The organism is Streptomyces sp. NPDC004111, assembly GCF_042874215.1.
GTDB lineage: Bacteria > Actinomycetota > Actinomycetes > Streptomycetales > Streptomycetaceae > Streptomyces.
Genome location: NZ_JBIAMU010000007.1, coordinates 1 through 57,671, shown reverse-complemented (window position 1 = coordinate 57,671; position 57,671 = coordinate 1). Strand labels below are relative to the sequence as shown.

Sequence of the window (57,671 nt, the reverse complement as noted above, 5' to 3'; positions counted from 1 at the left end):
CGTACCGGGTCAGCTGGGCGGCCAGCAGACGCTTGGCGCGCGGCAGGAAGGCGGAGGTGCTGCCGCCCACGTGCGGACTGATCAGCACGCCCGGGGAGTGCCACAGCGGGTGGCCCGCGGGCAGTGGTTCCGGGTCCGTGACGTCGAGCGCGGCCCGCAGCCGGCCCTGCCCGGTCTCGGCGAGGAGGGCCTTGGTGTCGACGACGGGGCCGCGCGAGACGTTCACCAGGAGGGCGCCGTCCTTCATCCGGCCGAGGAAGCCGGCGTCGGCCAGGGAGCGGGTGTCCTCGGTGAGCGGGACCGAGAGGATCACCACGTCCGCCCCGGGCAGCAGCGCGGGCAGATCGGTGAACGCGTGCACGGCGCCGCGCTCCGTGGTGCGCGGGTGGCGCGCGACGCGCGCCACCCGCGCACACTCGAACGGAGTGAGCCGGTCCTCGATGGCGGCGCCGATCGCCCCGTACCCGACGATCAGGACGGACCTGTCGGCGAGCGCGGGGTAGAAGCCGGAGTGCCACTCCTCGTTCCGCTGCCCCTCGACGAAGCGGGGGATGCCGCGCAGCTGGGCGAGGGTCAGGGCGAGGGCGAGTTCGGCGGTGCTGGCCTCGTGGACGCCGCGGGCGTTGCACAGCAGCACGCCGGTGTGCGGTCCCGGCCGCAGCCCGTCCTGGATGCTGTCGACCCCCGCGGTGAGGGTCTGGACGGCGTGCAGCGAGGTCATCCGCGCCAGCGGGCGCTTGGCCACCGCGGGATCCAGCATGTACGGGACCACGTAGAGGGCGCAGTCGGCGGGGTCGGCGGGGTAGTCGCCCCGGCCGTCCCAGCGGCGGTAGGCGAATCCGGCGGCCGAGGCGTCGGGCAGGCCGTCGATCTCGGCGGGGTCCATGGGCAGCCATACGTCAGCAGTCATGCTCCGGAGGCTATGCGAACTGCCCTGACCAGCAGCGGTTAGTTTGGTGGGGGTGCGTCGGGGGGTGCGTCATACGGAGGGGTACGGCAAAGGTGGAGCGCAGGACAATCGGGGCGACAGCGCTCGAAGTGGGCGCGATCGGGCTCGGGTGCATGCCGATGAGCTGGGCGTACACCGGTTCCCGGCAGCGCGGTGACGAGTCGGTGCGGGCCCTGCACTCGGCGCTCGACCAGGGGGCGAACCTGCTCGACACGGCCGACATGTACGGGCCGTTCACCAATGAGCTGCTGATCGGGCGGGTGCTGCGGGAGCGCCGCGCGGACGCCTTCGTGTCGACCAAGGCGGGGCTGCTCGTCGGCGACCAGCACATCGTCGCCAACGGGCGCCCCGGGTACATCCGGCGGGCCTGCGACGCCTCGCTGCGCCGCCTGCAGACCGACGTCATCGACCTCTACCAACTGCACCGCGCCGACCCGGAGATACCCGTCGAGGAGACCTGGGGGGCGATGGCCGAGCTGGTGCGGGCCGGGAAGGTCAGGGCGCTGGGGCTGTGCGCGGTCGGGGCGCGGGCCTCGCGCCGGGCGGGCACCGGCATCGGGCGGCCGGTGACCGGCGGGCTGCACGACGGCACGATCCGCCAACTGGAGCGCGTGCAGCAGGTGTTCCCGGTGGCCGCCGTGCAGGCCGAGCTGTCCGTGTGGTCGCCGGAGGCGCTGACGGGGCTGCTGCCGTGGTGCGAGGCGCGCGGGATCGGCCTGGTGGCGGCGATGCCGCTGGGGAACGGTTTCCTCAGCGGCACCCTGACGCCGGGTCAGGGCTTCGAGCCGGACGACGTACGGGCCAGGCACCCGCGGTTCACGGCGGAGATGATGGCGGCCAACCAGCCCCTGGTGGTGGGCCTGCGGCGGATCGCCGAGCGGCACGGGCCCGGGGTCACTCCGGCGCAGGTGGCGCTGGCCTGGGTGCTGACGCGGGGCCGGCACGTGATCCCGGTGCCCGGCGCGAAGCACGAGCGGTGGGTGACGGAGAACGCGGCGGCGGCCGAACTCGCTCTCACCGACAGGGACTTGGCGGAGATCGCGCAGCTGCCCCCGGCACAGGGCTCCTGGGACTGAGGCGCGGCGCGCCGAACCGGCCGCCGTGCGGTGGCCGCCGGTGTATGAACGGGGGTGAGCTTTCGCGATCGAAGGGATCACATCGTGCGACGTCCTGCTGTGACAGCCGTACTGGCCGCCGCGGCGCTCCTGCTCACGGCGGGGTGCTCCTCCGGCGGTCCGGGCGGTGGCCCCAACCCACCCGACAAGGGCGGGACTTCGGCGCCCGGCAGGGCCGAGCCGACCGGCAGCGCGGTCCCGTCGGCCACCCCGAGCCCCACCGGTGCGCCCGCGAAGGGCTCCGCCGCGGTGACCGGCACCGTAGCGAAGGACCTCAAGTCCCCCTGGGGGCTGGTCGCGCTGCCGGACGGCGACCTGCTGGTCTCCTCCCGCGACGAGGGGTCCCTCACCCGGGTCGACGCAAAGACCGGGAAGCTCACCGCCGTCGGCAGGGTGGTGGGTGTCGCGCCCGCGGGCGAGGGCGGCCTGATGGGGCTCGCCCTGTCCCCCACGTACGCCACCGACCACCAGGTGTACGCGTACTTCACGACCGAGTCCGACAACCGCATCGCCCGCATGATCTACGACGAGAAGCGCCCGGCAGGCCAGCAGCTGGGCGCGCCCGACACGGTGTTCAAGGGCATCCCGAAGGGGACCGTGCACAACGGCGGGCGGATCGCGTTCGGCCCGGACAAGATGCTGTACGCGGGGACCGGGGAGACGGGCGACCGGGGTCTCGCGCAGGACCCGAAGTCGCTCGGCGGGAAGATCCTGCGGATGACGCCGGACGGCGAGCCGGTGCACGGCAACCCGTCGGCCGACTCGGTGGTGTACTCGCTCGGCCACCGCAACGTGCAGGGCCTGGCCTGGGACGAGGACCGGCGGCTGTGGGCGGCGGAGTTCGGCCAGGACACCTGGGACGAGCTGAACCTGATCGAGCCGGGCAGGAACTACGGCTGGCCCACCGTGGAGGGCCGGGCGGGCCGGGCCGGCTTCGTCGACCCCGTCGCGCAGTGGAGGACCGACGACGCCTCGCCCAGCGGCATCGCCGTCGCCGCGGGCTCGGTGTGGGTGGCCGGGCTGAAGGGCGAGCGGCTGTGGCGGGTGCCGCTGGCCGGGGCGAAGCCGGTGGCGGAGCCGCAGGCGTTCCTCACGGGGAAGTACGGGCGGCTGCGGACGGTGCTGGCGGTCGGCGGCGACCAGCTGCTGCTGGTCACCAACGAGACGGACTCCCGGGGATCCCCGCAGGCGGGCGACGACCGGATCCTGAAGGTGACGGTGAAGTAGCCGGTGCCGTGAAGCAGCCGGTGACGGTGAAGCAGCCGGGCGGTGCCGCCGGTCCGTGGCTGCCGAAGGGCCCGCCGCGCCTCCTCGGGCAGGGGCGGCGGGCCCTCGGTCCGGCTACTGCCCCACCGCCGCCGCGGGCCCCGGCAGCTCGTCGGTGCCGAACAGGTCGAGGCGGTGGGCCACGGCCGCGGCCTCGCCCCGGCCGGTGACCTCCAGCTTGGCCAGGATGTTCGAGACGTGCACGCTGGCGGTCTTGGGCGAGATGTAGAGCTCCTCGGCTATCTGCCGGTTGCTGCGGCCCACCGCGACCAGCCGCAGCACGTCCCGCTCGCGCGGGGTGAGGTGGAAGACGGGGGCTCCGGCCTGCGCGGCGGTGGCGGACGGTCCGGCCACCGGGGCCAGCCGGGTGCGCCGGGCGAGGTCGGCGACCTGTTCGGCGAGCGGCCGGGCGCCGAGGTCCCCCGCGGTGGCCCCGGCCAGCCGGAGCAGTTCGGCGGCCCGCTCGCGGACGGCGGCCCCGTCCCGCGCGGCCCCCCGCTCCCGGTCGCCGGACCCCCGCCCCGCGTCGAGCAGGGCGTGCGCCAGGCGGAACCGGACCCGGGCCAGGTCGTAGGGGCGGTCCAGCTCCTCGAAGGCGGAGAGGGTGGCGGCCCAGTCCTCGGGGGTGTCCCGGCCCTCCGCGCGGCGTAGTTCGGCCCGCACCCAGCCGCTGTAGGCGTTCCACAGCGGCACCCCGGTGGCCAGCGAGCGGGCGTGGCCGCGGATCAGCTCCACGGCCTCGGCGCGGCCCGCTCCGGCGGCGGCCAGGGTGCGGGAGTCGGCCTCCATGACGGCGGCGTCCAGCAGCAGCGGCCACACGAAGCGGTGGGTGCCGAGCCGGAACCCGCCCTCGGCGGCGCGGGCCAGCTCGGCGCGGGCGTCCGCGACGCGGCCCTCGCGGGCGGCGACGGCGACACCGATCCGGTGCAGCGGCAGCACGTACTGGGGCATCCGCTCGTGCCGCCCGAAGTGGTTGGTGGCGGCGGTCAGCCGGTCCGCGGCCACGGCGGTCTCGCCGCGGGCGAGGGCCAGTTCGGCGCCCCGGAGCGCCGCGCTGCCGCTCGGCCTCGCGCTGGGGGCGACCCGTTCGGTGAGCAGGCAGTTGGCCTCCACCTCGTCCCAGCGCCCGAGCGAGAACAGGGACTCGGACTGGTTGCCCAGCACCCAGTGCTCGCTGTCGACGAGACCGTGCGCGCGGGCGTACGCGACGCCCTCCTCGCCGATCTCGACGGCTTCGCGGGAGCGGCCGACGGCCTCCAGGTGGGAGGGGATGTTGGAGCGGCAGCGGTTGGCGACGGAGACCAGCTTGCGGGCGAAGGCCCGCTCCTGGACGTCCCGCATCTCGGCGAGGCCCCGCTCGACGTCGCCGGAGTCGACCATCAGGCCGCCGAGGGTGAGGCGGGCGTTCAGCTCGGTCTCCTCGGCGCCCACCATCCGGGAGTACTCGACGGCGCGCTCGGCGGTGGCGATGGCCTCCGGGCCCGGCTCGTGGAGCATGGCCCAGGCCGCGGCGTAGGACAGGATGTCGGCGTGCACCTCCGACGGGGGCAGGCCGCGCACCAGTTCCTGGGCGGTGGTCAGTTCGGCGCGGCTGTCGCCGCTGGCCAGGGAGGACATCGCCTTGGAGCGCTGGAGCCAGAACCAGGCGGCGCGCAGCGCGTCCGACTCGTCGTACCGGGGGGTGCCGTCGGGGCCGGTTCCGGCGTCCTCGTCGAGGAGCCGCAGGGCGCGCTTGGCGAGTTTCAGGGCGCGTTCGCGTTCGCCGGCGAGGCGGGCGGCGACGGTGGCCTCGGCCATCAGGTCCAGGTAGCGCAGCGGGGTGGCGGCCGGGTCGCAGCCGCAGGGCGGGTAGACCTCGGCGAAGTCGATCGGCCGCAGGACGGCGCGCACCTCCCGGGGCGCGTCCTCCCACAGCTCCAGCGCACGCTCCAGCAGCCGGAGCTGTTCGGCGCGGGCGTGCCGCTTGCGGGCCTGGACGGCGGCGCCGAGGACCGCGGGCAGCGCCTTGGCCGCGTCGTGGGCGGCGTACCAGTAGCTGGCGAGGCGGGTGGGGCGCTCCCCGCTGCGGACGACCGAGGGGTCGGCCTCCAGGGCGGTCGCGTACCGCCGGTTCAGCCGGGACCGCTCGCCCGGCAGCAGGTCGTCGCTGACGGCCTCGCGGACGAGGGAGTGCCGGAAGCGGTAGCCGTCGCCGGAGGGCGCGGCCTGGAGGAGGTTCGCGCCGACGGCGGCGCGCAGCGCTTCGATCAGGTCGTCCTCGGCGAGCCCCGCGACGGCGAGCAGCAGCCGGTACTCGACGGTGGACCCGCCCTCGGCGACCACCCGGACGATCCGCTGGGCGTCCTCGGGCAGCGCCTCCACGCGGACCAGCAGGAGGTCGCGGAGCGAGTCGGTCAGGCCCCTGCGGCAGCCGCTGCCCATGGAGACGGCCAGTTCCTCGACGAAGAAGGCGTTGCCGTCGGAGCGTCCGAACACCTCGTCCACGAGGTCGGGCCGGGGCGCGTCGGCGAGGATGCCGGCCAGCTGCCGGTCCACCTCGTCGCGGGTGAAGCGCGGCAGGTCGATGCGCTGGACGGTGCGCAGCCGGTCCAGTTCGGCGAGCAGCGGGCGCAGCGGGTGGCGCCGGTGGATGTCGTCGGCGCGGTAGGTGGCGACGACCACGAGGCGGCCGGTGCGCAGGGTGCGGAAGAGGTAGGCGAGGAGGTTGCGGGTGGAGGCGTCGGCCCAGTGCAGGTCTTCCAGCACGAGCACCACCGTGCGCGCCTCCGCGACCCGCTCCAGCAGCCGGGCGGCCAGCTCGAAGAGGCGGGCGGGGGCTTCCTCGGCGGGGGTGCGGGAGCCGGGGTGGGCGAACTGCTCGGCGTACGGGGCGTGGCCGGCACCGGCGGGGGTGTCGTGCAGTTCGGGCAGCAGGCGGGCGAGTTCGTCCTCCTGGCCGGCGGCGGCGAGGGCCAGTTCCTCGGGGAGGAGGCGGTTAAGGGTGCGCAGGGCTGCGGAGAAGGGGGCGAACGGCAGTCCGTCCGCGCCGATCTCGACACAGCCGCCGACGGCCACGACCGGGGGTGCGGCGGACGCGGAGGGTCCGCCGTGCGGGGTGCCGACGGCGGGGCGGGCCGTGGCGGGGGGCTCGCTCGCGGCGATCCGCTCCAGGAACTCCTCGACGAGCCGGGTCTTGCCGACCCCGGCCTCGCCGGAGAGCAGCAACGCCTGCGGCTCGCCCGCGTCGGCGCGGGCGAGCGCATGGTCGAGGATGGTGAGTTCGTCGGTACGGCCGACGAACACGGGACTGACTGACCTGGTCTCCACGTCGCTGAGCATCGCACAGAGCTTCGAGGAGTCGGCACCCACTGTCCGCATAGCGGGCGGCCCGGTCAGGCGGCGCGGGTGAAGTGCGAACGGAGCGAACTCACCGGGCCCGACGGCCCCTTCGACTTCCCCGCCTTGCGGGCGGCCCGCTCGGCGGCGCGCCCGGCCCGGTACGCCTCACGGGCGAGACGGGCGTGGTTGGCCTCCTCGACGAGGGCGGCGTGGCGGTTCTGGTGGATCTCGTACTCGAACATCTGGGGTTCCCCCTGGGTGAGTGACCTCGGTATCGCGGGCTTCGCGATGCCTCAACCTTCGCTTCCCAGGGGGTGCCGGCACATCGGGAGACTGCCGCATATCCGGGGCGGGGGCGGGACCCCAGGGGGCCTTAGACGGTCCCGGGCCGCCTTAGGCAGGGGGTGGTGCGGGAGTACGGACCCCTAAGCACCCCGCCGGTGTCCTAGGCGGACGGCGGGGTGGGCATCGCCGCGAACAGGTCGAAGTACATTCCCGCGGAGATCAGCAGGCCGATGATGCCGAGGATCACACCGCCCCAGGCCACCGCCCTGATCCACACGGGCCTCGCCGCCGCGGCGGCGGGGCCGGTGGCCGGGGCCGGCCGCGCGCCCGAGCGGAGCGCGAGCAGCACGCCCGCTCCCACCAGCAGTGCCAGGAGCGCGAAACCGCCGTTGACCAGTGCCGTGGTGTGCCAGGCGTTGCCGTACAGGCCGTCGATCTGCGCGGCGGGGTCGCTCGACTTCGACAGGGTCAGCTGGCCGACCAGGGTCTCGCGTTCGGCGAGGACCCGGCCGGTCCAGCCGCCGGTGAGGGCGACCAGGCCCAGCCCGGCCGAGACGATCGCGCCGGCCCCGGAGCCGACCCCGGCGGAGGCCGCGGCCTCGCGCGCCTCCTCGGCGTCCAGTTCGGCCTCCAGCGCGGCCGTCTCCTCCGCGGTGAGCTCGCCCTCGGACCCGGCGGCGGGAGGGGTCGCGCCGGTGGCGGGGGCGTCCTTCTCGGCGGCGTCGCGTATGCCGTCGTCGGCCGCGGGGGTGCCCTCGGCCTCGGTCTTCTTGTCGGTCTCGGTACGGGTCTTGGCGTTCATGCGCCGCACGCTAGGTCCCGTATCTGAGAGTCCCCTTAACGCGCCGCCGCGCACCTCGCCGGGTCCCGGACCCGCGCACCTCGCAGGCCCGGACCGACGCGCCGCCCCGGTCCAGGACGCGCGCCCCCGCGGTCCCGGACCCGCGCGCCACCGCAGGGCCGCGCCCTCCGCGGAGGGCCGCACGTCACCGCGCGTCCGCTCCCTCCCCGGTCCCGGACCCGCGCGTCACCGCGCGTCCGCGGCATCCGCCGTGCGTGCCGCGCGCCATTCCCGGTCCAGCAGTGACCAGACCTCGTCGTCGTGCCACTCCCCCCGGTAGTGGTACGCCTCGCGCAGGACGCCGTCCCTGCGCATGCCCAGCCGTCTGGCCACGTTGATGCTGGCGGTGTTCTCCGGGCTGACCACCCACGCGACCCGGTGGATGCCGCGCTCGAACACCGCCCAGTCGATCAGCGCCCGGCACGCCCTGGTGACCAGCCCCCGCCCGGCGGCCGACGGCTCCAGCCAGCAGCCCAGCTCGCAGGTCCCCGCCGCCGCGTCGAACAGCCGGAACATGACGCCGCCGACGAGCGTGCCGTCCAGCCAGATCCCGTAGAGCCGGCCCGCGTCGGCGGCGGCCTTGTCCGCGTACCGCTGGAGGAAGCCGCGCGCGGACTCCAGGTCCTTGTTCACGTCCGGCATGCCGACGAACCTGCCGATGTACTCCCGGCCCCGGTCCACGTGCGCCAGGAACTCCTCGGCCCGCCACGGTTCCAACGGCCGCAGCACCGCGCCGCCGCCTTCGCCCGCGTCCCCCAGCTCCAAGCCGAACATGCCCTCTCCCCGCTCCCGTCGGTCACATCGCTGCGGGGATCCTCGCACGTCCGGCCCGGGGCCCGGCGGGCGCGGGCGTCAGCCCGAGATGCTGGGCCGTCCGTTCTCGATGTGGCCCATCAGACGGCGCCGGAAGCCCGGCTCGCCCTCGACGGTGACCGCGAGGTCGTACCAGCCGTGCGCGTCGTCGGCGGAGTGCACGATGCTGCGGCTGCGCCCCGGGCGGACGCTGATCCGGCGCGGGCGGCGCTCGTCGAGGTCGTCCTCGTCGGCGTAGGCCAGCGGCTGCACGGTGAACACGACGGCCTTGCGGCCCCGGTTCGTCAGGGTCAGGTGCAGGTCCCGGTCGCGGGCCTCGATACGGGAGGACACCTCCGCCGTCCCCGACTTCGTACCGGCGAACTCGCGGCGGAAGCCGTTGGGGCCGGTGACGGTGAAGCGGTACGCGTCCCCGTTCAGCGGCACGGTCCAGGACGCCTCGCCGCGGGCCTTCACGTCCAGGTGCTGGGGTGCGGCGAACTCACCGGCGTACGGGTAGAGCGCGAAGTGCGTACTGGCCCGGCCGGAGTTGGAGACCGACAGCCGCAGCGAGGCGCCGTCCCTGGCCACCTTGCCGTGCGCGTCCGGCTGGTAGGGCAGGGCCCGCGCCCGGCGGTGGCCCGGCTCCTGGGCCGGCATGTGCTGCTCGGCCGGCGGCACCGGACGCCAGCGGCCGGTGAACGGCGGGATGCTGCCCGGCCGGTCGACGGCGGGCTGCCGGTAGGACCGGTGGAAGTCGAACGCGGAGGTGAGGTCGCCGGTGACCTGCCTGCGCCACGGGGTGATGTTGGGCTCGCGCACCCCCGTCCACTGCTCCAGGAAGCGGATCACCGAGGTGTGGTCGAAGGTCTCCGAGCAGACGTGGCCGCCGACCGTCCACGGCGAGATGACCAGCATCGGCACCCGGATGCCGAGCCCGGTCGGCCTGCCCTTCCAGCGCTCGTCGGTGTTGTTCTCCGGCGGGACGGGCGGCGGCACGTGGTCGAAGAAGCCGTCGTTCTCGTCGTAGTTGATCAGGACGGCGGTGTGCCGCCAGACGTCGGGGTGCGAGGCGAGCGCGTCGAGGATCTGGTAGACGAGGGAGGCGCTGGCGACCGGCGAGGAGGACCCGGGGTGCTCGGAGTCGACGGCCGAGGGCACCAGGTAGGAGACCTCGGGCAGCTTGCCCGCGGCCACGTCGGCGCGGAACTTCTTGGCGAGGCCGCCGGTCTCGACGCGCCGCAGTCCGCGCTCGAAGAGCGAGCGCTCGTGCTTGTCGAGGGTCGCGACGCCCTCTTCGAGGAGCCCCAGCAGCCTGGTCCGCTCGGCGGCGTCCTTGGTGTCGCGCACCTTCGCGTAGAAGGACTCCATGAAGGTGTGGCCACCGGTCTTCGCGAGCGCCTTGCGGGCGATCTTCTTGAAGCTGGTGAAGAACTCGATGTTGTTGTCGGTGAAGTTCTCCCACTCGGTGTACGTCTGCCAGCTGCGGCCCGCCTTCTCCAGCCGCTCTGCGTACGTCGGCCAGGGGTAGCCGGGGTGGGTGTCCTCGGCGTACGCCGCGTTGGACACCGCGCGGTTGCCGTCGGCCTCGTAACCCGTCCAGCCGGACCACAGGTGGTTGCGGTTGGGGCTGGTGGAGGTGTGGATGGAGGAGTGGTAGGCGTCGCAGATGGTGAAGGTGTCGGCCAGCTCGTAGTGCAGCGGCAGGTCACGGCGGTCGTAGTAGGCCATGGTGGCGCCGGTCTTCGCGGTCACCCAGCCGTTCATCCAGCCCTGGTTCCAGGCCTTGGCGCCGCCGTCCCACGAGTGGTCGAGGTCGCCGATGTACTGGAGGTCCTTCTTCTGCGCGTCGGCCGCGTCCCGCACCGGGAAGGGCAGCACCGTCTTCAGCGGCCCCGACGGCTGCTCGAACACCGGCTTGCCGCCGGGCAGTTCGATGGCGTTGCGGTCCCCGAACCCGCGGACGCCGCGCAGGGTGCCGAAGTAGTGGTCGAAGGACCGGTTCTCCTGCATCAGTACGACGACGTGCTTGATCGCGCGCAGTCCGCCGGACGCCGGCTTCTGTGCGGCGATGGCGGCCTGCAGCGACGGCGGCAGCAGTGATCCCGCCGCGGCGACGCCGAGCGCCCCGCCGCCGATCGCGAACAGCCGTCGCCGGGTGAGGTCAGTGGCCAAGGGGTTCCTCCCGAGTCAGTGGTGATGTCGGGAAATTACTGAGGCGGCGTGGCATGGAGAAGTACTGCGGCAGGACTGGCGGTTAACGTCCATGTGTTCGTGACGCTGAGTCCAAGTGCCCGCGACGGCAGTCCAAGGCACGGGTGCGGAGGTCAGGGGCCCGGCGCCGGAGATCCGCTAGAAGTCCAGCTTCGCCTGCACCGGGACGTGGTCGCTGTCCGTGGTCGCCAGGGTGCGGAGGTCGACGATCTCGGCGCCGCGCACCATCACGTGGTCCAGCCGGGCCACCGGGAACCGCTTGGGCCAGCTGAAGGCGAACCCGCGCCCCGAGTCGTCGAACCGGGAGACCACCGGGCCGAGCCCGCGGTCGTCCGTGGTGCCGTTCAGGTCGCCCAGCAGGATCGTCCGGTCCATCGTCTCCGCCGCCAGCACCTCCCCCAGCCGCCGCGCGGCATCGTCGCGCGGCCCGGTCCGCAGCCCCTGCGGCCAGCCGGCCCGCACCGAGGGCAGGTGCGCGACGTACACCGCGACGTACCCCTGCGAGGTGACCGCCGTCGCCCGCAGCCCGCGCTGCCAGGGTGCGGGGACCGAGTCCGGCTTGATGTCCACCGGGCGCACGTCCTTCAGCGGGAACTTCGACCAGAGCCCGACGGTCCCCCGCACCGCGTGGTGCGGGTAGGCAGCGTCGAGCGCGCCGGACACCTTCGCCGCGACCGAGGGGGTGACCTCCTCCAGCGCGATCATCGCGGGCCCGGCACCCGCCAGCGCCCGCGCGGCGCCCGCCGGGTCGGGGTTGTCGTCGGCGATGTTGTGCTGCACCACGCTGAAGTCGTACGCGGGATCGCTGCCGAACGCGCCGAGTGCTCCCGCGGTCAGGCCGCCCCATGCCCCGGCCGGCACCAGCACCGCCACCAGCGCGAGGGCGGAGCGCCGCCACCACGCGGCCAGCAGCAGCGGCAGCACCAGCAGCCCCAGCCAGGGCAGGAAGGTCTCCACGAAGCTGCCGACGCCCCGGAAGTCGGGGACGAGCGCGTGCAGTACGGGCAGCAGTCCCAGCGGCACCGCGCACAGGGCGATCAGTCTGCCCCGGCGCCAGGAGCCGCGGCCCCGGCCGTCCTCGCCCCAGTGCCTGCCGTCGGGCCAGGTGCGGGTCCTGCCGCGGCGGCCCCCGCCGGAGCCCCGGCGTCCGTCCCAGTTGTCCCGGTGGTACTGGTCCCGCTCGTCTTGGAGGTCCGCGTCGTCCTCGTCGTCGTACCGGCCCCTGTGGTCGAAGTCCCGCTGGTACGTCCCTGACACCGCGCTCCCCCCGTAGTTCCGTGCACCCCTCCCGGTGAGGACGCGGGGAGCGGATCCGATGGTTCACCACCCGGCGTACGCCGAGGGGCCCCGGTCGCGGAATCTCGACCGGGGCCCCTCAGAACGTACAGACGCCTGCGCGCCGGCGGGACGTCAGCCCTCGACGCCCAGCTTCTCCAGGATCAGTTCACGGACGCGCGCCGCGTCCGCCTGGCCCCGGGTGGTCTTCATGACCGCGCCGACGAGCGCGCCCGCCGCCGCGACCTTGCCGCCGCGGATCTTGTCCGCGATGGCCGCGTTGGCCGCGATGGCCTCGTCGACCGCGGCACCCAGCGCGCCGTCGTCGGAGACGACCTTCAGGCCGCGCTTCTCGACGACCTCGTCCGGCGTGCCCTCGCCCGCGAGGACGCCCTCGATGACCTGGCGGGCCAGCTTGTCGTTCAGGTCGCCGGCGGCGACGAGAGCGGCGACGCGGGCCACCTGGTCGGGCGTGATCGGCAGCTCGTCAAGCGCGCGGCCGGTCTCGTTGGCGTTGCGGGCCAGCTCGCCCATCCACCACTTGCGGGCGGCGGCCGAGTCGGCACCGGCCTCGATGGTGGCGACGATCGGGTCGACCGCGCCGGCGTTGAGGATCGACTGCATGTCGTGCTCGGAGACGCCCCACTCCTCGCGGAGCCGGTTGCGCCGCACGCGCGGCATCTCCGGGAGACCGGCCCGCAGTTCCTCGACCCACTCCCGGGCGGGAGCGACCGGCACCAGGTCCGGCTCGGGGAAGTAGCGGTAGTCCTCGGCGTTGTCCTTGATGCGGCCGGACGTCGTCGAGCCGTCCTCCTCGTGGAAGTGACGGGTCTCCTGGACGATCGTGCCGCCGGAGTTCAGGACCGCGGCGTGCCGCTGGATCTCGAAGCGGGCGGCGCGCTCGACGGAGCGCAGCGAGTTGACGTTCTTCGTCTCGCTGCGGGTGCCGAACTTCTCGGTGCCGTTGGGGCGCAGCGACAGGTTGACGTCGCAGCGCATCTGGCCCTTGTCCATGCGGGCCTCGGAGACGCCGAGCGCCTTGATGACCTCGCGCAGCTCGGCGACGTACGCCTTGGCGACCTCGGGGGCCCGCTCGCCCGCGCCCTCGATCGGCTTGGTGACGATCTCGATGAGGGGGATGCCCGCGCGGTTGTAGTCGAGGAGCGAGTGCGAGGCGCCGTGGATGCGGCCGGTGGCACCGCCGACGTGCGTCGACTTGCCGGTGTCCTCCTCCATGTGGGCGCGCTCGATCTCCACGCGGAAGATCTCGCCGTCCTCCAGCTGCACGTCGAGGTAGCCGTTGAAGGCGATCGGCTCGTCGTACTGGGAGGTCTGGAAGTTCTTCGGCATGTCCGGATAGAAGTAGTTCTTCCGGGCGAAGCGGCACCACTCGGCGATCTCGCAGTTCAGCGCGAGACCGATCTTGATGGCCGACTCCACGCCGATCTCGTTGACGACCGGCAGCGCGCCGGGCAGTCCGAGACAGGTGGGGCAGGTCTGGGTGTTCGCGTCCTGGCCGAGCGTGGTGGAGCAGCCGCAGAACATCTTGGTCCTGGTGCCGAGCTCGACATGGACCTCAAGACCCATGACGGGGTCGTACGTCGCGAGGGCTTCCTCGTACGACACCAGGTCGGTAGTGACAGTCACGGTGAAACTTTCCCTCTCAGCCCAGCAGGACGTCGTCGTCGCCCAGGCGCTTCAGCTCCCGCAGGAGGATGGCGACGCCGGTGGCGATGGCGGCGGCGGAGACGACGGCGTCGATGAGCTGGAGCGTGTCGTTCTCGGTGCGGGCCTTGCGGGCCTGCTTGATCACGCTCAGCGCGCCGAACGCGGTGGTGCCGATGGACAGGTACGTACCGGCGCGGGACTTCTTGAAGCCCTTGGCCTTGGCGAGTGTGCTCACAGCGACGGTGCCTCCTCAAGCAGGTGGTGCCCCCACTTTTCCACGAAGGCGGCCTCTACGGCAGCGCCCACCTTGTAAAGGCGGTCGTCCTTCAGGGCGGGTGCGATGATCTGGAGCCCGACCGGCATGTTGTCCTCCGGCGCGAGGCCGCAGGGCAGCGACATGGCGGCGTTGCCCGCCATGTTCGTCGGGATGGTGCACAGGTCGGCCAGGTACATCGCCATCGGGTCGTCGGCGCGCTCGCCGATCGGGAAGGCGGTGGTCGGCGTGGTCGGCGAGACGATGACGTCGACCTGCTCGAAGGCCTTCTCGAAGTCCCGCGTGATGAGGGTGCGGACCTTCTGGGCGCTGCCGTAGTACGCGTCGTAGTAGCCGGAGCTGAGCGCGTACGTGCCGAGGATGACGCGGCGCTTGACCTCGTCGCCGAACCCGGCCTCGCGGGTGAGGGCGGTGACGTCCTCGGCGGACCTCGTGCCGTCGTCGCCGACGCGCAGGCCGTAGCGCATGGCGTCGAAGCGGGCCAGGTTGGAGGAGCACTCCGAGGGGGCGATCAGGTAGTACGCGGAGAGCGCCAGGTCGAAGGACGGGCAGTCCAGCTCGACGATCTCGGCACCGAGCTTCGTCAGCAGCTCGACGGACTCGTCGAAGCGCTGGAGGACACCGGCCTGGTAGCCCTCGCCGCGGAACTGCTTGACGACGCCGACGCGCATCCCGGCGACGGAGCCGTTGCGGGCCGCCTCGACGACCGGCGGGACCGGGGCGTCGATGGAGGTCGAGTCGAGCGGGTCGTGCCCGGCGATGACCTCGTGCAGCAGTGCCGCGTCCAGGACCGTACGGGCACAGGGGCCGCCCTGGTCGAGGGAGGAGGAGAAGGCCACCATGCCGTAGCGGGAGACCGCTCCGTAGGTGGGCTTGACGCCGACGGTGCCGGTGACGGCGGCGGGCTGGCGGATGGAGCCGCCGGTGTCCGTGCCGATGGCGAGGGGGGCCTCGTAGGAGGCGAGGGCTGCGGAGGAGCCGCCGCCGGAGCCGCCGGGGATCTTGGTGAGGTCCCAGGGGTTGCCGGTCGGGCCGTACGCGCTGTTCTCGGTGGAGGACCCCATGGCGAACTCGTCCATGTTGGTCTTGCCGAGGATGACGACGTCGGCGGCCTTGAGGCGCTTGGTGAGCGTGGCGTCGTACGGCGGGATCCAGCCTTCGAGGATCTTCGAACCGACGGTGGTGGGGATCCCCTCCGTGGTGAAGATGTCCTTCAGCGCCAGCGGAACGCCGGCCAGCGGGCCCAGCTTCTCGCCGGCCGCGCGCTTGGCGTCGACGGCGCGGGCCTGCGCGAGGGCGCCCTCGCGGTCGACGTGCAGGAAGGCGTGGACCTTCTCGTCCACGGCTTCGATCCGGGCCAGGTGGGCCTCGGTGACCTCGACGGCCGTGAGCTCGCCGGAGGCGATCTTCTCGGCGGTCGCGGCCGCGGTGAGCTTGATGATCTCGATCGTCATGCTGTTTTAGTCCTCCCCCAGGATCTGCGGCACCTTGAAACGCTGCTGCTCCTGGGCCGGGGCGCCGGAGAGCGCCTGCTCGGGGGTGAGCGACGGGCGTACCTCGTCCTTGCGCATGACGTTCGTCAGCGGCAGCGGGTGGGAGGTCGGCGGAACGTCTTGGTCGGCGACCTCGGAGACGCGGGCGACCGCGCCGATGATGTCGTCGAGCTGACCGGCGAAGTGCTCCAGCTCTTCGGCCTTCAGCTCCAGACGCGCCAGCCGAGCGAGGTGTGCGACCTCCTCGCGCGTGATGCCAGGCATGCAGCGATCCTCAGGGGTTGGTGTGCGATGTGGTTTGTGGCCCAATCCTATGGGTCGCCCGGCAGTGCCCGCGAAACAGTTCCGGGCGCAGGCACGGCAGGGCCCCGGCAGCCGTGCTGCCGGGGCCCTGCCGTCCGCTCGTGCGGCGCCGCTCAGCGACGGCTGTCAGCCGTCAGCCGCGCCTGCGGGCGACGAGGAGCAGTCCCGTGCCGGAGACCAGCAGGACGGCCACGGCGACGCCGAGTCCCCCGCTGCCGCCGGAGCCGGTGCCGGGCAGCGGCCCCGTCCCGGGCCGGGTGCCGCCGGGGCCCGTGTCGCCGGGCTTGCCGTCGTCGGGCTTGCCCCCGTCGGGCTTTCCTCCGTCGGGGGTGACCTTCTTCCCGTCGGGGACCACCTCCGGGTCCGTGTGGCAGCCCGGCTCCTTGCCGGTGACGCAGTTGCCGCCGGGGGTGGTGCTGGTGACGGCGTTGCGCAGCTTCCGGTCGCCGTCGATGTTCAGCCGGGCCGTGACCGAGTACGTCACCGTGACGGTGCGGCCGGTGCCGAGCGGCCCGTTCCACACGAGCCGGTCGCCGCTGCGGCGGACGGTGCCGCTGCTCGCTCGGGCGTCACCGTCGTAGGTGGCGTCGTCGAGCACCCGGCGCAGGTCGTCGGTGAAGGTCGCCGCCGGGTAGGGGGCGGTGCCGGTGTTGCGCGCGGTGAGGGTGAAGGTCACCTTCCCGCCCGGCTTGACCTTGGCCGGGGTGGCCGTCTTGCCGAGCACCATGGCCCGTACGGGGGTGTCGGTGCCGCAGCCGGCCGCGGCACGCCGCGCGGCGCGGGAGGTGTCGTGGCAGTTGGAGTTCTCCCCGCCGTCCACGACGTTCTTCAGCCGCTTGTCGCCCCGGGGCGGGCTGCCCACGGTGACCGAGTAGCGGACGGTCACCGTGGCGCCGACCGCGAGGACGCCGGTCCAGGTCAGCCGCGGAGCGCGGAAGGCGACACGGCCGGCCGAGGCCCTGGCGTCGTTGCGGTACGCCGCGTCGTCCAGCACCCCGGTCAGGTCGTCGGTGACCCGTGCCGCCCGGTAGGGGGTGGTGCCGGTGTTGCGGATGAGCAGGGTGTAGGTGACCTTGCCGCCCGCGTGGGCCGGTGTGGGGGTACCGGTCTTGCGTACCTCGATCGCCTTGGTGTCGGCGGGCGGGAGCGGCGGGACGACGGATGTGCAGTCCGGGTCGCCGGAGCCCTTCTCGCAGTTGGAGCCGGGCACGACGGCCGTGTTCCGCAGGACCTTGTCGCCCCGGTGGGTGACGGTCACCGTGTAGGTGACGGTGGCCTTGGCGCCCTTGGGCAGCGGTCCCGTCCAGGTCAGTTCGGGGGCACGGAAGGTGACGGTGCCCCGGTCCGCCTGCTCGGTGCCGTCCCAGGTCGCGTCGTCGAGCACCTGCCTCAGGTCGTCGGTGAGGGTGGTGCCGGGGTGGTCGGCCTCCCCGGTGTTCTCGATGGTGAGGGTGTAGGTGACCCGGTCGCCCGCTCCCACTTCCTGCCGGTCGGCGGTCTTCTTGACGACGAGTGCCGGCACCGGGGTGACCGTGCTGCACTCGGGGTCGGTGGAGCCGGGCGGGCAGTTGGACCCGTCGGGGCCGACCACGACGTTGGTGAGCTTCTTGTCGCCCTTGGGGGGCTTGCCGACGGTGACCGTGTAGACGACGGTGACCGGCCTGCCGACCGCCACGTCGCCGGTCCAGGTCAGCTTCGGCCGGGCGTAGACGGCCGATCCGGAGTCCGCGGTGGTGTCGCCCTCGTTGAAGACGGCGTCGTCCAGGACTCCGCTCAGGTCGTCGGTGAAGCGTGCGCCCCGGTAGGGGGCACGGCCGGTGTTGGTGACGGTCACGGTGTAGGTGACCTTCTCCCCCGGCTTCGGGTCGGCCGGGGCGGCCGTCTTGCGGATCTCCAGTGCGGCGACCGGTACGACGGTGCCGCAGCCGGGGTCGGTGGAGTTCGGCGGGCAGGACGAGTCGTCCGGGCCGACGACGGTGTTGCCCAGTTCCTTGTCGCCGGTCGCCGGGTTGTCGACGGTGACGGAGTAGGTGACGGTGACGCTCGCTCCGGCGGGCAGGTCGTGCTCCCAGCGGATCCTGGGCTCGGTGTAGGTGGCGCTGCCGCCGCCCTCGGCCCGGACGTCGTCGTTGTAGGTGGCGTCGTCCAGGATCCGGCTCAGGTCGTCGGTGAAGGAGGCGCCCCGGTAGGCCGCGGTGCCCTCGTTGCTCGCGGTCACCGTGTAGGTGACGGTGTCGCCGGGCTTGGCGGTCGTGGGGTTCGCGGTCTTGGTCAGGTCGAGCAGGGCGATGCCCCGGGTGTCGGAGCAGTCGGGGTCGGTGGAGCCGGGCGGGCAGTTGGACCCGTCGGGGCCGACCACGACGTTGCTGAGCTTCTTGTCACCGGCCGGGGGCCTGCCGACGGTCACGGTGTAGGTCACCGTCACCGTGGTGCCCTTGGCGACGTTGCCGCCCCAGGTCACCTTCCGTCCCGCCGCGTCGTACCTCGCCGTACCGCTGGTGGCACCGAGGTTGTCGTCCCAGGCGGCGTCGTCCAGTACGCCGCTGAGGTCGTCGGTGAAGGAGGCGCCCTGGTAGTCGGCCTCGCCGGTGTTGCGGACGGTCAGCGTGTAGGTCACCCGCTGTCCGGCCTTGACGCTCCGCGGCGCGGAGGTCTTGGCGATCTCGACGGTGCCGATGGGGGTGACGGTCCCGCAGCGCGGGTCGGTGGAGCCGGGCGGGCAGGTGGAGTCGCCGGGGCCCACGACCGTGTTGCCGAGCTTCTTGTCACCGGCCGGGGGTGTGCCCACGGTGACCCGGTAGGTGACCGTGACGGTGGTGCCCCTGGCCACGTCCCCGGTCCACTTCAGCGTCCTGGCAGCCGCGTCGAAGTCGGCCCTTCCGGCGGTCGCGGTGGCCGGTCCCGCCCATGCGGCGTCGTCGAGGACGCCGCTCAGGTCGTCGGTGAAGGTCGCCCCGGCGTAGTCGGCGAGGGCGCTGGTGTTGCGGACGGTCACCGTGTAGGTCACGGTGTCGCCCGGCTTCGCGGAGGCGGGCGCCGCCGTCTTGCGGATCTCCAGGCCGGGCCGGGGCAGCACCTCGCGGCAGTCCGGATCCGTGGAGCCCGGCGGGCAGTTGGAGTCGTCGCCGCTGACGACGTTGCGCAGGTACCTGTCGCCCGCGTTGGTCACCACGACCTCGTAGGTGATCGTGGCGGTGGCGCCGACGGCGAGGTCGCCGCTCCAGGTCAGGGACTTGGCGGCGGCGTCGAAGTCGAGCGAGCCGGTGGTCAGCGTGGTCCGGTTGCTCCAGGTCGCGTCGTCCAGCACGTCGGTCAGGTCGTCGGTGAAGGAGGCGTCCGGGTAGGCGGCGCCGCCGGTGTTGGTGACGACCACCGTGTAGGTGACGGTGTCGCCCGACCGGGGGTTGCGCGGGGCGCCGGTCTTCTTGAAGGTGAGCGACTTGACCGGGGTGACCGTCCCGCAGGCGGGGTCGGTGGAGCCGGGCGGGCAGTTGCCGTCGCCGGTGACGGCGTTGCGCAGGACCTTGTCCCCGGCCGGGGGCCTGCCGACGGTGACCGCGTAGGTGACCGTGACGGTGGCGCCCTTGGCGACGTCCCCGGTCCACTTCAGCGTTTTGCCGGCCGCGTCGTACTCGGTCGTGCCGGAGCTGCGGGTGACCAGGTCGTCCCAGGTTGCGTCGTCGAGGACGCCGCGCAGGTCGTCGGTGAAGGTGGCGCCCCGGTAGGTGCCCTCCCCGGTGTTGCGCACGGTCACCGTGTAGGTGATCCGCTCGCCGGGCTTCACGTCCGTACGGTCGGCGGTCTTACGGATGTCGATCACGCCGACCGGGGTGACGGAGGAGCACTGCGGGTCGGTGGAGCCGGGCGGGCAGCTGGACCCGTCGGGGCCGATCACGACGTTGCTGAGCTTCTTGTCACCGGCCGGGGGTGTGCCGACGGTGACGGTGTACGTCAGGGTGACGGTGGCTCCGGCGGCGATGTCGCCGGTCCAGGTCAGCTTCTTGGTGGCCGCGTCGTAGGCGGGCTGGGTCGCGGTGTTCGCGCCGCCCGTCCTGGTCACGGCGTCGTTGTTGTACGTGGCGTCGTCGACCACACCGGTCAGGTCGTCGGTGAGGGCGACGCCCCGGGCGACGCCGCCGCCGGTGTTCTGCGCGGTGACGGTGTAGGTGACGGTCCCGCCGGGCTCGGCCTCGGCGGCGCTCGCGGTCTTCTTGATCAGCAGACCGCTGACCGTCTTGTCGTCGGTGCAGTCCGGGTCGCCGCTGCCCGCCTCGCAGTTGGAGCCGTCCGGGCCGACGACGGTGTTGGCCAGGCGCTTGTTGCCGGCGGGCGGGGTGCCCACGGTGACGGTGTAGGTGATCGTGACGGTGCTGCCCCGGGCGACGGTGCCGGTCCAGGTCAGCTTCTTGGTGGCCGCGTCGTAGGCGGGCTGGGTCGCGGTGTTCGTGCCGCCGCTCCGCGCGACGGCGTCATTGCCGTACGCCGCGTCGTCCACCACGTCGGTGAGGTCGTCGGTGGCCGTGGCGCCGGTCCAGTCCGCGTCGCCGTCGTTCTTCAGGGTGACGGTGTACGTGACCTTGTCGCCGGCCCGCACCACGTCGGGCGTGCTGGACTTGGCGATGACCAGGCGCGGCAGGGGGGTGACGGTGGCGCAGTCGGGGTCGCTGCCGCCGGGCTCGCACTCGCCGGGGACGTTGCTGGTGACGCTGTTGCGCAGGGTCGTCGATCCGGCGGGCACCGGGCTGCGCACGGTGGCGCTGTAGGTGATGACGACCTTGCCGCGGGCCTTGACCGTGCCGCTCCAGCTCAGCTTCGGGCTGGTGTACGCCGGCGCGGTGAGCGTGGCGCCCGCGCCGTCCTTCGCGGTCGCGTCGTCGTTGTACCGCGCACCGCCCAGGACGCCGGTCAGGTCGTCCGTGACGGAGGCGCCCGGGTAGTCGCGGGCGCCCGCGTTGGTGAGGGTGAGGGTGTAGGTGACCTTGTCGCCGGGCCCCGGGTTCTTCGGCGAGGCGGTCTTGACGACGGTCACCGCGGCCGGAACCTCGACGGGCACCTCGGTGCCGCACGCCGGGTCGGTGGAGCCCGCCGCGCAGTTGGTGCCCGGATTGCCGGTGACGCTGTTGCGCAGCCGCGCCCCGTCCGGGGCACCGGCCTTCACGGTCACCGAGTACGTCAGGGTGGCCGTGCCGCCGGCCGGAACGGTACCGCTCCAGCTCAGCCGGGGCGGCGGCCGGGCTCCGAAGGTGCCGATCGCCCTTCCCTGGCCGTCGACCGCCTTCTCGTCGGCGTTGTACGTGGCGTGGTCGAGCACCTGGGCCAGGTCGTCGGTCACGGTGGCGCCCGGGTAGGGGACGGCGGAGGTGTTCTCCAGCTTCACGGTGTACGTCACCGTGTCGCCCGGCTTGGCCGAGGTCGCCGCGCCGCCGTTCACCTTCGCCGACTTGCTCACCTTGAGGGTGGGCACGAGCGGCGGGGCGGAGGTGCAGCTGGCGAGGTCGGTGATGGGCCAGCTGCCGCCGTTCTCGGACGTGGGGGTGCCGGTCCGGTTGCCCTCGACGTAGCCCGCGCCGGAGACCGCGGTGGAGGCGCCGGTCGTCGGGTCCACGCGGTACAGCTGGCCGGAGTAGTTGCCGACGTAGATGGCGTCCTTGAACCAGGCCATCCCGTACAGCGATCCGCCCTGCGCGCCGGGGCCGGTGATCTGCAGGACCCTGGTCGCCGTCTCCTTGGCGACGTCGATGCGGTACAGGTACGTGGACGAGCCGTAGTAGACGCCCATGTACGGGAAGCCGTCGCTGTCCACGAAGATGTCGGGCATCGAGTAGTAGCCGGTCCAGATGGTGTCCGCGGAGTCCGCGGCCTTCGGCTGGAAGACCTTGGCCACCCCGGTCCGCAGGTTCATCGAGAAGAACTCTTTGTTGTAGCTGAGGTTCTCCGCGCCGAACAGGGTGTCGTTGTCGGGGTCGGCCCCCAGCCCGCCCCAGTTGTACCCGGGCGGCAGTTGCCGGGTGGCTCCGCCCGAGATGACGTCGGTGACCTGGTCGGACCCCTGGACCTGCTTGTAGAGGGTGCGGTTGCCGGTCGTGTAGTTCGAGTAGAAGAGGGCGGGCCTGCCGGAGTCGGGGTCGCGTCCGGCGGCCATGTTGGCCGACCAGTACGAGGGCAGGGTGCTGCCGGTGGGCCGCCGGGAGACCACCCGGTTGGTGATCACCGGCCGGCCCGAGCCGTCGGTGTCGAACTGCGAACCGCTCAGGTAGTTCGAGTAGTACAGCCGGTCGCAGTCGACGCCGGCGGCCGCGTCCCGCTGTACGGGGAAGTCGGCGGCGTGGGCGGGCAACGGTGCGACGCCCACCAGCCCCACCGCGACCACCGCGGCCAGCGTCTTGCGCACACCGCCGCGGAGAGCCCCGCGCAGGGTACGGGCGGACGCCCACAGGGGGCTGCCGGCCCGGGACCACGCACGGACGGTGCGCGACCGCACCGCGCCGGTCCTCGACCGGGCCTCACCACTTCTGCTTCTTCGAACCACGCTGCTCCTCGGGCCGGACCTGATGGCGGAACTCCCACCAGGCAGCAGCTTCGAAGCAGGTCACTCCCGGCCCGTCACATCCGGGCCCCAACAACACCCGACCACCACACGGGACCACCCATCCAGCCCCACCCCACGCACCCCGTCCCCTCCTCCATGCCAAACTCCCGCCCCACCCCCACCCCCACCCCCTTGGCCGCCGGGGCCGCCCACCCAGCCCCCTTGGGCGACGGGGCCGCCCCAAGGTGGCGGAACGGGCGGGCAAGGGGGCGGCCCCCGGCGGAGCCGCACCCCCCGCCCCCGGACGCCCCGCGCCCCGCCCCACCACCCCGCACCGCGCTACTCCCCCTCCACCTCCGCCGCCGCTGCCGCCGCCGCCAACTCCGCCGGCCGCTGCCACCCCCGCGACCCCCGCGCCAGCAACCACGCCGTCGCCTCCTCCGGAGGCATCGCCGCCGCCACCAGCCACCCCTGCACCGCATCGCAGCCCAGGTCCCGCAGCCGCTCCCACGTCTCGTCGTCCTCGACGCCCTCGGCCACCACCAGCAGGCCCAGCGAATGGGCGAGGTCGATCGTGCACCGGACGATCTCGCCGTCCTCGGTGTCCACCGCCAGCCGCGCCACGAACGACCGGTCGATCTTCAGCTCGCTCACCGGCAGCCGCCTCAGGTGCACCAGCGAGGAGTACCCGGTCCCGAAGTCGTCGAGCGACATCTTCACGCCGTGCCCGGTCAGCCCGGCCAGGGTGTCGGCGGCCCGCTGGGGGTCCTCCAGCAGGACGTGCTCGGTGATCTCCAACTGGAGGGAGCCCGCCGGAACCCCGTGCCTGGCCAGCCGCGCGGCCACCGCTCCCGCGAAACCGGGGGTGTGCACGTCGCGCGGCGAGACGTTCACCGCGACGGGGACGTACAGCTTCTGCGCCCGCCACCGCGCCACCTGGGCCAGCGCCGTCTCCAGGACGTACTCCGTCAGGTGCGGCATCAGCCCGGACGACTCGGCGATGGCGATGAACTCGTCCGGAGGGACTCTCCCCCGCTCCGGATGCACCCACCGCACCAGCGCCTCCAGACCGGCGACCTGCCCGTCGAAGCGCACCTTGGGCTGGTAGTGGAGCTCGACCTCCCCCGCGTCCAGCGCCCGCCGCAGGTCCCCCAACAGGCCCAGCCGGTCAGGGGTGTTGGAGTCCCGCTTGGACTCGTAGACCTCGACCCCGCTGCGGTCGCGCTTGGCCTGGTACATCGCCACGTCCGCCCGCCGCAGCAGCCCCTCCGCGTCCAGCGCGTGATCGGGGAAGACGGCCACTCCCGCGCTGGCCTCCAGAACCAGCGTCAGGCCGTCGAGGTCCAGCGGGGACCCCAGTTCCGCCACCAGGTGGCGGGCGATGCGCTGCGCGCTCGTCGCGGACTCGGTACGGGGCAGCAGTACGGCGAACTCGTCGCCGCCGAGCCGGGCGGCCTCCGCCCCCTTGGGCAGCACCCGCCGCAGCCGGTCGGCTATCTGCAACAGCAGCCGGTCCCCGGCGAGATGGCCGAGAGTGTCGTTGACCGAACGGAACCGGTCCATGTCGATCAGCACCAGCGCCGACCGCGTCCCCAGCCGCTCGGCCTCCTCCAGCGCGGGCCAGGCGCGCTCCAGCAGCCACTGCCGGTTCGGCAGCCCGGTCAGCGGGTCGCGCAACTGCTCCTCGGCCCGCGCCCTGGCTATCCACAGGGTGGAGTCCAGGGCTATCAGCGGGACGGCGAACAGCGGCAGCAGCACCGGCAGGGACATGGCCACGACACAGATCAGCGGGGCGATGCCCAGCAACGCCCCCGCCACAAGTCCCTCTCGCACCATGGCCGTTCTGGCCACCGACGGCACCCGCCCGGCCTGCGGGGCCTGTACGGACCACAGCAGCAGCCGGGTGACCAGGAGGTAGGTGGCGGCGGCCAGGACGACCTCGGGCAGCGCCTGCCAGTCCCAGCCGGTCGGCTGCCAGGGCCGCTCCACCGTCGGCACCTGGCCGAAGACGCCCAGGGTGAGGGCGGCGGCCGCGATGCCGAGGATGTCGACGGAGCCGTGCAGCACGCCCTGGCGCCAGCGGCGTCTGCGCGCGATGCCCACCAGAACGACAACGGCCAGGCTCACCAGCCCGGCCGGAACCCATCCGTACAGCAGCAGGACGGCGAGGGTGAGCGCCGCCCCTGAGCCCGTGCCGCCCCACCACCTGTCGCGGCCCAGGGCGACGAGGTGACCGACGACGATCCCGGTCAGGGCCGCGAGGGACCATCCCGCGGTGCCGCCGGGGAACAGCGCGCGCTGGGCGCCGAGCGTCTGGGCGATGCCGCCGGCGAGGGCCACGACGGCCAGTCCGGTCAGCACCGCGGGGAGCAGTGGCCCCCAGAGCTGTGCCCAGAGCGTCCCCTGTCCGGAAAGCTGCGGCCCGGGGTGCGGGCCGTGCGCCACGTACGGCGGACCGGCGGCGTACGGCTGCTGCGGGCGGGTGGACGGGGGTCGCGGCGACGGACGGCCGGGGTCCTCGGTCCGGCGGCCCGAACGGCCGGCCCGCCCGAACCGGCCGGCCAGGCCGGACAACCCGGTCCGCCCGGCCAGACCACGCAGCCGTGAGGCCGGGTCGGCGCTCTCGGTGGGTTTCATTCCGTCCCTCTCACAGCCGGCGGTGCCCATGTCACGCGAGGTGGCCCCGTTGTCATGCCACCACGACCCGGGCCGTCTCCGCCGCCCGGACGCCTCCCTCACGAGGAGACGTCCGGGGGACGGGAAACGGATTCCCAGCCGTGCACGACAGGCGCACATCCCAACAGTAGGCCGCACCAGGCTCTCCCGGGCAGCGGTCGACCGCTGTTGCCCGAATGCGACCCGACCACCCGGCAACGTCTGGTATGCGCCGAACGGGTGGACCTCCGGCCGCTGTTCTTCCCGTTACTCCACCACCGGAACCGCCGCTTCACGTGCGGCTTCCGGCCCTTCTGCGAGCAGCACCCCAAATCCGTCCTCGTCCAGCACCGGCACCTTCAGCTGCATGGCTTTGTCGTACTTCGAACCGGGACTGTCCCCGACCACGACGAAGGACGTCTTCTTCGAAACCGAACCGGTCACCTTCGCTCCGAGCTTCTGAAGGGACTCTTTTGCGCCATCCCGGGTGTACTTCTCCAGCGTCCCGGTGACCACGACGGTCATTCCCTCCAGCGGGCGGGGCCCCTGGTCCTCGTCGGCGCCCTCCTCCTCCATGCGGACCCCGGCGGCCCGCCACTTGCGGAGGATCTCCTGGTGCCAGTCGACGGCGAACCACTCCTTGAGGGAGGCGGCGATGATCCCGCCGACGCCGTCGACCCCGGCCAGCTCCTCCTCGCTCGCCTGCTCCATCCGCTCGATCGACCGGAACTCGCGGGCCAGCGCCTCGGCCGCGACCGGCCCCACGTGCCGGACGGACAGCCCGGTGAGGACGCGGGCGAGCGGCATCTCCTTGGCCGCCTTGATGTTCTCCAGCATCGCGAGGGCGTTCTTGCGGGGCTCGCCGTCCTGGTTGGCGAAGACGGTGACGACCTTCTCCTCGCCGGTCTTCGGGTCCACCTTGGGCAGGCCCGAGTCGGAGTCCAGGACGTGGGACTTGATGGGCAGCAGCTGCTCGATGGTCAGGTCGAAGAGGTCGCCCTCGTCGAGCAGCGGCGGCTCGGCCGGCTCCAGCGGCTTGGTGAGCGCGGTCGCGGCGACGTACCCGAAGTTCTCGATGTCCAGGCTCTTGCGGCCCGCGAGGTAGAAGAGCCGTTCGCGCAGCTGGGCGGGGCAGGTCTGCGCGTTGGGGCAGCGCAGGTCGATATCGCCCTCCTTCATGGGGCGCAGCGGTGTCCCGCACTCGGGGCAGTCGGCGGGCATCACGAACTCGCGCTCGGTGCCGTCCCGCAGGTCGACGACCGGGCCGAGGATCTCGGGGATGACGTCGCCCGCCTTGCGCAGGACGACGGTGTCGCCGATGAGGACGCCCTTCTTCTTCACCACCTCCTGGTTGTGCAGAGTGGCGAACTCGACCTCGGAGCCGGCCACCGTCACCGGTTCGACCTGCGCGTACGGGGTGACGCGGCCGGTGCGGCCGACACCGACTCGGATGTTGACCAGCTTGGTATTGACCTCCTCGGGCGGGAACTTCCAGGCGATGGCCCAGCGCGGCGCGCGCGAGGTGGAGCCGAGCCGGCCCTGGAGCGGGATCTCGTCGAGCTTGACCACGACGCCGTCGATCTCGTGCTCCGAGACCGAGTGCCGGTTCTTGCCGATGTACGCGATGAAGTCGCGGACGCCGTCGAGGTCGTCGACGACACGGTTCTGCTGGGCGGTGGGCAGCCCCCACTCGTGGAGCAGCTCGTAGGCGTACGAGAGCCGGGCGATGTCGAAGCCCTCGCGGGCGCCGATGCCGTGCACCACCATGCGCAGCGGGCGCGAGGCGGTGACCCTGGGGTCCTTCTGGCGCAGTGAACCGGCCGCCGCGTTGCGCGGGTTGGCGAAGGGCTTGTCCCCAGCCTCGACCAAGCGTGCGTTGAGTTCTCCGAAGGCCTCCATCGGGAAGTAGACCTCGCCCCGGATCTCCACCAGGTCCGGGACGCGGTCGCCCGCCAGCCGCTGCGGAATCTGGGCGATCGTGCACACGTTGGGCGTGATGTCCTCGCCGGTGCGGCCGTCGCCCCGGGTGGCGGCCCTGGTGAGCCGGCCCTTCTCGTAGGTCAGGTTGACGGCGAGCCCGTCCACCTTGAGCTCGCACAGCAGGTGGTAGTCGATGCCCTGCAGCTCGCCCGCCAGCCGCTCGGCCCAGGCCGCCAGCTCCTCGTCGTCGAAGGCGTTGTCCAGGGAGAGCATCCGCTCGCGGTGCTGGACGGCCGTGAACTCCGTCTCGTACGCCCCGGCGACCTTCTGGGTCGGCGAGTCGGGGGTGCGCAGCTCGGAGTGCTCCTCCTCCAGCGCCTCCAGGGACCGCAGCAGCTTGTCGAACTCGGCGTCGCTGACGACCGGTTGGTCCTTGACGTAGTACCGGAAGCGGTGCTCCTCGATCTGCTCAGCGAGCCGCGCGTGCTTCTCCCGTGCCTCGGCGGGTACCGCTGCGTGCTGTTCGCCAGCCACCGTCGTTTCCTCCCGTTGCCCTGCGGTCCCCCGACTGGGACCACTCTTCGTCACTCAGGGTTGTCCGCGAGCGAGCGTGCCGCCCGCGTGCTGTGGGCGAGCGCCGCGCGGGCGTACGCCGGGGAAGCCCCCGCCAGCCCGCACGTCGGGGTGATCACCACGGACTCGTACAGAAGTCCGGGATTCAGCCCCAGCCTGCGCCACAACGACCTGACACCCATGACGCTACCGCCCGGGTCTGACAATGGGCCGTCCACGCCCGGCACCACGCCCGCGAAGAGCTTCGTGCCGGCCTCGACCGCCTCACCGATCTCGTCGTCGTCACGCTCGGTGAGCAGGGTGAAGTCGAGGGAGATCCCGGCGGCGCCCGCCCTGCGCAGCAGCGCGATCGGCACGTCCGGCGCGCAGGAGTGCACGACCACGGGCCCGTCGTGCACCGCGATCACGTCCCGCAGCGCGCTCTCCACCACCTGCCGGTCGGCGGCCCGGTGGGTGCGGTAGCCGCTGGCCGTCCGGATCTGTCCGCGCAGCACGGCGATCAGCGAGGGCTCGTCGAGCTGGAGCACCAGTTGTGCGCCGGGCACCCGCCGCCGGACGTCCGCGAGGTGGCCCCGCAGTCCTTCGGCGAGGGAGGCGGCCAGGTCGCGGCAGGCCCCGGGGTCGCCGACCGCCGCTTCGCCGCCGCGCAGCTCCAGGGCGGCGGCGAGCGTCCAGGGGCCGACGGCCTGCACCTTGAGCGGCCCGGTGTAGCCCTGGGTGAACTCCTCCAGGGCGTCCAGGTCCTCGCCCAGCCAGGAGCGGGCCCGCCGGGTGTCGCGGCCGGGCCGGTCGCTGAACCGCCAGCCGCTGGGCTCCAGATGGACGTACATCTCGGCGAGCATTCCGGCGGTGCGGCCGATCATGTCGGCGCCGGGTCCGCGGGCGGGCAGCTCGGCGAGGTACGGGAAGTCCTCGAAGGAGCCGACGACGGTCTTGGCGCTCTCCCTGGCGTCGCCGCCGGGCATGGAACCGACGCCGGTGGCCGGTCCCCACCACTTCGGGGTCTGCTCGGAGGTCATCGGCCGGGCCGCACCGTCAGGTCGTTGACCTCGGCGTCGCGCGGCAGGTCGAGGGCCATCAGGACGGTGGTCGCGACCGACTCGGGGTCGATGAACTTCGAGGGGTCGTACGCCTTGCCCTCCTGGGAGTGCACCTTCTCCTGCATGGGGCTGGCGGTGCGGCCGGGGTAGACGGAGGTGACCCGCACCCCGTTCTCGTGCTCCTCGGCGCGCAGCGAGTCGGCGAGCGCCTTGAGACCGTGCTTGCTGGCGGCGTACGCGCCCCACTCGGGTCCGGCGCTGAGCCCGGCGCCCGAGTTCACGAACACCACGTGTCCCTTGTCGAGGCGCAGCTGCGGCAGGAAGAGCCGGGTGAGCTCGGCGGGGGCGACGAGGTTGGTGTTGAGCTGGCTGTGCCAGGCGCGCACGCCGAGGTCGGCGACCTTTCCGAGGTCGACGACTCCGGCGATGTGCAGCAGCGAGTCCACCCGCTGGGGCATCCGCTGGTGCGAGAACGCCCAGGACAGCTTGTCGGGGTTGGACAGGTCGCCGACGAGCGTGCCGGCGCCCGGGAACCGGGCTTCCAGTTCCTTGGCGCGGCCCGCGTCGCGCACCATGAGGACGATGTCGTCGCCGCGCTCGTGCAGACGGCGGGCGACGGCGGCGCCGATGCCGGACCCCGCCCCGGTGATCACATGAGTTGCCATGTGCCCCATGCTCGCACCCCGGGGAGGGGTTACTGGACTCCGGCGGACTCCTCCAGGTAGGCGAGCGCCGCCACCCCGTCCTCGGCGAAGAACACCAGGTCAGTAAGGGGTACGGGGAGGAAGCCCTCGTCCTCCATGCGCTGGAACTGCTGCTTGAGGCCGTCGTAGAAGCCGTCGGTGTTCAGCAGCACCACCGGCTTGTCGGTCATCCCGTGCTTCTTCAGCTCCAGGATCTCGGTCGCCTCGTCGAGGGTGCCGGTGCCACCGACCATGATCACCACGGCGTCGGACTTGCCGAGCAGCAGCGCCTTGCGCTCGGCGAGGTCCCTGGCGACGACCATCTCGTCGGCGGCGGGCCGCGCCTTGTCCTGGAGGAAGTCCACGGACACGCCCACGAGCCGCCCTCCCGCCCGCTCGACCCCGTCGGCGACGACCTTCATCAGGCCGACGTCGGAGCCGCCCCAGACCAGCGTGTGGCCGCCCTTGCCGAGGAGTTCGGCGAACTCGCGGGCGGGCCGGGTGTAGCGCTCGTCGAGGTCGGCGGCGGAGAGGAATACACAAATGTTCATGGCCCCCAACCTAACGCCGGCCACCCGCCGCCGATCCGCCGGGAAAAATTTCCCACGACTTCCCGCGGCGACCGATGAGTTCCGCGCGCGGCAGCGGTCCAAGTCCGTATGAGCAAAGTGATTTCGCGCGACGGCACCCCGATCGCGTACGAGCGCCGGGGCGAGGGCGCGCCGCTGATCCTGGTCGGCGGCGCGTTCAGCACGGGCACGGCGGAGGGCCCGCTGGCCGGTTACCTGGCCGAGGACTTCGACGTCGTCACGTACGACCGCAGGGGTCGCGGGGCCAGTGGCGACACCGCGCCGTACGCGGTCGCCCGGGAGGTCGAGGACCTGGCGGCGCTGATCGCGGAGGTCGGCGGCAGCGCCTTCCTGTACGGGATGTCCTCGGGCGGCGCGCTGGTGCTGCGCGCGGCGGCGGCCGGGCTGGCCGTGCCGCGGCTGGCGGTGTACGAGCCGCCGTTCACGGTCCGCGAGGACACCCGCGAGGACAAGGCCGCGTACACGGAGCGGCTGAACGCGCTGCTGGCCGAGGGGTCCCGCGGCGCGGCGGTGGAGCTGTTCCTGGCGGTGGTGGGGATGCCGCGCGAGTTCGTCACGAAGATGCGGCAGGCGCCGGTCTGGCGCTCCTTCGAGTCCCTGGCGCCGACGCTCGCGTACGACGACGCGGTGATGGGCGACGGCACGGTGCCCGCGGACCGGCTGGCGACGCTGGCGCAGCCGGTGCTGGTGGTGTCGGGGACGGCCAGCCCCGGGGTGATGCGGGACGCCGCCCGGCTGACGGCGGACGCGGTGCCCGACGGCCGGCAGGCGTCCCTGCTGGCCCAGACGCACGACGTGGACCCGCGCAGGCTGGCTCCGGTGCTGGCGAGATTCTTCGCCGCCGCGTAGACGGCACGCGGGGCGCGCGCTCCCACGGGGGTGGGGCGCGCGTCCCGCGTGCGGTCCGTGCGGCGGCGGGGTCAGACGGTGGCTTCGGTGCGCCGCACGGTCGTCGCGATGGTCGCCGAGCCGACCACGCGTGTGCCGTCGTACAGCACGATGGCCTGGCCGGGGGCGACGCCGCGGACCGGCTCGCCCGTGAAGGTGACGTGCAGTTCGCCGTCGACGACCTCGGCGTGCACCTCGGTCTCGCCGCCGTGGGCGCGCAGCTGGGCGGTGTAGGTGCCGGGGGCGGCGGGGGTGGAGCCGCACCAGCGGGGGCGGATGGCGGTCAGGGCGGTGACGTCGAGGGCCTCCGCCGGGCCCACCGTCACGGTGTTGTTGACCGGCGAGATGTCCAGGACGTAGCGCGGCTTGCCGTCGGCGGCGGGGTGGCCGATGCGCAGGCCCTTGCGCTGGCCGATGGTGAAGCCGAAGGCGCCGTCGTGGGTGCCCAGCTTGGAGCCCGACTCGTCGAGGATGTCGCCCTCGGCCTTGCCGCCGAGGCGCGAGGCCAGGAAGCCCTGGGTGTCGCCGTCGGCGATGAAGCAGATGTCGTGGCTGTCGGGCTTCTTCGCGACGGCCAGGTCGCGGCGCTCGGCCTCGGCCCGGATCTCGTCCTTGGTGGTGAGGGTGTCGCCGAGCGGGAACATCGCGTGCGCGAGCTGCTTCTCGTCGAGGACGCCGAGCACGTAGCTCTGGTCCTTGGCCATGTCGGAGGCGCGGTGCAGTTCGCGGGTGCCGTCCTCGTTGAGCACGACGGTGGCGTAGTGGCCGGTGCACACGGCGTCGAAGCCGAGCGCGAGGGCCTTGTCGAGGAGCGCCGCGAACTTGATCTTCTCGTTGCAGCGCAGGCACGGGTTCGGGGTGCGCCCGGCCTCGTACTCGGCGACGAAGTCCTCCACCACGTCCTCGCGGAAGCGCTCGGCGAGGTCCCACACGTAGAAGGGGATGCCGATGACGTCGGCGGCCCGGCGGGCGTCCCGGGAGTCCTCGATGGTGCAACAGCCGCGGGCCCCGGTCCGGAAGGACTGCGGGTTGGCGGAGAGCGCGAGGTGGACACCGGTCACGTCGTGTCCGGCCTCGACGGCTCGGGCTGCGGCGACGGCGGAGTCCACCCCGCCGGACATGGCGGCGAGGACGCGGAGGGGGCGCGGGGTATCGGTCATAGCTCATCCAGAGTAGTCGGAACCTTCCCGGGACTCCCAAGCGTTACCGGTGCAGGACGGGGACAGGGGACCGAGCAGTGGGCGAGCCGACGAAGAAGCCGCAGAAGAAGCCGCAGGGGAGGCCGGGGAAGAAACCGGCCGGGAAGTCCGGGAAGGCGCCCAGCAGGCGGGGCTTCCTGATCGGTACGGGGCTGGTGGTGACGGGCGCCGCCGTGGTGTGGGGCGACGAGGCGTCCCGGCTGTGGTGGAAGGTGCCCGGCGTCGACAAGCAGCGCACGGAGGGTGCGGTGGACCAGCCTGGCGCGCAGTGGGTGGCGGCCTCGGCGGGCAATCTGCGGACCGCCGACCGGCCGGACGACTACCGCATCGACCGCATCGTGATCCACACCACGGAGGGCAGCTACGACACGGCGATACGGGTCTTCCGCGACCCGCTGCACGCGGCGTGCGCGCACTATGTGATCCGGGCGAAGGACGGCCAGGTGACGCAGATGGCCCGGGAGCTGGACGTGGCGTACCACGCGGGCAACCGCGGCTTCAACGAGCGCAGCATCGGCATCGAGCACGAGGCGTACGCGCACCGCAGGGGCACCCTGACGGAGGTGATGTACCGCTCCTCGGCCCGGCTGGCCGCCGGTATCTGCGCCCGGTACAAGATCCCGGTGGACCGCGAGCACATCGTCGGCCATGTGGAGGTCCCCGGCACGGACCACACGGATCCGGGCCCGTACTGGGACTGGGACCACTATCTGCGTCTGGTCCGGGAGGCGCAGAAGTCACTGCCGCCGTCGCCGGCCCCCTCTCCGACCGCCTCCACCCGGCGTGCCGCCTCCTGAGCCGGGGGCGGTGCCGCCGCCCGGCCGCCGCGGGGCCGCCAGGGCCGCCCGTGCGGTCCGGTCCGTCGGCGTGGTCCGTTCCGTCCGTGCGGTCCGGCCCGACGGCGTGGTCCGGTCCGTCGGTGGGCCGCTAGCGCAGGTGCACCGGCAGCGAGTCCACCCCGTACACGATCGAGAGCTTGCGGAAGTCCAGCTGCTCGGGGCGGACGGCCAGCTTCAGTTCCGGGAAGCGCCGTACGAGCGCCGGGTAGGCCGCGCGCAGTTCCATCCTGGCCAGCTCGGCGCCGATGCACCGGTGGATTCCGTAGCCGAACGCGAGGTGTCCGGAGGCCTTGCGGTCCGGGTCGAAGCCGCCCCGGTCCGGGGTGTAGGCCGCGTCCCGGTTGCCCCCGGCCAGGGAGCACAGCACCAGGTCGCCCTTGGGGATGCGCGCACCGGCTATCTCGATGTCCTCCCGGGCGAACCGGGGGAAGGCGACCTGCACCACGGTCAGATAGCGCAGCGCCTCCTCGACGAAGGGCGCGGCCGCCGCGTCGTCGTCCCGCAGCCGGGCGAAGGCGGTCTCGTTCTGCAGGAGCAGCAGGGAGCCGAGGGCCAGCATGCTCGCGGTGGTCTCGAAGCCGCCGGTCAGCACGCCGTCGGCGAGCCCCGCCAGCTCCTCGTCGCCGACGGTGTCGCCGTGGTCCCGGATGATCATGCCGATGAGGCCGTCGCCCGGGTTCTCGCGCTGCTTCTTGACGACGTCGCGGAAGTAGGAGAGCGACTCCGACATGGCGCCGAAGGGTGCGGTGGCCCCGGAGAAGAGGTCGAACCGCTCCATGGCCAGCTGCTGGAAGTCGTGCCGGTCCTCGTAGGGCACGCCGAGCAGCTCGCAGATGGTGAGCGAGGGGATCGGCAGGGCGAAGTCCTTGACCAGGTCGACCGGCGCACCGCCCGCGCCCGCCGCCTCCATCACGTCGAGCTGGGCCTCGATGAGCTCGTCGATGCGCGGGGTGAGCCGGCGCAGTCGGCGCATCGTGAACTCGGGGGTGAGGATGCGGCGCAGGTGCGTGTGGACCGGCGGGTCGCTGAAGCCGAGGCCGCCGGGGTTGTGCTCGGCGACCACGCCCGCGTTGCCGGCGAGGTTGGTGAAGTCGCTGCTGAAGCCGTCGGTGGAGCCGAGGACCTCCTTCACCTCGTCGTACCCCGTGACCACCCAGGCGTCCATGCCGAAGGGCAGCGGCACCTGGTAGATCGGGGACTGTTCCATCCGTGCGGACAGCTTGGCCACCGGATCGAGGCCGTCGCGGCGCATGGGAAGAAGCAGGTTCTCCGGAAGCCGGTTCAGCATCGATGAGCTGATGCCGTGCTTCTGGATCCTGGCCAGGTACATGCGCCCGATCCGCGCGGTGATGCGGGAACGGAGGGTCGCCTTCAACGTGAACTCCATGGGTCGTCGTGCGGCCCAAACGCGCGGCGCGGACTTCCTTGACTTCTGAGGGACTTCAGAGGCCTCAAGTATAAAGAGCGATTGTGGGCCCCCAGGGTTGAGCGTGACCAGCGTTACACAAAACTGAGACACCCTCCGCTTCGGCCTCCGGACCTGGCCTCCGTACTGACTCGCAGGTCAGAAAGGTGACCGGCCGGCCGCCTTCAGCTGAGCCCCGCCGTGCGGGCCCGTTCCACCGCGGGTCCGATGGCGGCGGCGACCGCCGCCACGTCCCCGGCCGTGGACGTGTGCCCGAGGGTGAACCGCAGGGTGCCGCGGGCCAGGTCGGGGTCGGTCCCGGTGGCCAGCAGCACATGGCTGGGCTGGGCCACTCCCGCCGTGCAGGCGGAGCCGGTGGAGCACTCGATGCCCTGGGCGTCGAGCAGGAGCAGCAGCGAGTCCCCCTCGCAGCCGGGGAAGGTGAAGTGCGCGTTGGCGGGCAGCCGCCCGCCGGGGGCCGGATCACCGCCGAGGATCGCATCGGGGACGGCGGCCAGCACCGCCTTCACCAGATCGTCGCGGAGCCCGCCGACCTCCCGGACGAACTCTTCACGGCGCTCGGCGGCGAGCACGCCCGCGACGGCGAACGAGGCGATGGCGGGCACGTCGAGGGTGCCGGAGCGCACGTGCCGCTCCTGGCCGCCGCCGTGCAGCACCGGCACCGGGGAGTACTGCCTGCCGAGCAGCAGGGCGCCGATCCCGTAGGGTCCGCCGATCTTGTGCCCCGAGACGGTCATGGCGGCCAGCCCCGAGGCCGCGAAGTCGACCTCCAGCTGGCCGTACGCCTGGACCGCGTCCGCGTGCAGCGGCACCTCGAACTCGGCCGCCACGTCGCTGAGTTCACGCACCGGCATGACGGTGCCGATCTCGTTGTTCGCCCACATGACGGTCACCAGCGCGACGTCGTCGGGCTGCCGGGCGAGGGCCGCACGGAGCGTCTGCGGGTGCACCCGGCCGTGGGAGTCCACGTCGAGGTACTCGACCGTCGCCCCCTCGTGGGTGGCCAGCCAGTCGACCGCGTCCAGCACCGCGTGGTGCTCGACGGGGCTGGCCAGGACCCGGGTGCGACGGGGGTCGGCGGCCCGGCGCGCCCAGTACAGCCCCTTGACGGCGAGGTTGTCGGCCTCGGTGCCGCCCGCCGTGAAGACGACCTCGCTGGGGCGCGCCCCGAGCGAGTCGGCGAAGGCCTCCCGGGACTCTTCGACGGTACGGCGGGCCCGCCGTCCGGCGGCGTGGAGGGAGGACGCGTTGCCGGTGACGGTCAGCTGGGCGGTCATCGCCTCGACCGCCTCCGGCAGCATGGGCGTGGTCGCGGCGTGGTCGAGGTAAGCCATGGTGCAGAAATTGTACGAGCCCCCCGGGACCCGCGGTCCGGCCCCGGCGGCTCCCGGGAACCGCACGCCTCACCGGCGCGGTCCCGCTCCGCCGGAACCGGCGCTCCCGCACGCCGCATGAGCGACCCGGCCCGGGGCACACGCGGCATAAGGATTCCATAAAGGAGTCGTCGACAGTCGTGTGAGGGGACTTCGCATGCTGGCCATAGCGGGTGCCGTGCTCTTCGTCATCGCCTTCGTCATCAACGCCGCGGACATCTCGACCAACGCGATCTTCACCCCGACCAGTCTGATGCTGCTCGGTCTCGCCCTGCTCGCCCTCCACGTGGCGGGCATCGGGTCCGGCTGGAGCACCGGCCGGACCCGGCGCCGCTGACCGGCCGCACCGGGCCGACGGCGGTCGCGCTACGGGCGCGGGGCGCGGGCCAGCTGACGGGACTGGGCCACCAGGCGGTCCGCACTGTCCCAGACCTCCGCGTCCTCCTCCAGGAAACCGCCCGCCAGGTTGCGCGTGACGATCGAGACCCGGACCGGGCCGGGTGCGGGGCGGCAGCGGATGTGCGTGGTGAGCTCGACGGTCGGCGTCCACCCCTCCAGGCCCAGCTCGAAGCTGGTCGGGGGCAGGGCGTCCACGGTGAGCAGCAGCGACAGCGGGTCTGCGTCCCGGCCGTCCGAGAGCCCGAACCAGGCGCGCATCTCACCCTTGCCGGAGGGCGCGCCCACCGCCCAGCCGACCGTCGCCGGGTCCAGCTTCAGGTCGAGCCGGTCGGTGATGGCATTGCCGGCGGCCATCTTCGGGGGCGGTCCGTCGGACGCGCCGAGGCAGTGCTCGCGCGGCGGGATGGCCGGCGGCTTGGCGGTGGTGCGCACGTCGTCGGAGAGCGCGTCGAGGTCGCCGTACGAGGCGAGGACGCGGATCCGCTCGACCTCGCGGCCCTCCTCGTCGTACTGGAGCAGCGAGGCCTGGCCCGAGGAGAGGGTGCGGCCGGAACGCACGGTCTCGGTGCGGACCACGGCGGGGCCGGGCCGCGACGGGGAGAAGTAGTGCGCGGAGACCGTGAACGGGTCCGGGTGCGGCAGGGCGTCGGAGAGGGCGCGGCCCATGATCGCCAGGAGGTAGCCGCCGTTGAGGGCGTTGAAGATCGTCCAGCCCGCGGAGAGGTCCACGTCGTACACGCCAGGCTCGCGCCGCGTCACGGCGGTGTCGCGGTCGAACTCGCTGTCCCCGAGGGACCCGGTGGGTATCTGTGCCATGCCGGGCACGGTACACCGCTTAATTACTGAGCGGTAGCTTTTCTGGTCCGGCAACCCCCGCGCACCGCCCGGCCGCCCCACACCGGACCCCGCCGCACCGCCCCGGCGCCAGAACCACCCGCACCGCCCGCTCCCCCCTCACCCCACCTGGTCCGGCTCGTCCGCCTTCACCGAGGACCGGTGCCAGGCCCGCGGCGCCCGCCAGTGGTACTTCAGCGCGAGCAGCCGCAGCGACAGCGCGGTGCACACCGCCAGCCCGCTGGTGAACGCGTTCAGCACGCCGAACCGGATGCACAGGGCCACCATCGCCGCCCCCACGATCGCCGGCACCGCGTACAGGTCGCGGTCCCAGCGCAGCAGCGACGGCACCTCGTTGGCGAGCACGTCGCGCAGCACTCCCCCGCCGACCGCCGAGGCCAGGCCGAGCGTCGCCGACGCGGTGAGCCCGAGCCCGTAGTCGTACGCCTTGGTCGTGCCGCTCACGCAGAAGAGCCCGAGGCCCGCCGCGTCGAAGATGTTCACGCCGAGCTGGATCCGCTCGACCTCCGGGTGCAGGAAGAAGACCAGCACGGTCGCGATCAGCGGGGTGACGAAGTACCCGAGGTCGCTGAAGGCGGCGGGCGGCACCGCGCCGATGACCAGGTCGCGGAACAGCCCTCCGCCCAGCGCGGTGACCTCCGCCAGGACCGCCATGCCGAAGACGTCGAAGTTCTTGCGCACGGCGAGCAGGGCGCCGGAGATCGCGAAGACGAAGATCCCGACGAGGTCGAGCACGTGTTGGACGGAGGGGGTGAACAGTTCCTGGAGCACCCGACATTCTTACCCACGGCCGAGTGCCGAACGGACGTACAGCACGTCCGACGCGTCGCGCGCCCTACAGGGCGGGCTTGCCCTTCGTGAACAGCCAGGTGTCGAAGAGCGCGTCCAGTTGCTGCCCGGAGATCCGCTCGGCGTAGCGGATGAAGTCCTTGGTGGTGGCGTTGCCGTACTTGTGGTCCGCGACCCAGGTCCGCAGCAGCTTGAAGAACGCCTTGTCGCCGATCTTCTCGCGCAGCACCTGGAGCGTCATCGCCCCGCGCTGGTAGACCGCGGAGGCGAACATGGTGTCGCGCTGCGGGTCGCCGACCACCGTCTGCCAGAAGGGCAGCTCGGCCGGGCGCGCGTTGTACGCGGCACGCATCAGGTCGTGGGCGTTGCCCCGGCCCTTGTGCTCCTCCCACAGCCACTGGCTGTAGGTGGCGAAGCCCTCGTTGAGCCAGATGCTGTCCCACTTCTCGACCGACACCGAGTCGCCGAACCACTGGTGGGCCAGCTCGTGGGCGATGGTCGACTCGCTGCGGACCGCGGAGTAGACCGGCTTGGTCTGGGTCTCCAGGGAGAACCCGGCCTGCGGCATGTCGTCGACGATCGCGCCGGTCTCCTCGAAGGGGTACTTGCCGAACAGCTCGGACCAGTAGTCGGTGACCTCGGCGGTGACGCCGTACACGTCGACGTTGTTGCTGTTCTGCAGGACCGGGTCGATGGCCACGTAGATCGGGACGCCGCCGGGGGTGCGGCCCGTCCTGACGTCGAACTTGCCGATGGTGGCGGTGGCCAGGTAGGTCGCCATGGGCTTGTCGGTGCGCCAGTGGCTGACCGTCTTGCCGCCCTGGGTGCGGGTGGAGACCAGACGGCCGTTGGAGACTCCGGTGAGGCCCTTGGGGGCCTTGATGCGGATGTCGAAGGTGGCCTTGTCGGAGGGGTGGTCGCTGCCCGGGAACCAGGTGGAGGCGGCGTTCGGTTCACAGGCCACGAAGACGCCGTCGGTGGTCTTCATCCAGCCGTAGTCCGAGCCGAAGACGATCGGGCCGCTCAGCGCCTCGGGGATGCCGTTGTACTTCACCTCGACGGTGAAGTCGCGGCCCTTGGCGAGCGGGTGGCGGGGCTTGACCGTGATCTCGTCGCCGCTGCGGGTGAACCGGGCGGATCTGCCGTTCACCTCGACCGAGGTGACGGTCAGCTTCTGGAGGTCGAGGTTGAAGGTGGACAGGCTCTGCTCGGCGCGGGCGGTGATCTCCGCGCTCGCGGCGAGCCGGTCGCTGTCCGGGTTGTAGTCGAGGTCCAGGCCGTAGTGCCGGATGTCGAAGCCGCCGTTGCCGAGCTGCGGGAAGTACGGGTCACCGATGCCGTCCGCACCGGGACGGGGTCCCGGGGAGGCGGCGATGAGGGCGACCGATGCGGTGGCGGTCGCGAGGGCGGACAGCCGCAGGGCTGCCAGACGTGCCGAACGGGAGAGTGCCATGAGTCTTCCCTTCGAACGCGGTGCCGAATGAAGCAGACGCGCCGACTCTGCACTCTCCCGTTCCCGGAAGCGACCGACATGTACATGACTTTACGAAGTCGTGGCCTACCGGCCGGTTGGAACCCATTCGTCCGGATTCCAACCGGCCAACTCCGCACGTCCGGGGCCTGCCCGACCGCCCTAGTCGGCGTTCTTCGCGACGTCCACGGTCTTCACCGCGTCCTTCGCCTCCGCCAGGACCTTCTCGCCCGGCGCCTGGTCCTCGGCGTTCTCCGGGTGGTGGCAGGCGACCTGCTGACCGGGCTTGAGCTCCAGCAGCGGCGGCTCCTGCGTCTTGCAGATCTCCGTCGCCTTCCAGCACCGGGTGTGGAACCGGCAGCCGCTCGGCGGCGAGATCGGCGAGGGAACGTCGCCCTTGAGCAGGATCCGCTCGCTCTTGACGCCGCGCCGCTTCGGGTCCGGCACCGGCACCGCCGACATCAGCGCCTTGGTGTACGGGTGCATCGGCGCCTTGTACAGCGAGTCGCGGTCCGCCAGCTCGACGATCTTGCCGAGGTACATCACCGCGATCCGGTCCGAGACGTGCCGGATGACCGACAGGTCGTGCGCGATGATCACGTACGTCAGCCCCAGCTCCTGCTGGAGGTCGTCCAGCAGGTTGACCACCTGGGCCTGGATCGACACGTCGAGCGCGGAGACCGGCTCGTCCGCCACGACCAGCTTCGGCTTGAGCGCGAGCGCGCGGGCGATGCCGATGCGCTGGCGCTGACCGCCGGAGAACTCGTGCGGATAGCGGTTGTAGTGCTCGGGGTTGAGACCGACCACCTCCAGCAGCCGCTGCACCTCGCGCTTGAGGCCGCCCTCCGGCTCGACGCCCTGGAGCTTGAACGGCGCCGAGATGATGGTGCCGACCGAGTGCCGGGGGTTCAGCGAGGAGTACGGGTCCTGGAAGATCATCTGCACATCCCGGCGCATCGGGCGCATGCCCCGTACACCGAGGTGGGTGATGTCCTGGCCCTGGAACTCCACGGAGCCGGCGGTGGGCTCCAGGAGACGGGTGATGAGCCGGCCCATGGTCGACTTGCCGCAGCCCGACTCGCCCACGACGCCCAGCGTCTCACCGGCGCGCACGTCGAAGGAGAGACCGTCCACCGCCTTGACCGAGGCGACCTGCCGCTGGAGCAGACCCTTCTTGATCGGGAAGTGCTTCTGCAGGCCGTCGACCTTCAGCAGCACCTCCCGCTCCTCGGCTGCGGACGAGGCCTTGCCCGGGTCGGAAGTCTCGCTCGTCGCGGGATTCGTCACGTCGTTGTCCTCGCTCACAGCTTGGGCGCAATCTCTTCGGTCCAGATCCGCTCCCGGTCCTCCTGCGACATGTGGCAGGCGGTCCAGTGCCCTTCGCTCCCCACCTGGGTGAGCTCGGGACGGGTGGTGCGGGTGATGCCGCCCTTGGGCACATCGGCGTACGGGCAGCGCGGGTTGAAGGCGCAGCCGGACGGGATGTTGATCAGGGACGGCGGGGAGCCCTTCACCGGGATGAGGCGCTCGGTCATCTCCCGGTCGATGCGCGGCATCGAACCGAGGAGACCCCAGGTGTACGGGTGGCGGGGCTCGTAGAAGACCTTCTCCGCCGGACCGCGCTCGACGCACCGGCCGCCGTACATCACCAGGATGTCGTCGGCCAGTTCGGCGACGACGCCCAGGTCGTGGGTGATGACGATGACCGCCGAGCCGAACTCCTTCTGCAGGTCCCGGATGAGGTCCAGGATCTGCGCCTGGACGGTGACGTCCAGGGCGGTGGTCGGCTCGTCGGCGATGAGCAGCTGGGGGTTGTTGACCAGCGACATCGCGATCATGGCGCGCTGGCGCATACCGCCGGAGAACTCGTGCGGGTGGGAGTCCACCCGCTTGTCCGGCTGCGGGATGCCCACCCGGTCCAGCATCTCGATGGCACGCTTGCGCGCGACCTTCTTGTCCACCTTGTGGTGGACCCGGTAGGCCTCGATGATCTGGTGGCCGATGGTGAAGTACGGGTGCAGGGCGGACAGCGGGTCCTGGAAGATCATCGCCATCTCGCGGCCGCGCAGCTCGCGCACGACCTTGGGGTCGGCGGTGAGCAGCTCCTGGCCGTTCAGCCAGATCTCGCCGGAGATGTTCGCCTTGCGCTTGCCGTACTGGCCCGTGGTGTGCAGGCCCATGATGCCCATCGAGGTGACGGACTTGCCGGAGCCGGACTCGCCCACGATGCCGAGGGTCTTGCCCTTCTCCAGCGTGAAGCTGAGCCCGTCGACGGACTTCACCAGGCCGTCGTCGGTCGGGAAGTGCACCTTGAGGTCACGCACTTCGAGGAAGGACTCGGACGGACTCCTGTCGGCGGCCACGGGCTCCCCCAGCGCCGAGCCGCTCTTGCTCAGGTCGGTCATGCGAGCCTCACTCGGGGGTCGATCACTGCGTACATCAGGTCCACGACCAGGTTGGCGATGACCACCGCCGCGGAGGTGATCAGGGTGACGCCGATGATGATCGGGAGGTCCCGGTCGCTGATCGCCCTCAGCACCGAACTGCCGAGACCGGGAATGCTGAAGGTGGTCTCGGTCAGGATCGCGCCGCCGACCAGTGCGCCGATGTCCATGCCGAAGACGGTGAGGATCGGCGCCATGGTGGAGCGCATGGCGTGCTTGCCGATGACGACCTGCTCGGTCAGGCCCTTGGCCCGTGCGGTACGGACGTAGTCCTCGCCCATGACGTCCATCATGGTGGCGCGCGTGAGTCTCGCGTACATCGCCGCCTGGAGGAAGGCGAGGGTGACCCACGGCAGGATCATGCCGGAGAACCACGCGCTCGGTGAGTCCGCGAAGGGCACGTACTCGCCGACCCAGCCGAGGCCGTACTTGAAGATCACCAGCGAGAGCATGCCGGTGAAGTAGATCGGCAGCGAGACGCCCGCGAGCGCCACGGCCATCGAGCCGCGGTCCCAGAGGGTGCCGCGCTTGAGCGCGGAGACCATGCCGGTGGCGACACCCATGACCAGCCAGAGGATCGCCGCGCCGGCGACCAGGCCGAGGGTGACCGGAAGGCGGTCCTGGAGGGTCTGCCAGACCGGTGCCTCGGTACGGAAGGAGTACCCGAAGCACGGCGCGGGGCAGTGGATCGAGTCACCGAAGCTGTTGTAGTCGCGGCCGACGAACAGACCGCGGACGAACTCCCACAACTGGACCATGATCGGGTCCGCCAGGCCGAGCTTGTCCCGGATGCCCTGGAGGGCCGCCGGGTCGTTCTGCTTGCCGGCGTACATGCTGGCCAGATCGAGTCCGGCCCATTTCGGAATCAGGAAGAAGATGCCGAACGTCACCAGAATGACGATCAACAGCATCACTATGACGGCGCCAAGCCGCCTGATGAGATATGCGAGCACTGCTCTCGGCCCGGCGGGACGGGCCGGGGAGGCACCGGATTGCGGTACCTGCCCCGACCCGTCACGCGACGGCCCTCACCTGCCCTTCGTGCCTAGCGGCGGGTGCGCCGGCGGAGCGATCGGAAAGGTCACTACTTGACGACGCCGAGCGAGGCGTAGTCGTAGAAACCGTTGTTGTTGGTGGTGGTGTAGACGTTCGTCAGTCGGTTGCTGCGCCACTTGATGTTCTTCTCGAAGACGAACGGCAGGTAGACCGCGTGGTCCGAGACCATCTTGTTGACGTCCGCGTAGATCTTGGCGGCGTCTTCCGGCGTCTTCGCGGCGATGGCGTCGGCGAGACCCTTGTCGACCTTCGGGTCCTTCAGCATCGAGTAGTTGTTGTTGCCGGTCTCGGTGATGAACTTCGAGCCGACGAGCGGGAGCAGGAAGCCCTGGCCGGACGAGAAGTCCGGGCCCCAGCCCATGATGATGATGCCGTAGTTCTTCTGCTCGACGACCTTCGGTGCGCCGATGACGCTGGAGGACTGGGCGCCGTCGTACTGGTCGATGTCGGCCTTGATGCCGATCTTGGCCAGCGAGGCCTGCATCGACTGCGCGGTGGCGACCTCGGCCGACTTGTTGTTGCGGACCGCGATGGTGGTGGTGAAGCCGTTCGGCTTGTTGCAGAGCTTCAGCTCCTCCTTGGCCTTGGCGATGTTCGCCGCGCCGTTGTTGGAGGTCACCTCGTAGGGGTCGTACTTCGGGTCCGAACCGCTGATGATCTTCGGCAGCATGTTCGTCGCGATGTCACCGCCGGCCTGCGGGCCGCCACGGGCGGTCTGCAGCGACTTGTGGTCGCTTCCGTAGATCACGGCCTTGCGGCAGTGGATGTTGTCGAACGGCTTGACCGTCTGCGGGAAGACCGCGTAGCGGATGTAGCCGGTGTCCGGGTTGTCGATGTTGCCGCGGAACTTCGAGATCGCCTTGGTGCGGCCGGCCGCGCCGAGGCCGGTGCCGTTGATGTCGAGGTCGTAGTCACCGGCGATGAGACGGTTGTCCATGTCATCGGGGTTGCTGATCAGGGTGACGTCGATCTTGTCCGGCAGCGCCTTGCGGATCGGGTCCGTCTTGACGTCCCAGTGCGGGTTGCGGCTCAGCTTCAGGGACTTGTTCGCCTCGTAGGAGTCGAACTTGTACGGGCCCATGGAGAACGGCTTCTGACCGTACTTGGACTTGGTGTCCATGTCCGGGCGGACCGGGGTGCCGGACGGCATGGCCAGCATCTGCTCGAAGTCGACGTTGGGCGCCGGGAGCTTGAAGACGATGGTGTAGTCGTCCGGCGTCTCGATGGCCTTCAGACCGAGCTTCTCCGGGTCCTTGTCCTCGTAGGGACCCTTGTACTCCTTCTTCGGGTCCAGGACCTGCTGGATGTAGATCGGACCGCCGGAGACGACCTTGTCCGCCCAGATGCGCTCAATGCCGTACTTGACGTGCTTGGAGGTGACCTCCTTGCCGTCCTCCCACTTGATCCCCTTCTTGAGCTTGTACGTGTAGGTCTTCTTGTCCGCGGAGACCTCGGCGAGACCGGTCGCCAGGTCGGGGACGAGCTCCTCGCTCTCCTTGCCCGGCGCGGGCTTGTAGGAGATCAGCGTGCGCGTGTAGTAGCGCGCGAAGTCCCACATGAAGCCGTAGTAGCCGCGCTGCGGGTCCCAGGAGTCGGCGTCCTGCGTGCCGATGTACTTGAGCGTCCCGCCCTTCTTGTCCGAAGGGTTGAGGACCTTGCTGTTGGCCGCGTCGAAGCCGGCGCCCTTGCCGTCCGCACCGTTGCCGCCGCCCTTGCTGCCGCCTCCGCCGCAGGCAGCGGTGGTCAGCAGAGCCGCGACGACGATGGCCGACGCGGCGGCCGTCTTTCGCCTGGGAGTCCTGATGGTTGTCACGATCTACTTCCTCCGTCATGGGAAACACGGTCCGTGCGGTGCGCCGGACCGGAGCTCTGGGTGGGTCGCCGCATCAGCGCGTGCCCTTGGGGTCGAGTGCGTCCCTGACCCCGTCTCCGAAGAGGTTGAAGGCCATCACGGTGATGAAGATCGCGAGACCGGGGATGATCATGTAAGTCGGGACGAACTCGAAGGTCGCGATCGCGCTGGAGAGCATCTGCCCCCACGACGCGGTGGGCGGCTTGACGCCGACACCCAGGAAGCTGAGCGCGGCCTCGGTGAGGATGTTGGTCGGGATCATCAGCGTCATGTAGACGGTGATGGGAGCCACCAGGTTGGGCAGCAGTTCCTTGAACAGGACGTATCCGCGCCCGGCGCCCAGGCTGCGGGCGGCCTCGACGTACTCCCGCTCGCGCAGCGACAGCGTCTGGCCTCTGACGATGCGGCCGATGTACGGCCAGCCGAAGAAGCCGATGACCAGGATCAGGACGAGGATGCGCACGCCCGTACCGGTCAGACCGAACATGTCGTTGGGCAGCACCGACACCAGCGCGATGATGAACAGGAGCTGCGGGAACGACAGCAGCATGTCCATGACGCGGCTGATGAACGCGTCGATCCAGCCGCCGAAGAACCCGGCGAGCAGGCCGAGGACGGTGCCGATGACCACCGCGACGACCGCCGCGGCGAAGCCGACGAGCAGCGACACGCGCGCACCGTAGACGATGCGGCTGAAGACGTCGCGGCCGTTGACCGGCTCGACTCCGAACAGGAAGTCGGAGTTGGCTCCGCCCCAGGCGCCGATCGGGTTCGACGTCAGCGGGTCGATCTGGTCCTCGTGGTACTCGTCGGGCGGGTGCCCGAGCAGATCCACGATCCACGGCGCGAAGATCGCGACGAGCACGAGGAAGAGAACGACCGCGCCGCCGGCCAGGGCCAGCTTGTCGCGCTTGAGCCTGGTCCAGGCGATCTGGCGCAGCGACCGTCCTTCGACGGCCTTGGTCACGACATGTGCGGCGACGGCGGCGTCCTGCGCCGGATCCGTATCCACACTCGTGTCGGGCAATGGTGCCGTCATCGTGGTAGCGACCCCTCTCGGCCAGCGGTGACCGGCCCTTGCTCGCCGCTAGTGGCGGCTTGAAGCTTGTCGAACACAGGGCGAACGCCCCTTGATTCGGGGAGTCTTCAACGCGAACGCGGCGCCCCGCCAGACCCCCCGGCCAAAGGATGCGCAACCGTGACGCTTTCTGCGGTTTTCCGGTATGCGGACGGGGGTGAACCACGGGCGAACAGTGGGCAATTGGGCGCAACGTCCGGCAGTACGTGCCAACTCCCGCCCATGGCCGCCAAATTGGGACAGAACCTAACTTTGCGCGAACTCGGCGCCCGGACATGCGAATTGGCCCCACGAAGGGGGCCAAAAGGGACTAACGGGGAGGGGTGTCGACGTCAGTAGGCGCGCGACGGCGGGTAGCCGTACCCGGGCGCACCGGTCGGCGCGGGGGCGTGCGCGTCACGGGTGTAGAACGGCCGGGCGTTGGCGCGCAACCACATCCCGACCGGGTCGTGCTCGTCGGTCATCGCGACCGTGGACACCGGCAGGCCGTCCGGGACGACCCCGATGGACTGCTGCATCATCGCCCGCACCGCCTCGACCGACTGCCGCCCGGTGTCGTACAGGTCCAGACCGATGGCGAGGTACGGGGCGCCCAGCGCGGGCTGCACCCAGGCGCGCAGCAGGGCGCGCACGGCAGGGGTGCGATGGGCGTTCTGGGACAGCCGGGCGTAGAACTGCGGAATCTCCAGCGCGGGTTCCGAGATCCGCAGCGGCCCGGCCGGCATCCGGTCCAGACCGGTGGCGATGCGCCTGAGGTCGAGCCACGGGATGCCCAGTCCGCCGCCGGGGGCGTGCGGGTTGAGCCAGATGCCCCAGCGGTCGGGGTAGAGGGCGCGGGCCAGGTCCTGCCCGGAGGCCACCTCGTACGCCCGGTTCCAGCCGCTGGCGGCCAGCTCCTGGGCGGAGGTCACACAGGGCGCGTAGCCGAAGCCGTCGACCTCCATGTTCCCGTACTGGGCGTCGGGGGATCCGGCAGTGCCGTGCCAGAGCAGCATCCACAGCTTGCCGTCGACGAGGGCGTGCAGCAGCGCCTCGTACGCGTCGTACCGCCCGGGGGTCACCTGGCGCAGCATGTGCTCGACCTGTCCGGCCGCCGCGGTGCCTGACGCGCTCACCCTGGGTCCCGCCCCTCTTCGATCCGCCGTGTCGACGCTGGCCACACTCGAACAAGTCGCCCCCGTGTGGCGAGGTCATCAAACCAGCTTAAGCGGCACCGCTGACACCGAGTCGGTACCGGTTTCGAAGACTTCGCCGGGCCTTGACCCGGCTCCCGCCTCCCACCGTGCTCAGTGTTCCCTCTGGTAGAAGGGCCGTACCCGTTCCAGCATCCAGTCGGCGACCGGGTCCTGGGCCATGTCGAGCAGCAGCAGATGCACGGGCCACGGTACGGACTCGCGCCCGAGCGCACGGCCCAGCGCGTCCATCGGCGCGTTGCGGTCCGCGCCCTCCCACGACGACAGCTGTACTCCGACGAACAGTGCGGGCTCCTCCCCCTCGACGCTCGCCAGCGCGCGCCGGGCGGTGACCACCACACCGCTCTGCTGGAACTCCCCCGCGGCCGCGGCCAGGAAATCGACCGGTTCGTCCTGCCAGTCGGGCTCGAAGAGCCGCACCCGGCCGCCACCGGCGGGCCCGTCCAGCGGGGTGCGGCCGGTCCGGCACAGTTCCGCGACGGCGGGCGGCGGCAGCGGGGCGCCCACGGCGCCGCCCGGGTTCACGACGATGCCCAGCTGCGGCGGCAGCCCGCGGGCGAACTCGACGGCCGGGGCCACCGCGAAGGACATGTGCGCGCCCACGCACTGGAGGAACTGCTGCTCGGAGCTGAAGACGGGCACGTACGCCTGGCCGTCGAGCTCCGTGGTGGGCAGGTCGAGCGGGCCGCTGTCGCGGCTGCCGCCGTTGGGCAGCGGCACCCACAGCGGGCTGCGGCCGAGCACCTCGACGAGGCGGGCACCGGCGGCGGGGTTGCCGAGGGAGGCGGCAAGCACCTCTTCGAGCTCGTTGGCGGGCCAGCCGGGACCGGGCACGCCCTGCCCCGGAGCGTCACCGGCACCGTGCGGGCCGCCGAACCCCGGAACCTCGCCGGTGCCGTGCGGGCCGCCGAATCCCTGGGGGTGACCCGATCCGTGGGGGCCGCCCGCCCCGTCCATGCCGTACTGCCCCGTCGTATCCGGAAAGTCCACGGACCGTCCCCTTCTCGCCTGCCACCCGCTCCTGTACTGCGCGAACGAGCCTATCCGCCCCTTCGAACACCGGTCCGCCCCGGGCGTACGCCCTCAGGCCCCCTCGAAACCGATCTCGCGCAGCACTCCCGCCGCCGTCCGGTCGAGCAGCACGGCGGAGGAGCACCCGGCGGGCAGCCGCTCGCCCTCGGCGTCGCGCACCAGGGTGCCGACGGCCCTGCGGTGCCGGGCGAAGGCGTAGCCGGAAACACCGCGCCCGCGCTCCCGCTGCCCGTCCCTGGCCACCTCGGGCGTCACGTCGAGCAGGACGAGCCGCAGCCCGCGCCCGCGCCGCCGGGCCTCCCGGGCCAGCCAGCGGCGCACCCAGGCCTGCGTACCGCAGTCGTGCACGACCACGCTCTCGCCCGAGCGCAGCGCCCTGCGCAGTCCCGCGTAGTGCGCGATCCGCACCAGGGGCCGGTAGAGGGCGTACGGCAGCCAGCCGGGCGCGGCGGCGTCCCAGCGCTCGCGCACGTCCTGCGAGTCGATGGTGCGCACCCCGGTCGCCGTACGCCCGATCAGAGTGCTCTTGCCGCTGCCGGGCAGTCCGGACACCACGACCACGTCCCCGGTCGCGAACATCAGCCGGCGCGGGCTGCACCCGGACCTCTCCCGCAGGTCCCGCACGACCGGCACCGGCACCGGCCGCGCCGCTCTTACGCGCGCCTTCGCTCCCGCCCCCGCCACTCCCGCCGTGGCAACACCGCTGGATTGCTGCAACGCCCTCACCCCTCCCCCTGCTGGGTACGACCTCACCCTTGCCCAAGAAGTGTAAAGAAAAGGTAATGCGGGACAAGCGATTTGCCGACCGAGGGGGGCGTGCAATGATGTGCGCGCCAGGCGTCCCCTGCGCACACCCAACTTCACAACGGCCGCATGAATCCGCGCGGGAGAGTCCTCGGCAGCACTGCCGGGACGCCGAAGGAGCAAGTTCCTCCCTTGAATCTCTCAGGCCCCGTACCGCGCGGGCGAGGCAGATCTGAAAAGCGGGTCCTCCCTGTCGGCACGCCGGCAGCCGGGACTCCACCCAAGGTGCAAGCCTGACGCCCGTGTGGCGTCGGCGAACCTCTCAGGTTCCGATGACAGATGGGGAGGAAAGTCCTCGTCGTCATGCCCGTCGTCATGCCTTGGGAGTCACTTCATGAGCACCACCCGCCTCACTGCCCTCGATGCCCTGCATCGCTCGCTCGGCGCGACCATGACCGACTTCGCGGGCTGGGACATGCCGCTGCGCTACGCCTCCGAGCGCGACGAGCACAACGCCGTACGCACCAGGGCCGGCCTCTTCGACCTCTCCCACATGGGTGAGATCACCGTGAGCGGCCCGCAGGCCGTGGACCTCCTGAACTTCGCCCTGGTCGGCAACATCGCCACCGTGGGCCTCGGCCGCGCCCGGTACACGATGATCTGCCAGGAGGACGGCGGCATCGTCGACGACCTGATCGTCTACCGCCTGGGCGAGAGCGAGTACATGGTCGTCGCCAACGCGGGCAACGCCCAGGTCGTGCTGGACGCCCTCGTCGCCCGCTCGGCCGGCTTCGACGCCGAGGTCCGCGACGACCGCGACGCGTACGCACTGATCGCCGTGCAGGGCCCGGAGTCCCCCGGCATCCTGAAGTCCGTCACCGACGCCGACCTGGACGGCCTGAAGTACTACGCGGGCCTGCCCGGCACCGTCGCCGGTGTCCCCGCCCTGATCGCGCGCACGGGCTACACCGGCGAGGACGGCTTCGAGCTGTTCGTCGAGCCGCAGCACGCCGAGAAGCTGTGGCAGGCGCTGACGGAGGCGGGCAAGGACTCCGGCCTGATCCCGTGCGGCCTGTCCTGCCGCGACACGCTGCGCCTGGAGGCGGGCATGCCGCTGTACGGCAACGAGCTGACGACGTCCCTGACGCCCTTCGACGCGGGGCTCGGCCGGGTCGTCAAGTTCGAGAAGGAGGGCGACTTCGTCGGCCGTACGGCGCTCACCGCCGCCGCCGAGCGCGCCGAGAGCGCCCCGCCGCGCAAGCTGGTCGGGCTGATCGCCGAGGGCCGCCGTGTTCCGCGCTCCGGCTACCAGGTGGTCGTCGACGGCAAGGTCGTCGGCGAGGTCACCTCGGGCGCCCCGTCCCCGACCCTGGGCCGGCCGATCGCCATGGCGTACGTCGACGCGGCGCACGCGGCCCCGGGCACCGAGGGCGTCGGCGTGGACATCCGTGGCTCGCACGAGCCGTACGAGGTCGTCGCTCTGCCCTTCTACAAGCGCCAGAAGTGACGAACGCCGCATACTCGCGGACGTACCCCCGTCTCATCTGTCAAGACCCGGTTCATCAGCACTCCCCCGCATCCAGGAGAATTCAGCCATGAGCAACCCCCAGCAGCTTCGTTACAGCAAGGAGCACGAGTGGCTCGCGACGTCCGAGGACGGCGTCGCCACGGTCGGCATCACCGAGTTCGCGGCCAACGCGCTCGGTGACGTCGTCTACGCCCAGCTCCCCGAGGTCGGCGACACCGTCACCGCGGGCGAGACCTGCGGCGAGCTCGAGTCGACCAAGTCCGTCAGCGACCTGTACTCCCCGGTGACCGGCGAGGTCGTCGCGGCGAACCAGGACGTCGTGGACGACCCCTCGCTGGTGAACTCCGCCCCGTTCGAGGGCGGCTGGCTGTTCAAGGTGCGCGTCACCGCGGAGCCGGACGACCTGCTCTCCGCTGACGAGTACTCCGCGCTCTCCGGCAACTGACACCCCTAGGGACTCGCCTGATGTCGCTTCTCAACTCCTCCCTCCACGAGCTGGACCCGGACGTCGCCGCCGCCGTCGACGCCGAGCTCCACCGCCAGCAGTCCACCCTCGAAATGATCGCCTCGGAGAACTTCGCTCCGGTCGCGGTCATGGAGGCCCAGGGCTCGGTCCTCACCAACAAGTACGCCGAGGGCTACCCGGGCCGCCGCTACTACGGTGGCTGCGAGCACGTCGACGTGGTCGAGCAGATCGCGATCGACCGCATCAAGGCGCTGTTCGGCGCCGAGCACGCGAACGTACAGCCGCACTCCGGTGCGCAGGCCAACGCCGCCGCGATGTTCGCGCTGCTGAAGCCGGGCGACACGATCATGGGCCTGAACCTGGCCCACGGCGGTCACCTGACCCACGGCATGAAGATCAACTTCTCCGGCAAGCTCTACAACGTGGTCGCGTACCACGTGGACGACTCCGGCGTCGTGGACATGGACGAGGTCGCCCGCCTCGCCAAGGAGAGCCGGCCGAAGCTCATCGTGGCCGGCTGGTCCGCGTACCCGCGCCAGCTGGACTTCGCCAAGTTCCGCGAGATCGCGGACGAGGTCGGCGCGTACCTGATGGTCGACATGGCGCACTTCGCGGGCCTGGTGGCGGCCGGGCTGCACCCCAACCCGGTGCCGCACGCCCACGTCGTCACCACCACCACCCACAAGACCCTCGGCGGTCCGCGCGGTGGCGTGATCCTCTCCACCCAGGAGCTCGCCAAGAAGATCAACTCCGCGGTCTTCCCCGGTCAGCAGGGCGGCCCGCTGGAGCACGTGATCGCGGCCAAGGCCGTCTCCTTCAAGGTCGCGGCCTCCGAGGAGTTCAAGGAGCGCCAGCAGCGCACCCTGGACGGCGCCCGCATCCTGGCCGAGCGCCTGGTGCAGGCCGACGTCACCGAGCACGGCGTCTCGGTCCTGTCCGGCGGCACCGACGTGCACCTGGTCCTGGTCGACCTGCGCAACTCGGAGCTGGACGGCCAGCAGGCCGAGGACCGCCTCCACGAGGTCGGCATCACGGTCAACCGCAACGCCATCCCGAACGACCCCCGCCCCCCGATGGTCACCTCGGGTCTGCGCATCGGCACCCCGGCGCTGGCCACCCGCGGTTTCCGGACGGAGGACTTCACCGAGGTCGCCGACATCATCGCCGAGGCCCTGAAGCCGTCGTACGACGCCAAGGCCCTCTCCGAGCGGGTCTCGGCACTCGCCGACAAGCACCCGCTTTACCCCGGGCTGAAGTAGTTCCGTAGGCTTCACCTGGACGACCAAATCCAGCAATACGTAAATACGGGGCACCGCGCACACTGGACAGTGAGTGCGGTGCCCCGTCCCTTGCCCCCCCCGGCAGGGGACAGCCCCCGCACCTGTTCCGCCCGACGGACAACGGCGTCCGCCACCCTTCTGAGGAGTTCTGCTGTGGCCATCTCGGTCTTCGACCTGTTCTCGATCGGCATAGGCCCGTCCAGCTCCCACACGGTCGGCCCCATGCGGGCCGCCCGGATGTTCGTGGGACGCCTCAAGAAGGACGGCCTGCTCGCCCAGACCACGTCCGTGCGCGCCGAGCTCTTCGGCTCCCTCGGTGCCACCGGCCACGGCCACGGCACCCCCAAGGCGGTCCTGCTCGGCCTGGAGGGCCACTCCCCGCGCACGGTGAACGTGGAGACCGCGGACGACGAGGTGGAGCGCATCCGCGCCACCGGCAAGCTGCGCCTGCTCGCCACCGAGATCGGCTCCGCGCACGAGATCGACTTCGACGAGCCCAACGAGCTGATCCTGCACCGCCGCCGCTCCCTGCCCTACCACGCGAACGGAATGACCCTCTTCGCGTACGACGCCCAGGGCGCGCCCCTCCTGGAGAAGACCTATTACTCGGTCGGCGGCGGCTTCGTCGTCGACGAGGACGCGGTCGCGGGCGAGAACCCGATCGTCCCCGACGACACGGTCCTCAAGTACCCCTTCCGCACCGGCGACGAACTCCTGCGCCTCGCGAACGAGACCGGCCTGTCCATCTCGTCCCTGATGCTGGAGAACGAGAAGGCCTGGCGCACCGAGGAGGAGATCCGCGAGGGCCTCCTGGAGATCTGGCGCGTCATGCAGTCCTGCGTCTCCCGCGGCATGTCCCGCGAGGGCATCCTCCCCGGCGGTCTCAAGGTCCGCCGCCGCGCCGCCAACTCGGCCCGCCAGCTGCGCGCCGACGGCGACCCCAAGGCGCACGCCATGGAGTGGGTGACCCTCTACGCGATGGCGGTCAACGAGGAGAACGCGGCGGGCGGCCGGGTCGTCACCGCCCCGACCAACGGCGCCGCGGGCATCATCCCCGCGGTCCTGCACTTCTACATGAACTTCGTCCCGAACGCGGACGAGGACGGCGTGGTCCGCTTCCTCCTCGCCGCGGGCGCCATCGGCATGCTCTTCAAGGAGAACGCCTCCATCTCCGGCGCCGAGGTCGGCTGCCAGGGCGAGGTCGGCTCCGCCTGCTCGATGGCGGCCGGCGCCCTCGCCGAGGTGCTCGGCGGCTCCCCGGAGCAGGTCGAGAACGCGGCCGAGATCGGCATGGAGCACAACCTGGGCCTCACCTGCGACCCGGTCGGCGGTCTGGTCCAGATCCCCTGCATCGAGCGCAACGGCATGGCCTCGGTGAAGGCCGTCACCGCCGCCAAGATGGCGATGCGCGGCGACGGCAGCCACAAGGTCTCCCTCGACAAGGTCATCAAGACCATGAAGGAGACCGGCGCCGACATGAAGGTCAAGTACAAGGAGACGGCCCGCGGCGGCCTCGCGGTCAACGTCATCGAGTGCTGAGGAACAGTTCCCGAACCGGCCCCGGCGATGCCGGGGCCGGTTCTTTTCTGCGCGCCGCCAAAGACCTGGCCGCGCACCCTTGCCACATTCAGTCATTACAGTCACGATTGAAATGTGGATAACGACCAGCACACGCAATGGGTGGAGCGGGTCGCCACCTTCTGCGTCGACGAGTGGGGACTGCCGCCCATCACGGGACGGGTCCTGGGCCTGCTGCTGATCTGCGAGCCGGCCGAGCAGTCCGCCGCCGCCATCGCCGACGCCATCGGGGCGAGCCGCGCCTCGCTGACCGGGAACATGCGGATCCTCACCACGGTCGGCCTGGTGCGCAAGGTGCGCCGGCCGGGCGACCGGACCGCGTACTACCGGATCGAGGACGACGCCTGGGAGAAGGTGATCCGCCGCAAGCTCGACGGCCTCGGCGCTTTCAGCGCCATCGCCGAGGAAGGACTCGCCCTCGCGGGCCCGGACGCCGACGCACGCATCCGGTCCGCCCGCGACTCGTTCGCCTGGCTGCGCGACATCGCGAAGGGAGCACCGTGAACCGCCTCGGACTCACCCCGGTGCAGGAGACCCTCCTGCTCACCCTGCACGCACGGGCAAGGGACGCCGCCACCACCAGGATCCTCGACGACCGGCACGCCGCCGAGGTCGCCGACCGGTTGAACGGCAGGTACGACTTCGCCAAGCTCCGGATGAGGCCCAGCCTCGTGGTGGGCACCGCCCTGCGCAACCGCGGGCTCGACGACGCGGTCCGCCGGTTCACCTCGGCGCACCAGGTCGCCGTCGTCATCGACCTGGGCGCGGGCCTGGACACGCGGGCACTGCGGTGCACCCCGCCCGCGGGCGTCGACTGGTTCGATGTCGACTTCCCCGAAGTCATCGCCCTGCGGCGGGAGTTGGTGCCCGAGCACACGCACCTCGTCGGCGCCGACGCGACCGAGCACGGCTGGCTGGCGGAGATACCCGCCGGGCGGCCGGCGATCGTGGTCGCGGACGGGTTCCTGCCGTTCCTGCCGGGTGACGCGTTCGCCGCGCTCACCCGTGCGCTCGCCGCCCGTCTGCCGCGGGGCGAGCTGGCGTTCAACGGCTACACCCGGTTCGCGGCCTGGGCCATGCGCTACCACCCGTCGGTCAGGGCTCTGGGCATCAAGGCCGCGCAGGGCTTCGACGACGCCCGCGAGCCGGAAGGCTGGGGCGCCGGACTCGCCCTCCTCCAGGAGCAGTTCCTGACCCGCGCACCGGAGGTCGCCCGCTTCCCCGGGCCGGTGCGCACGCTCACCCGGCTGATGGCTCGCTCTGCGGCCCTGTCCCGGCAGGGCACCCGGATACTCCGGTACGGCTTCCGCACCTCTCCCGCAGCGAACGCTTGACCTGGAGAGCACTCCAACAAGCAGACTCCCGTTCTGTCACCGAAGCCCGAACACCGGGCCCGCACACGGGAGTTCCCATGACCACACCGCCGTCCACCACCTCCGCCACGCCCCCGATGCGCCACCGCACCATCGGCTCCGACCCCGCCACCCGCCGCGAGGTCAGCGTCCTGGCCCTGGGCGCCATGCTGTTCGGCACGTACACCGACGAGCGCACCTCGTACGAGATCCTCGACCGGTTCGCCGAGGCGGGCGGCACCTTCGTCGACACCTCGAACAACTACTCCTACTGGCACGACGACAGCCAGGGCGGCCAGAGCGAGCTCCTCCTCGGCCGCTGGCTCCGCAGCCGGGGCGTCGCGGACCGCATGGTGATCGCCACCAAGCTCGGCGCACGTCCGAAGTCCCCCGGCACCGGCTTCGTCGACAACCCCGAGGGCCTGTCCGCGAAGAGCGTCCGCGAGGCCGTCGACCGCAGCCGCGAGCAGCTCGGCATCGAGAAGATCGACCTGCTGTACACCCACATCGAGGACCGCACCGTCGAACTCGCGGAGACCGTCGAGGCGCTGGGGCAGACGGTACGGGAGGGCTCGGTCGGGCTCCTCGGCACCAGCAACCACGCCACCTGGCGGATCGAGCGGGCCCGCACCCTGGCGAGGGCGGCCGGACTGCCGGGCTACGAGGTGCTCCAGTACCAGCACAGCTACCTCCGCCCCCGCTTCGACGTGCCCTTCCCCCTCTTCCCCGAGGGCAGCCTCGGCCACGTCGGCCCGGACCTGGCCAGCTACCTGCACGCCGACCCCGACCTGACGCTGGTGGCGTACTCGCCGCTGATGGGCGGTGCGTACGTCCGCGAGGACAAGCCGGTGCCGAGCGACTACGACCACCCTGGCACCCCGGCCAGGCTCGCCGCACTGCGCGAGGTCGCCGCGGAGACGGGCGCGACGCCGAACCAGGTCGTACTGTCCTGGCAGCTCGGCCACGCACTCCCGATCGTCCCGCTGGCCGGCGCGTCCTCGGTGGCCCAGCTGGACGAGAACCTGGGTGCCCTGAGCCTGGAACTGTCCCCGGAACAGCGCACCCGCCTGGACGCGGCCCACTGAGGCCGGCGCACTCGCGCGAACGCGGTCACCGGGGCCGGCGCCCCGCCCGGACTCGGCGCCCACTGCCCACACACCGGACGGAAGCGGTCCGCTACTTCTTCACCGCGTACTCCCCGAACGACGCCTCCAGCAGACCGAACACCCGGCGGGCGTCGTCGGCAACGGTGCCGGCGATGTCGTCCGCCGACCGCCCGTCCAGCGTGAGACGCATGATCCGCTGGAACAACACCCTTTGCGCACAGCCCAGTTGGGCCCCGACCGCGTACGCCTCGACATCGTCGCCTCCGGCGCCGGCCTCTTCGGCCAGGGTCCGGCCGAGTGCCTCCTCCCGCTGGTCGTGGAGGTCGCGCAGCCGGGCGGTCAGCGTCGGGCTGCCGTCGATCATGCGGCAGAACTGCTCGCCCGCGAAGCCGATCACCGGGTCCTGCCGCCGCACCCCGTCGAGGAACTCCCGCCGCAGCGCGGCCAGCGCCGACTCCCCCACCGCCCGCTCCGCCACGGCGCGGGCGAGTCCGGCGACGAACTCCTCCTGGTGGTCGAAGGCCAGGTCCTCCTTGCGGGCGAAGTAGTTGGTGACCGTCTTCTTGGCGACCCGGGAGGCCGCCGCGATGTCGGCGATGGTGGTCGCGTCGAAGCCGTTCTCGATGAACAGCCGGGTCGCGTGGTCAGAGATGAGCTGCCGCGTCTCGTGCTTCTTGGACTCCCTGAGCCCCCTGACGGGCTCTGCCGTTGTAGCCATACGAAGAATCTTACCTCCGACGTAACTTTACTCTTGACCACGGTGGTCGGTTCGGCGTAACTTTACGTCGCAGGTAAGTTTTCTACAAGGTTCCACCGAGGGGATGCCCATGCAGGTTGCCGATGTGAGCAACGAGTTCGACCGCCAGATCGAGACGCTGCTGGCGAAGGGTTACGCGACCCTGGCCGGCCGGACCGAGGCAGAGTTCCGCGAGCTCGTCGAGCCGCTGCGCGCACAGGTGACGAAGCGTGCGGAGGCGATGGCTGCGCCGACCGAGGAGCGGGTGCCGTTCCTCCTGGTGGTCACGCGCGAACTGGTCGCCGTCGAGGAGTCGTTGCCGCTGACGACGCTGGCCGGGAAGAAGAAGCCGGGCGTCATCGAGTGGACGTTCAAACCCGGCGAACTGGAGCAGTTCGTCACGCTGAAGGAGCTGGAGGCGCCGGGCACGCAGGCGTACGTGGTCTTCGACGTCGAGCGGGGCGAGGAGTTCTGCTCCGTGGTGCCGCTCGACGCGATGGCCGCGTTGGAGGCACGCGGGAGGACGGGGCTGACACTGGAGGAGGGCATCGCACTGCTCACCCTGTTCCCGGAGACCCTGGCGAAGAACAAGTGCTATTCGCTTTCGGGCTCGCGCCGCGAGAAGGACCGGCGGGTGCCGGCGCTCTGGATCAGCAAGGGTGCGCCGAAGCTGGGCTGGTGCTGGCAGGGCAATCCGCACACCTGGCTCGGCCTGGCTTCAGCAGCCGAACGAGCCTGACCGGCAATCGGCCCGTAAACGCAGAAGAGCCCCGTACCGGTATCCCCGGCACGGGGCTCTTCGCAATGATTGTTCGGCGGCGTCCTACTCTCCCACAGGGTCCCCCCTGCAGTACCATCGGCGCGGAAAGGCTTAGCTTCCGGGTTCGGAATGTAACCGGGCGTTTCCCTAACGCTATGACCACCGAAACACTATGAAATTCGAACGCTGGTGTTTTCACAGCTGTTCGTTATTTCAGAACTAACACAGTGGACGCGAGCAACTGAGGACAAGCCCTCGGCCTATTAGTACCAGTCAGCTCCACCCGTTGCCGGGCTTCCACATCTGGCCTATCAACCCAGTCGTCTACTGGGAGCCTTAACCCCTCGAAGGGGGTGGGAATACTCATCTCGAAGCAGGCTTCCCGCTTAGATGCTTTCAGCGGTTATCCTTTCCGAACGTAGCCAACCAGCCATGCCCTTGGCA

45 protein-coding genes, 2 rRNA genes and 1 riboswitch (1 of these 48 running past the window's edge) are annotated in these 57,671 nt (G+C 71.5%); of the genes, 13 read left to right on the top strand and 34 right to left on the bottom strand.

Translation table 11 applies throughout. The annotated features are described in order from the left end of the window. Positions 1–910: the 5' portion of a 2-hydroxyacid dehydrogenase gene (locus tag ACFYVL_RS15785; RefSeq protein ID WP_389244929.1), read on the bottom strand. 44 nt of this gene lie to the left of the window's left edge; the window shows 910 of its 954 coding nt (coding positions 1–910); it begins with the start codon at positions 908–910; the stop codon falls past the left edge of the window. A 92-nt stretch (positions 911–1,002) separates the two neighbouring features. Between ACFYVL_RS15785 and ACFYVL_RS15780 the strand changes: the two genes are divergently transcribed. Together ACFYVL_RS15780 and ACFYVL_RS15775 are read left to right on the top strand one after the other, a co-directional pair. Continuing rightward, positions 1,003–2,025, top strand: coding sequence for an aldo/keto reductase (locus ACFYVL_RS15780; RefSeq protein ID WP_389244927.1), 1,023 nt, complete (start codon positions 1,003–1,005; stop codon positions 2,023–2,025). Positions 2,026–2,109: 84 nt separating this feature from the next. After that, complete coding sequence (locus tag ACFYVL_RS15775; RefSeq protein ID WP_389244925.1) at positions 2,110–3,291, top strand: PQQ-dependent sugar dehydrogenase; 1,182 nt, start codon at positions 2,110–2,112, stop codon at positions 3,289–3,291. 114 nt (positions 3,292–3,405) lie between these two features. Here ACFYVL_RS15775 and ACFYVL_RS15770 read toward each other — a convergent pair whose 3' ends face one another. From ACFYVL_RS15770 to ACFYVL_RS15695, 16 genes are all read right to left on the bottom strand, one after another. Continuing rightward, entirely contained in the window at positions 3,406–6,648 is a 3,243-nt protein-coding gene (locus ACFYVL_RS15770) for an AAA family ATPase (protein WP_389244923.1), read from the bottom strand. A gap of 53 nt (positions 6,649–6,701) precedes the next feature. Continuing rightward, entirely contained in the window at positions 6,702–6,890 is a 189-nt protein-coding gene (locus tag ACFYVL_RS15765; protein ID WP_389244921.1) for a hypothetical protein, read from the bottom strand. Between the two features lie 203 nt (positions 6,891–7,093). Next, a complete protein-coding gene (locus ACFYVL_RS15760) occupies positions 7,094–7,735 on the bottom strand; it encodes a hypothetical protein (RefSeq protein WP_389244919.1) in 642 nt (213 codons plus the stop codon). A gap of 225 nt (positions 7,736–7,960) precedes the next feature. Then, complete coding sequence (locus tag ACFYVL_RS15755; protein WP_389244917.1) at positions 7,961–8,548, bottom strand: GNAT family N-acetyltransferase; 588 nt, start codon at positions 8,546–8,548, stop codon at positions 7,961–7,963. 78 nt (positions 8,549–8,626) lie between these two features. Beyond that, on the bottom strand, positions 8,627–10,741 hold the full coding sequence (locus tag ACFYVL_RS15750; RefSeq protein ID WP_389244915.1) for a phosphocholine-specific phospholipase C: 2,115 nt from the start codon (positions 10,739–10,741) through the stop codon (positions 8,627–8,629). Between the two features lie 177 nt (positions 10,742–10,918). Then, positions 10,919–12,037 carry an endonuclease/exonuclease/phosphatase family protein gene (locus tag ACFYVL_RS15745; protein WP_389244913.1) on the bottom strand — a complete coding sequence of 373 codons (1,119 nt, stop codon included), beginning with the start codon at positions 12,035–12,037 and terminating at the stop codon, positions 10,919–10,921. Between the two features lie 153 nt (positions 12,038–12,190). Then, entirely contained in the window at positions 12,191–13,702 is a 1,512-nt protein-coding gene (gatB, locus tag ACFYVL_RS15740; RefSeq protein WP_389244911.1) for an Asp-tRNA(Asn)/Glu-tRNA(Gln) amidotransferase subunit GatB, read from the bottom strand. A 16-nt stretch (positions 13,703–13,718) separates the two neighbouring features. Further along, positions 13,719–13,958, bottom strand: a complete 240-nt coding sequence (locus tag ACFYVL_RS15735; protein WP_389244910.1) for a hypothetical protein — start codon at positions 13,956–13,958, stop codon at positions 13,719–13,721. After that, positions 13,955–15,451: an Asp-tRNA(Asn)/Glu-tRNA(Gln) amidotransferase subunit GatA gene (gene gatA / locus ACFYVL_RS15730; RefSeq protein ID WP_389244908.1), complete on the bottom strand. Its 1,497-nt coding sequence runs from the start codon at positions 15,449–15,451 to the stop codon at positions 13,955–13,957. The genes ACFYVL_RS15735 and gatA overlap by 4 nt, the downstream gene beginning before the upstream one ends. 6 nt (positions 15,452–15,457) lie before the next feature. Next, positions 15,458–15,754 (bottom strand): Asp-tRNA(Asn)/Glu-tRNA(Gln) amidotransferase subunit GatC, encoded by a 297-nt coding sequence (gene gatC / locus ACFYVL_RS15725; protein ID WP_389244906.1) that lies wholly within the window; start codon positions 15,752–15,754, stop codon positions 15,458–15,460. A 172-nt stretch (positions 15,755–15,926) separates the two neighbouring features. Next, the gene (locus tag ACFYVL_RS15720) at positions 15,927–22,274 is read right to left on the bottom strand and encodes a hypothetical protein (protein ID WP_389244905.1); all 6,348 of its coding nucleotides are present in this window, start codon (positions 22,272–22,274) and stop codon (positions 15,927–15,929) included. A gap of 387 nt (positions 22,275–22,661) precedes the next feature. Further along, on the bottom strand, positions 22,662–24,959 hold the full coding sequence (locus ACFYVL_RS15715; RefSeq protein ID WP_389244903.1) for a putative bifunctional diguanylate cyclase/phosphodiesterase: 2,298 nt from the start codon (positions 24,957–24,959) through the stop codon (positions 22,662–22,664). Positions 24,960–25,244: 285 nt separating this feature from the next. Then, on the bottom strand, positions 25,245–27,431 hold the full coding sequence (gene ligA, locus ACFYVL_RS15710; protein ID WP_389244901.1) for an NAD-dependent DNA ligase LigA: 2,187 nt from the start codon (positions 27,429–27,431) through the stop codon (positions 25,245–25,247). A gap of 50 nt (positions 27,432–27,481) precedes the next feature. After that, positions 27,482–28,489, bottom strand: a complete 1,008-nt coding sequence (locus ACFYVL_RS15705; protein WP_389244899.1) for a methionine synthase — start codon at positions 28,487–28,489, stop codon at positions 27,482–27,484. Then, positions 28,486–29,175, bottom strand: a complete 690-nt coding sequence (locus ACFYVL_RS15700) for an SDR family oxidoreductase (protein WP_389244897.1) — start codon at positions 29,173–29,175, stop codon at positions 28,486–28,488. Before ACFYVL_RS15700 ends, ACFYVL_RS15705 begins: the two co-directional genes overlap by 4 nt. A gap of 29 nt (positions 29,176–29,204) precedes the next feature. Next, entirely contained in the window at positions 29,205–29,744 is a 540-nt protein-coding gene (locus tag ACFYVL_RS15695) for a TIGR00730 family Rossman fold protein (RefSeq protein WP_389244896.1), read from the bottom strand. 108 nt (positions 29,745–29,852) lie between these two features. Between ACFYVL_RS15695 and ACFYVL_RS15690 the strand changes: the two genes are divergently transcribed. After that, positions 29,853–30,632, top strand: coding sequence for an alpha/beta fold hydrolase (locus ACFYVL_RS15690; protein WP_389244894.1), 780 nt, complete (start codon positions 29,853–29,855; stop codon positions 30,630–30,632). A 71-nt stretch (positions 30,633–30,703) separates the two neighbouring features. Here ACFYVL_RS15690 and mnmA read toward each other — a convergent pair whose 3' ends face one another. Continuing rightward, positions 30,704–31,831, bottom strand: coding sequence for a tRNA 2-thiouridine(34) synthase MnmA (gene mnmA / locus ACFYVL_RS15685; protein ID WP_389244893.1), 1,128 nt, complete (start codon positions 31,829–31,831; stop codon positions 30,704–30,706). 77 nt (positions 31,832–31,908) lie between these two features. Here mnmA and ACFYVL_RS15680 point away from each other — a divergent pair, with 77 nt between their 5' ends. After that, a complete protein-coding gene (locus ACFYVL_RS15680; RefSeq protein WP_389244891.1) occupies positions 31,909–32,667 on the top strand; it encodes an N-acetylmuramoyl-L-alanine amidase in 759 nt (252 codons plus the stop codon). A gap of 130 nt (positions 32,668–32,797) precedes the next feature. On the opposite strand, the gene ACFYVL_RS15675 is transcribed toward ACFYVL_RS15680, so the two are convergent. Both ACFYVL_RS15675 and ACFYVL_RS15670 read right to left on the bottom strand, forming a co-directional pair. Next, positions 32,798–34,039 carry a cytochrome P450 gene (locus ACFYVL_RS15675; RefSeq protein ID WP_389245384.1) on the bottom strand — a complete coding sequence of 414 codons (1,242 nt, stop codon included), beginning with the start codon at positions 34,037–34,039 and terminating at the stop codon, positions 32,798–32,800. A 260-nt stretch (positions 34,040–34,299) separates the two neighbouring features. Then, positions 34,300–35,469 (bottom strand): cysteine desulfurase family protein, encoded by a 1,170-nt coding sequence (locus tag ACFYVL_RS15670; protein WP_389244889.1) that lies wholly within the window; start codon positions 35,467–35,469, stop codon positions 34,300–34,302. A 196-nt stretch (positions 35,470–35,665) separates the two neighbouring features. Here ACFYVL_RS15670 and ACFYVL_RS15665 point away from each other — a divergent pair, with 196 nt between their 5' ends. Then, positions 35,666–35,845 carry a hypothetical protein gene (locus ACFYVL_RS15665; RefSeq protein WP_389244887.1) on the top strand — a complete coding sequence of 60 codons (180 nt, stop codon included), beginning with the start codon at positions 35,666–35,668 and terminating at the stop codon, positions 35,843–35,845. A gap of 29 nt (positions 35,846–35,874) precedes the next feature. Here ACFYVL_RS15665 and ACFYVL_RS15660 read toward each other — a convergent pair whose 3' ends face one another. The 11 genes from ACFYVL_RS15660 to ACFYVL_RS15610 all read right to left on the bottom strand — a co-directional run bounded on the left by ACFYVL_RS15660 (position 35,875) and on the right by ACFYVL_RS15610 (position 48,316). Further along, on the bottom strand, positions 35,875–36,723 hold the full coding sequence (locus ACFYVL_RS15660) for a thioesterase family protein (RefSeq protein WP_389244885.1): 849 nt from the start codon (positions 36,721–36,723) through the stop codon (positions 35,875–35,877). 138 nt (positions 36,724–36,861) lie between these two features. Beyond that, a complete protein-coding gene (locus ACFYVL_RS15655) occupies positions 36,862–37,533 on the bottom strand; it encodes a trimeric intracellular cation channel family protein (RefSeq protein ID WP_389244883.1) in 672 nt (223 codons plus the stop codon). 64 nt (positions 37,534–37,597) lie between these two features. Beyond that, positions 37,598–39,004: a M1 family metallopeptidase gene (locus tag ACFYVL_RS15650; protein WP_389244881.1), complete on the bottom strand. Its 1,407-nt coding sequence runs from the start codon at positions 39,002–39,004 to the stop codon at positions 37,598–37,600. Positions 39,005–39,184: 180 nt separating this feature from the next. Beyond that, complete coding sequence (locus tag ACFYVL_RS15645) at positions 39,185–40,309, bottom strand: ABC transporter ATP-binding protein (protein WP_389244879.1); 1,125 nt, start codon at positions 40,307–40,309, stop codon at positions 39,185–39,187. Between the two features lie 14 nt (positions 40,310–40,323). Then, positions 40,324–41,427, bottom strand: coding sequence for an ABC transporter ATP-binding protein (locus tag ACFYVL_RS15640; RefSeq protein WP_389244877.1), 1,104 nt, complete (start codon positions 41,425–41,427; stop codon positions 40,324–40,326). Continuing rightward, positions 41,424–42,419 carry an ABC transporter permease gene (locus tag ACFYVL_RS15635; RefSeq protein ID WP_389244875.1) on the bottom strand — a complete coding sequence of 332 codons (996 nt, stop codon included), beginning with the start codon at positions 42,417–42,419 and terminating at the stop codon, positions 41,424–41,426. Before ACFYVL_RS15635 ends, ACFYVL_RS15640 begins: the two co-directional genes overlap by 4 nt. A 131-nt stretch (positions 42,420–42,550) precedes the next feature. Further along, positions 42,551–44,335: an ABC transporter substrate-binding protein gene (locus ACFYVL_RS15630; protein WP_389244873.1), complete on the bottom strand. Its 1,785-nt coding sequence runs from the start codon at positions 44,333–44,335 to the stop codon at positions 42,551–42,553. Between the two features lie 73 nt (positions 44,336–44,408). Continuing rightward, positions 44,409–45,413, bottom strand: a complete 1,005-nt coding sequence (locus ACFYVL_RS15625; RefSeq protein ID WP_389244871.1) for an ABC transporter permease — start codon at positions 45,411–45,413, stop codon at positions 44,409–44,411. Between the two features lie 371 nt (positions 45,414–45,784). Continuing rightward, a complete protein-coding gene (locus ACFYVL_RS15620; RefSeq protein ID WP_389244869.1) occupies positions 45,785–46,567 on the bottom strand; it encodes an enhanced serine sensitivity protein SseB C-terminal domain-containing protein in 783 nt (260 codons plus the stop codon). Between the two features lie 171 nt (positions 46,568–46,738). Beyond that, entirely contained in the window at positions 46,739–47,635 is an 897-nt protein-coding gene (locus ACFYVL_RS15615; RefSeq protein WP_389244867.1) for an enhanced serine sensitivity protein SseB C-terminal domain-containing protein, read from the bottom strand. 93 nt (positions 47,636–47,728) lie between these two features. Beyond that, the gene (locus ACFYVL_RS15610) at positions 47,729–48,316 is read right to left on the bottom strand and encodes an AAA family ATPase (RefSeq protein WP_389244865.1); all 588 of its coding nucleotides are present in this window, start codon (positions 48,314–48,316) and stop codon (positions 47,729–47,731) included. A gap of 235 nt (positions 48,317–48,551) precedes the next feature. Further along, positions 48,552–48,647: riboswitch (glycine riboswitch) on the top strand. 168 nt (positions 48,648–48,815) lie between these two features. Between ACFYVL_RS15610 and gcvT the strand changes: the two genes are divergently transcribed. From gcvT to ACFYVL_RS15575, 7 genes are all read left to right on the top strand, one after another. Further along, positions 48,816–49,928 carry a glycine cleavage system aminomethyltransferase GcvT gene (gene gcvT, locus ACFYVL_RS15605; protein ID WP_389244863.1) on the top strand — a complete coding sequence of 371 codons (1,113 nt, stop codon included), beginning with the start codon at positions 48,816–48,818 and terminating at the stop codon, positions 49,926–49,928. Between the two features lie 88 nt (positions 49,929–50,016). Continuing rightward, on the top strand, positions 50,017–50,394 hold the full coding sequence (gene gcvH, locus ACFYVL_RS15600; protein ID WP_389244861.1) for a glycine cleavage system protein GcvH: 378 nt from the start codon (positions 50,017–50,019) through the stop codon (positions 50,392–50,394). A gap of 20 nt (positions 50,395–50,414) precedes the next feature. Beyond that, positions 50,415–51,674 (top strand): serine hydroxymethyltransferase, encoded by a 1,260-nt coding sequence (glyA, locus tag ACFYVL_RS15595; protein ID WP_389244859.1) that lies wholly within the window; start codon positions 50,415–50,417, stop codon positions 51,672–51,674. Between the two features lie 174 nt (positions 51,675–51,848). Further along, complete coding sequence (locus ACFYVL_RS15590) at positions 51,849–53,234, top strand: L-serine ammonia-lyase (protein WP_389244856.1); 1,386 nt, start codon at positions 51,849–51,851, stop codon at positions 53,232–53,234. Positions 53,235–53,348: 114 nt separating this feature from the next. Further along, on the top strand, positions 53,349–53,777 hold the full coding sequence (locus ACFYVL_RS15585; protein WP_389244854.1) for a GbsR/MarR family transcriptional regulator: 429 nt from the start codon (positions 53,349–53,351) through the stop codon (positions 53,775–53,777). Further along, complete coding sequence (locus tag ACFYVL_RS15580; protein WP_389244852.1) at positions 53,774–54,607, top strand: class I SAM-dependent methyltransferase; 834 nt, start codon at positions 53,774–53,776, stop codon at positions 54,605–54,607. The genes ACFYVL_RS15585 and ACFYVL_RS15580 overlap by 4 nt, the downstream gene beginning before the upstream one ends. A 116-nt stretch (positions 54,608–54,723) precedes the next feature. Further along, entirely contained in the window at positions 54,724–55,710 is a 987-nt protein-coding gene (locus tag ACFYVL_RS15575; protein WP_389245381.1) for an aldo/keto reductase, read from the top strand. Positions 55,711–55,801: 91 nt separating this feature from the next. Here the strand turns inward: ACFYVL_RS15575 and ACFYVL_RS15570 are convergent, their stop codons facing one another. Continuing rightward, entirely contained in the window at positions 55,802–56,449 is a 648-nt protein-coding gene (locus ACFYVL_RS15570) for a TetR/AcrR family transcriptional regulator (protein ID WP_389244850.1), read from the bottom strand. A gap of 109 nt (positions 56,450–56,558) precedes the next feature. On the opposite strand from ACFYVL_RS15570, the gene ACFYVL_RS15565 reads away from it, so the two are divergent. Further along, positions 56,559–57,206 (top strand): DUF5701 family protein, encoded by a 648-nt coding sequence (locus ACFYVL_RS15565; RefSeq protein WP_389244848.1) that lies wholly within the window; start codon positions 56,559–56,561, stop codon positions 57,204–57,206. Positions 57,207–57,277: 71 nt separating this feature from the next. On the opposite strand, the gene rrf is transcribed toward ACFYVL_RS15565, so the two are convergent. Continuing rightward, a 5S ribosomal RNA gene (rrf, locus tag ACFYVL_RS15560) occupies positions 57,278–57,394 on the bottom strand. A gap of 76 nt (positions 57,395–57,470) precedes the next feature. Further along, a 23S ribosomal RNA gene (locus tag ACFYVL_RS15555) occupies positions 57,471–57,671 on the bottom strand; the annotation flags it as partial.

Bases quoted from the DNA above. Each gene is read 5' to 3' on its own strand.
- gcvH (WP_389244861.1), top strand. From the start codon at position 50,017: ATGAGCAACCCCCAGCAGCTTCGTTACAGCAAGGAGCACGAGTGGCTC.
- mnmA (WP_389244893.1), bottom strand. From the start codon at position 31,831: ATGACCGATACCCCGCGCCCCCTCCGCGTCCTCGCCGCCATGTCCGGC.
- ACFYVL_RS15755 (WP_389244917.1), bottom strand. From the start codon at position 8,548: ATGTTCGGCTTGGAGCTGGGGGACGCGGGCGAAGGCGGCGGCGCGGTG.
- gcvT (WP_389244863.1), top strand. From the start codon at position 48,816: ATGAGCACCACCCGCCTCACTGCCCTCGATGCCCTGCATCGCTCGCTC.
- ACFYVL_RS15575 (WP_389245381.1), top strand. From the start codon at position 54,724: ATGCGCCACCGCACCATCGGCTCCGACCCCGCCACCCGCCGCGAGGTC.
- ACFYVL_RS15705 (WP_389244899.1), bottom strand. From the start codon at position 28,489: ATGACCTCCGAGCAGACCCCGAAGTGGTGGGGACCGGCCACCGGCGTC.
- ACFYVL_RS15675 (WP_389245384.1), bottom strand. From the start codon at position 34,039: ATGTACCTGGCCAGGATCCAGAAGCACGGCATCAGCTCATCGATGCTG.
- ACFYVL_RS15570 (WP_389244850.1), bottom strand. From the start codon at position 56,449: ATGGCTACAACGGCAGAGCCCGTCAGGGGGCTCAGGGAGTCCAAGAAG.
- gatA (WP_389244908.1), bottom strand. From the start codon at position 15,451: ATGACGATCGAGATCATCAAGCTCACCGCGGCCGCGACCGCCGAGAAG.
- ACFYVL_RS15565 (WP_389244848.1), top strand. From the start codon at position 56,559: ATGCAGGTTGCCGATGTGAGCAACGAGTTCGACCGCCAGATCGAGACG.
- ACFYVL_RS15695 (WP_389244896.1), bottom strand. From the start codon at position 29,744: ATGAACATTTGTGTATTCCTCTCCGCCGCCGACCTCGACGAGCGCTAC.
- ACFYVL_RS15715 (WP_389244903.1), bottom strand. From the start codon at position 24,959: ATGAAACCCACCGAGAGCGCCGACCCGGCCTCACGGCTGCGTGGTCTG.
- ACFYVL_RS15670 (WP_389244889.1), bottom strand. From the start codon at position 35,469: ATGGCTTACCTCGACCACGCCGCGACCACGCCCATGCTGCCGGAGGCG.
- ACFYVL_RS15770 (WP_389244923.1), bottom strand. From the start codon at position 6,648: ATGCTCAGCGACGTGGAGACCAGGTCAGTCAGTCCCGTGTTCGTCGGC.
- ACFYVL_RS15665 (WP_389244887.1), top strand. From the start codon at position 35,666: ATGCTGGCCATAGCGGGTGCCGTGCTCTTCGTCATCGCCTTCGTCATC.
- ACFYVL_RS15765 (WP_389244921.1), bottom strand. From the start codon at position 6,890: ATGTTCGAGTACGAGATCCACCAGAACCGCCACGCCGCCCTCGTCGAG.
- ACFYVL_RS15650 (WP_389244881.1), bottom strand. From the start codon at position 39,004: ATGGCACTCTCCCGTTCGGCACGTCTGGCAGCCCTGCGGCTGTCCGCC.
- ACFYVL_RS15760 (WP_389244919.1), bottom strand. From the start codon at position 7,735: ATGAACGCCAAGACCCGTACCGAGACCGACAAGAAGACCGAGGCCGAG.
- ACFYVL_RS15660 (WP_389244885.1), bottom strand. From the start codon at position 36,723: ATGGCACAGATACCCACCGGGTCCCTCGGGGACAGCGAGTTCGACCGC.
- ACFYVL_RS15625 (WP_389244871.1), bottom strand. From the start codon at position 45,413: ATGACGGCACCATTGCCCGACACGAGTGTGGATACGGATCCGGCGCAG.
- ACFYVL_RS15640 (WP_389244877.1), bottom strand. From the start codon at position 41,427: ATGACCGACCTGAGCAAGAGCGGCTCGGCGCTGGGGGAGCCCGTGGCC.
- gatC (WP_389244906.1), bottom strand. From the start codon at position 15,754: ATGCCTGGCATCACGCGCGAGGAGGTCGCACACCTCGCTCGGCTGGCG.
- ACFYVL_RS15700 (WP_389244897.1), bottom strand. From the start codon at position 29,175: ATGGCAACTCATGTGATCACCGGGGCGGGGTCCGGCATCGGCGCCGCC.
- glyA (WP_389244859.1), top strand. From the start codon at position 50,415: ATGTCGCTTCTCAACTCCTCCCTCCACGAGCTGGACCCGGACGTCGCC.
- ACFYVL_RS15690 (WP_389244894.1), top strand. From the start codon at position 29,853: ATGAGCAAAGTGATTTCGCGCGACGGCACCCCGATCGCGTACGAGCGC.